We start from the raw sequence: 54,687 nt of genomic DNA on the forward strand, positions 1-54,687 counted from the left end.
TCGATGGTCTGCATGCCCGTCGACAGGATCACGGGCTTGCCCTTCCGGGCGATGTGGCGGATGAGCGGCAGGTTGTCGGCCTCGCCACTGCCGATCTTGTAGGCGGGGACGTCCTGCGTCTCCAGCCAGTCGGCCGCCGCCCGGCTGAAGGGGGTGGAGATCCAGATCAGGCCCAGGCTTTCGGTGTAGCGCTTGAGGTCCGCCTCTTCGTCGAGGGTGAGGGCGCAGCGTTCCATGACATGCCAGATCGAGACATCGGCGTTGGGCGGGAAGATCGACTTCGCCTCCTCGGTCATCTCGTCTGCGATGATATGGGTCTGGTGCTTGATCATCTCGCAGCCCGCCCCGGCGGCGAGGCGGACCATCTCCTTCGCCACGGCGAGGTCGCCGCCGTGGTTGATGCCGATCTCGGCGATGACGAGGGGTGGGTGGTTCGGGCCGATCTCGCGGTGGGCGATCTTCATGGGCGTCTCCGTGTTTGCCGACCGTGGTGCGTCAGGGCGCATCGGCTGTCAAGCCAGGGGGGTCAGCGGGTAGCGGGCGAGGACCTGGTACTGCGCGCCGCGGGAGGTCAGGTGGCTTTGCCAGAGCGTGAATTCGGTGACATCCCAGGGGCCGCTGCGGAAGGTGGCGCCCAGGGCGATGGCGCGTTCCAGGCGCAGGGTGTCGGGCGGCGGCGGGAAGCGGCCGAGAGTGACGTGGGGGAGGTATTTGCGCGCCTCGACAGGGCAGCCGGCGCGGCGGGCGATGGTTTCGACTTTCGCTTGCAGGTGGAGAAGGTCAGGCGACGGGGCGACCCCGGCCCAGGCGGCGCGGGGCTTGTCCTTGCCGAAGAGGCCGAGGCCTTGCAGGAAGAGAGGGAAGCCGGGGGCGCGCAGGGCCTCGAACCCCTCATGCGCGGCGTCGAGCGCGGGTTCAGGGCAGTCGCCCAGGAAGACGAGGGTGAGGTGCAGGCTTTCGGGGTCCACCTTGCGCGGCAGGGGGAGGAGGAACTGCTGGACCTGAAGCGCGCCGCGTATCGCGGAGGGCAGGTCGATCCCGAGGAAGGCGCGGATCATTCGGTTCGCCGGCGCCGGTCGCAACCGGGCGCCGGAGGGGCCTTGCGGTCGCCGATCTTGATGTCCTCGTGCCTCATGCTGCCGGAAGGTAGGGCATTCCGACCCCGCCCGCGATCAATTCCATGGGAATTCACTGTAATTTCGCCTCTTTCCATGTCATATTCGTTCTTGAGGACAACGGGCAGCGGCGAGACCCGGTAACCGGGCGGCCAAATAGGCGTGACATGGGCTGGCAAGACAAGATAGCGGCACAAGGGGCCGGGATGAACGGCACCCGGATGCAGTATGGGGCGCTGTGCTGGCGTCTTGGCGAGGCGGGGGCGGAAGTGCTTCTGATCACCAGCAGGGACACCGGGCGATGGGTGATCCCCAAGGGCTGGCCGATGCCGGGCCTGTCGCCCGAGGCGGCGGCGGCGCAGGAGGCCTGGGAAGAGGCCGGTGTCTCGGGCGAGATGAACCCGCTCTGCATCGGACGCTATGGCTATCAGAAATGCCTGTCGGTCACTTCGTCGGTGCCCTGCGCGGTGGCGGTCTACGGCATGCGGGTCGACAAGCTGGCCAGGAGCTTCCCCGAGATGAAGGAGCGGCGGCGCAAGTGGTTTTCGCTTGCTGAAGCCGCAACCCTGGTGGCCGAGCCGGAGCTGGCAACGATCATCGCGGGCTTCCTGCCGCCGGTCGCGGGCAGGGCGGCACCGATCGCGGGGGATGACGACGATGATGCCGCATCCTCTGCCCTGGGCCGCAAGCGCAAGGGGCATTGATCTTTCCGGCGCGGTGCCTAGGTATTTCACCGTCAAGACCGCGGGACCAAGGCGATGATCCGCTACAGCCTGAAATGCGAGGCCGGGCATGGCTTCGACAGCTGGTTCAAGGGGGCCGAGGCCTTCTCGACCCTGGTTTCGGCTGGTCAGGTGGTCTGCCCGGTCTGCGGCTCGGCACAGGTGGAAAAGGGGCTGATGGCTCCTGCCGTCCGCCCCGCCCGCAAGGCCGAGGCCCTGCCCGCGAAACCGGATCTTGCGGCCCCTGCGTCGGACCTGGAGGAAAAGATCGCTGCGCTTCGTCGGCAGATCGAGGAGAACTCGGAATATGTCGGCATGAACTTCGCCGCCGAGGCGCGGGCGATCCATGCCGGTGACGCGCCGGAGCGGACAATCCACGGCGAGGCGAGGCCCGACGAGGCGCGGGCAATGATCGAGGATGGCCTGCCGGTCGCCCCCCTGCCCTTCCTGCCCGCCCGCAAGGTGAACTGACCCCGCATCCCCGCCCGGCTTGACGCAAGGCCCCCGCTACGCGACGCTTCCCGTGCAGCACCCGGTGCGTGCTGCCAGGAAAGGAATTGATCCATGCGTATTCTCACCGCCTTGCTTGTTTCCAGCCTTGGCTTGGCTGCCGCGTCCACCCAGGCCGCGACCCCGGAGACCGAAACATTCGGCCAATGCCTGATCGGGAAAACCAATGGCGACGACCGCCTGTTGCTGGCCCGCTGGATCACCTTTGCCTTTGCTTCCCACCCGATCGTGCAGGACACCGTGAGCATGGACACCTCCAAGCTGGCCGAGACCGATGAGAACGTGGCCAACCTGGTGATGTCGCTGCTGACCGAAAGATGCGCGGGCGAGGCGAAGGCCGCCGTCGCAGCCGAGGGCAATGCGGCCGTCGCCATGCAGAAGGCCTTCGAGATGCTGGGCATGGTGGCGTCGCAGGAAGTGATGATGGACGCAACGACCCAGGCCCGGATCAATGCCTTCGGAGGCTATCTTGACGAAGCCCGGCTGAACAGCGCCCTGACCCCCTGAGGCCCGCAACCTGCCCTTTGCGCGACCCTAGTAGATGTAGCGGATCTGTTCGCTCCAGAACCGCTCCATCCGCTTCAGGGAGATGTTGATCTCGTCCATGCCGGAGGCGTCGATCAGCCCGCGCCTTTCGATCCCGTCGGAATGCCGGGCGAAAAGGTCAGCGAGGAGCCCCCGGACATGGCGACCCTTTTCCGTCAGCTTCACGCGGACCGAGCGGCGGTCAACTTCCGAGCGCTGATGGTGCATGTAGCCCAGTTCCACCAGCTTCTTCAGGTTGTAGCTGACATTCGAGCCCTGGTAGTAACCGCGCGACTTCAGCTCCCCGGCCGTCACCTCGTTCTCGCCGATGTTGAACAGCAGCAGCGCCTGGACCGAGTTGATCTCCAGAATGTTCAGCCGTTCGAATTCGTCCTTGATCACGTCGAGCAGCAGCCGGTGCAGCCGTTCGACCAGCGCCAGGTTGTCAAGGTAACAGGACAGGAACGCCTTCTGCGATCCGTCCAGCACCGGGGCATAGATTGTCATACCGTTTCTCCACCGTTCGGACGGGGGCAGAATCGGCACAAAGCGCAAACATTCCGTAAACTTGCCGAGAACTTATGTCGGTTTTCTGCCTTTCAGGCGGGTTTCGGCGAAGCGGGTGATCCGGGACAGGAGCGGGGCAAGCGCCGCCGGGGGCGCGGACTGGCCGAGTATCCAGTCCATCAGGTCCTGGTCGTTTTCCGCCAGGAGCGCGTCATAGGTCAGCAGGTCGGCCTCGGCGAGGCTTGCCAGATGCGCGTCGGCGAAGGGACCGAGCACCAGGTCCATCTCCTTGGTGCCGCGGCGCCAGGACCGCATCGCCATCCGCTTCAGGCGTGCTTCCTTCGTCTCCACCGTCCGCTCCCCCCCGGCCTTTCCGGTCATGCCGCCTTGCACATCGCCTGCCGCATCTGGCGTTCCACTTGCGCCAGTTTGTCGGCCAGCGCAATCGCCCCGGCGCGCAGCCGCTGCAACTCGGCCAGCGCCGCCTCGGCCTCGGCTCCCAACTGGATCGGTGCCGCGTCGGGAGCGTCCAGTCCATCGCCCTCGGCAGTGAGAAGCCAGGTCAGCGAGACATTCAACATTCCCGCCAGCATCTGCAACCGGTTGCCGCGCGGCTCGACCACGTCGTCCTCCCAGTTCTGCACTGTGGTCAGCCGCACGCCCAGCCGCTTCGCCAGGTCCTCCTGGCTTAGTCCTGCCGCTTCGCGCGCACCTGCCAGCCGGTCACCGAATGTTGCCACATCCGCCGCATACCACCGGCTCTCGGGGCTTGTTTCCGCCATCACGCCTCTCCTTCTTTCGATATCGCTTGTGTCGGTTGGGGGGCCACCCTAAGACCTTCAGCCGACAATCGCAAACCGCTTGCCGGAGATCTGACCGATGGCCTTCCTGTCCGACACGCTTGCCCGCGTGAAGCCTTCGCCCACCATCGCAGTGACGACCAAGGCGCAACAGCTGAAATCCGAGGGCAAGGACGTGATCGGCCTCGGCGCGGGCGAGCCAGATTTCGACACGCCCGAGAATATCCGCGCGGCGGCGAAGCGGGCGATCGACGCAGGGAAAACACGCTATACGGCGGTGGACGGCATCCCCGAGCTGAAGGCGGCGATCTGTTCCAAGTTCCTGCGCGAGAACGGGCTGACCTATACGCCGTCGCAGATCAGCGTCGGGACCGGGGGCAAGCAGATCCTCTACAACGCGCTGATGGCGACGCTGAACCCGGGCGACGAGGTGATCATCCCGGCGCCCTACTGGGTGAGCTATCCGGACATGGTGCTCTTGGCGGGCGGGGTGCCGGTGCCGGTGGTGGCGGGGATCGAGACGGATTTCAAGCTGACGCCTGAACAGCTGGAAGCGGCGATCACGCCGAAGACCAAGTGGTTCATCTTCAACAGCCCGTCGAACCCGACCGGGGCGGGATATTCGAAGGAAGAGCTGAAGGGGCTGACCGATGTCCTGATGCGGCATCCCCAGGTCTGGGTGATGTCGGACGATATGTACGAACATCTCGTCTTCGACGATTTCGAGTTCTGCACACCCGCCGAGATCGAACCCGGCCTCTATGACCGGACGCTCACCTGCAACGGGGTCTCGAAGGCCTATGCGATGACCGGCTGGCGGATCGGCTATGCCGGGGGGCCGGTGGCGCTGATCAAGGCGATGGGGACGATCCAGTCGCAGTCGACCTCGAACCCCTGTTCGGTCAGCCAGTATGCGGCGCTGGAGGCGCTGTCCGGCCCGCAGGAGTTCCTGGCCGACTGGCGGGGCGTGTTCCAGGGGCGGCGCGACCTGGTGGTCGGGATGCTGAACCAGGCCAAGGGCATCCGCTGCCCGAAGCCCGAGGGGGCGTTCTACGTCTACCCCGACATCTCGGGCTGCATCGGCAAGGCCACGCCGGCGGGCACGGTGATCTCCAACGACGAAGTCTTCGCGACGGCGCTTCTGGAGGAAACCGGGGTGGCGGTGGTCTTCGGCGCTGCCTTCGGCCTTTCGCCCAACTTCCGTGTCAGCTACGCTACCTCGGACGAAGTGCTGCGCGAGGCCTGCTCCCGCATCCAGCAGTTCTGTGCCGCACTGGTCTGAAAGGACATCATGGCCGACCGGATCACCGCCAATCTTCCGGCCCGCGATCTTGCGGCGACTTCGGCATTCTACGGCGCGCTCGGCTTCCGCGAGGACTTCCGCGACGAGGGCTGGATGATCCTGAAACGCGGGCCCTTGGTGCTGGAGTTCTTTCCGCATCCCGGCTGCGACCCGAAGAGCAGCTGGTTCTCGGCCTGCATCCGGGTCGATGATCCCGATGCCCTCTTGGCGGAATGGCGCGCTGCCGGTCTGCCATCCGACCACAAGTCGATCCCCCGGCTGACCGGCTTCTTCAAGCAAGGGGCCGCGCCGCGGATGTTCGCGATGGTCGATGAGAACGGCAGCCTGTTGCGCGTGATCGACAACCGCGACGCGGGGGAACGCGATGACGGCTGACCTTCCCGACTATTACTTCCGGGTGCGCGAGAACGGCGCGGTGGTGTTCCGGCTGGGCACGGAGAACCGGCAGCGCCGGATCGAGATGGACGAGATCGCCACGGTCAACGTGAAGAACGGCAACATCAAGCCGCATGGCGAGGTGGAGCTGACCGCCGCGGACCGGGCGGCGATCGGGGAATGGCTGGCGGCACGGCAGGCGCAGCTGGCGGCGCGCGAGGTCGACGACATCCTGCGTACGGTCGATCACCTGAACCTGACAACGCAATGGGCGCAGGCGCGGGCGACGGATGCGCAGCTGGAAGCGGTGACGGATGCGCTGCTCCTGGCGATGCACGACCTGCGCTCGATGCTGGTCCGGCGCAAGGCGGACCGGCTGGCCAAGGGCGACTGAAGGCTCCTCGTGCGACTTCGTCTTCTCGTCGCGATGAGGGAGAAGGCACCGACGAGCGGCGCCAGTCAGATCTGCTTTTCCGGCATCTCGACGCGCAGACCGTCGACTGCATCCGTGACCTTGATCTGGCAGGTCAGGCGCGAGCGGACCGGGTCGGGGTTCCAGGCGAAATCCAGCATGTCGGCTTCCATGCTGTCCTTTTTCGGCAGCTTCTCGACCCAGGCCGGATCGACATAGACATGGCAGGTGGAACAGGCGCAGGCGCCACCGCAATCGGCCTCGATCCCCGGGATACCGTTGTCGCGCGCGCCTTCCATCACGGTGAGGCCGTTCGCGACCTCGACCACATGCTCCTTGCCGTTGTATTCGACGTAAGTGATCTTCGCCATTCCAAAGCTCCCGGGCTCGTCCGCCCCGTGACATAGGCCAGTCCGGCGGAATTTGCCAGAGGGGGCGGGGAGCAGGCTTCCGGCACGAAGGTCACTGCTTTCAGGGCAGAGTTTGCCAGACCTCTTGCGAAAGAAATCTGGCGGCGAGTGGAACCCGCCGCCAGTCAACACTATGATCTGCCGGCGTTATTCGATGGACAGCGCAACGAAGCGCGGATCGCCGCTGCGGCGGACCAGAAGCAGGATCGACTTGCGACCGGCGTCCTTGGCCTGCTTGATCATATCCTCCAGATCCTGAAGCCGGACCACCTTCTGCTGCCCCGCCTCGGTGATCAGGTCGCCCTCGACGAGGCCTTTGGTGAAGGCTTCCGAGGCCTGGTCGACCTTCATTACCATCAGCCCCTGGGTGGAAGCGTCAAGGCCGAGCCGCGAGCGCATGTCGTCGTCAAGCGGCGCAAGCGTCATGCCCAGCGTCTCCATCTGCTTCGGGGCGTCAGGCGCGGGCGAGGAGGCGGGCATCGTCTTCGCCTCGGCATCCTCGCGGCGGCCGAGGGTGACGGCCAGCGTCTCGGTCCGGCCGTCGCGGAGCACGATCACCGGCACCGCCTCGCCGATGGGGGCGTCGGCCACACGGCGGGTCAGGTCGCCCGCGCTGGCCACGTCATTGGTGTCGAAACGGGTGATCACGTCGCCGGACTGGATGCCGGCGTCCTTTGCCGGGCCGTCGGGCACGTCGGTCACAAGCGCGCCCTTGGCATCGGCGAGACCCATGGATTCCGCGATGTCCGGCGTCACGTCCTGGATGCGGACGCCAAGCCAGCCGCGCCGGGTTTCGCCGAACTGCTTCAGCTGGTCGACGACCTTGGTCACCACGTTCGAGGCCATCGAGAAGCCGATCCCGATGGAGCCGCCGTTGGGCGACAGGATCGCGGTGTTCACGCCGACGACCTGGCCGTCCATGTTGAACAAGGGCCCGCCCGAGTTGCCGCGGTTGATCGCCGCGTCGGTCTGGATGAAATCGTCATAAGAGCCCTGGAGCTGCCGACCGCGCGCCGAAACGATCCCCGCCGAAACCGAGAAGCCCTGCCCCAGCGGGTTGCCCATCGCCATGACCCAGTCGCCCACCCGCATCAGGTCGGAGTTGCCGAAGGTCACGAAGGGCAAGGGCTTGTCGCTTTCCACCTTGAGGAGCGCGATGTCGGTCTTGGGGTCGGTGCCGACCAGCTTGGCCTTGAGCCGTTCGCCCGAGAAGAACTCGATCTCGATCTCGTCGGCGCCTTCGATGACGTGGTTGTTGGTGACGATATAGCCGTCCTCGGAAACCACGAAGCCCGAACCCAGCGCTTCCGACCGCTGCGGGCCGCCCTGGCCCGGACCGCCGAAATCATCGAAGAAATCCTGGAACGGGCTGCCTTCCGGCACCATCGGCATCCCGTCGGTCGGCGCGGCGATCATCGCGCTGGTGGTGATGTTGACGACCGCCGGGCTGATCTTCTGGGCCAGCTCGGCAAAGCTTTCCGGCGCGCCGAAGGCCTGCGCCTCGGTGACGGGCGCGACGCTGAGGCCGAAGCCCAGGACCAGCGCCAGAAGCGTGCTGGACCGCAGGGCATTGCGGATGGTGGGGGTGAGATCGGGCACGATGCGAACTCCTGTTCATCGGGACGGGCGGTGGTGGCATCCCTGCGGGGACCCTGCCGCTTCGGTGCTGAACAAACAGTTAGTGAAAGGCCATCGCAATGCAAACCCTGTCGCGGCGCTTCAAAGGGATGTGAAGGAATTTGTCATCCAGGCCCTGCCAGCCAGACCAGAAGCACGCCGAGCGCCAGGGCGACGAGCCCGATCACCCGGCGCTGGTCGATCCCGAGCGAGGCGACGAGCCGCAGCGCGTCCTCGATCCGGCGGGGGGCCAGTGCCATGACCAGCCCCTCCACCGCCAGCACCAGACCCAGTGCCAGGACCAGATGGCTCACGGCGCCGCGGGGGCCGGAACCGGGGCCCCCGGACCGCGATCCGAGCGCAGGTAGTCGAAGAACTCGCTGTCCGGCTGCATCACGATACTGGAGTTGCCGCCCTTCAGACTTGTCTCATAGGCCGAGAGCGAGCGGATGAAGGCGAAGAACTCCGGGTCCTGGCCGTAGGCTTCGGCAAGGATTCGGTTCCGCTCGGCATCGGCCTCGCCTCGGATCACCTCGGCCTGGCGCCGCGCATCCGAAGTCAGCTCGACCACCGTCCGGTCCGCCGCCGCGCGCACCCTTTGCGCCGCCTCGCCGCCCCGCGCCTTCTCGTCCGCCGCTTCCCGCTCGCGCTCGGCGCGCATCCGGGCAAAGGTGGCCTCGAGGTTCTGCTCGGGCAGGTCGGTGCGGGTCAGGCGCACGTCGATCACGTCGATCCCCAGCGCCGCGCCCTCGCGCTTGGCGATGGTCAGGATCTGGCCCATCAGCTCGAAGCGGTCCTGCGACAGCACCTGGTCCTGCGTCGCATTGCCCAGCACTTCCGGGATCGCCTGCGACAGGATGTTGCCCAGAAGCTGCTGCGCCCGATCCTCGCCGCCGGTGCCGACCGACTGGCGGAATTCCACCAGATCGACGATCCGCCAGCGGGCAAAGGCGTCGACCACCAGGCGGCGGTCGGACAGCAGCGTCACCTCTATGGGTTGGGTTTGCAGGCCGAGGATGCGGTCTTCATAGGTCACCACGTCCTGCACCAGCGGGATCTTGAAGCCGAGGCCGGGATCTTCCTTCACCTGCATGACCTGGCCGAATTGCAGGACAAGCGCCTTCTTGCGTTCGTCGACGATGAAGACCGAGGACAGCACCAGCACCAGAAGCACGACCAGCGCCGGAACGACATACATGACTCGCATCAGTTGTTCCCTCCCGTGGTGCCCGCATTCTGGCCCGCATTCTGGCCCGCGTTCTGGCCTGCGCCCTGCGCCGGGGTCATCCGGCCCAGCTCGTTCAGCGGCAGGAAGGGCACCACGCCCTGCCCCGTCTCGCCGCCCGAGACACCGTCGAGGATCACCTTGTTCATGCCGCCGAGCACCCGCTCCATGGTTTCGAGGTAAAGCCGCCGCCGGGTCACTTCAGGCGCCTTCACATATTCGGTATAGACCGACAGGAACCGCGCGGATTCACCCTGCGCAGAGTTCACCGCCTCGGCCCGGTAGCCTTCGGCGGCCTCGAGCAGCCGAGCCGCCTCACCCCTTGCGCCCGCCGTCACCTGGTTGGCATAGGCGTCGGCCTCCTTCTCCAGCCGGTCGCGTTCCTGCTGCGCCGCCTGCACGGCGCGGAAGGCGTCGATCACCTCGCGCGGGGGCTGGGCCACCTGGAGGTTGACGCGGATCACGGTGATCCCGGCGTTGTAGCTGTCGAGTGTCGCCTGCACGGCCGTCCGCAGGTCGGCGGCGATGACGCCCCGGTCGCGGTTCAGGATCGGCGACAGTTCCGAGCGCGCGATGATGTCGCGCATCGCGCTTTCGCTGACGGCCCGGATGGTGTTTTCCGGGTCGGCCAGGTTGAAGAGATATTTCTCCGGGTCCGAGATGTTCCAGACCACCTGGAAGCCGATGTCGACGATATTCTGGTCGCGGGTGAGCATCAGGCCGCTGTCGGTGCTGCCGGCGACGGTGCCGATGTCGGTGGTGCGCTCGCCGGTAACCTGGACCTTCTCGTAGGTCACGATTGGCCAGGGCGCGAAGTTGAGGCCGGGGTCGCCGACGCCCGAGCTTTCGCCCAGGAACAGCTCGACCGAGCGTTCCTCGGGCCGCACGGTGTAGAAGGACATGAACGCCCAGACCGCGACCAGCGCCAGCACGCCCAGCGCCATGCCCTGCCGGGTGAAGATCGGGCTGCCGGGATCGCCGCCGGGACCGCCCGTCCCGCGATTGCCGCGCCCGCCCATCAGAACGCGCAGCTGTTCCTGACCGCGTTTCATCAACTGGTCGATCTCGGGGATCTGCGGCCCACCTTCGCCGCGCCGACCGCCGCGACGGTCGTCATCGTCGTTGTTGCCCCGGCCGCCCCGGTCATCTCCGCCCGAACCGCCGCCGCCCCAGGGGCCGCCACTTCCTGCCATTGATCAGAACCTCTTCTTCAACTTGTCCCTAAGCTGGTCATATCCAGCCGGAAATCAACCCACCGCGACCCCTTGTCAGGCCGTTCGCACCGGTTTTCGCATCGTCACCAGCTCTTCCGCCATGGTCGGATGGACCGCGCAGGTGGCGTCGAAATCCTCTTTTGTCGCCCCCATGCCGATGGCGATGGCGGCAAGCTGGATCATCTCGCCCGCTTCCGGCCCGACGATGTGGCAACCCAGAACCTTGCGCGAGGCCCGCGAGACGACGAGCTTCATCAGCACCCGGTCCGCCTTTCCCGCGAAGGCGGTCTTCATCGGGCGGAAGGCGGTCGCGTAGACCTCGATCGGCTCCTGCTCGCGCGCGGCTTCCTCGGACAGGCCGACCGAGCCCAGTTCGGGCTGGGTGAAGACCGCCGAAGCGACAAGCCGGTGATCGAAGGCCGTGGGCTTCGCGCCGAAGACCGTGTCGGCGAAGGCATGACCCTCGCGGATGGCGACGGGGGTCAGGTTGATCCGGCCCGTCACATCGCCCACCGCGAAGATCGAGGGCACCGCGGTCTGGCTGTAGGCGTCCACCGGAATTTCGCCATCGCGGCCAAGTTCCAGCCCCAGCGCCTCAAGCCCGAGCCCGGCAGTGTTCGGGCGGCGGCCCGTGGCGTAGAGCACCAGGTCGACCTCACGTTCCGACCCGTCCGAGCCGATGACACGGATACCGCCTGCGGCCCGTTCAAGCTTCGTGACGGCGGCGCCGAGACGGATGTCGATCCCCGCCTCGCGCATCGCAGTGGCGACATGGCCGCGCACTTCGTCATCGAAGCCGCGCAGGATCTGGGCACCCCGGTAGTACTGGGTGACATTGACCCCCAGGCCGTTGAGGATGCAGGCAAATTCGCCCGCGATATAGCCGCCGCCCACCACAAGCGCCCGCTTCGGCAGGGCGTCGAGATGGAACATCTCGTTCGAGGTCACCGCCAGTTCCGATCCGGGGAATTCCGGCACGAAGGGCCAGCCGCCGGTGGCGACCAGGATATGCTTGGCAGTGAACTCCTCGCCCGTCGCCAGCCGAACCCGATGCGCATCGGCGATGGTGGCGCGGGTGTCGTGGACGATCACCCCCGCGGTCTTCAGCGTGTTGCGGTAGGCGGCTTCCAGGCGATCCAGCTCTGCCTCCAGCCGGGCCCGGAACGCCAGCCAGTCGAAGCGGGCCGGTTCGGCCTGCCAGCCATAGGCCCGCGCCTCATCGAACAGGCCGGGAAAACCGCTGGCGAAGACCATCAGTTTCTTCGGCACGCAACCCCGGATCACGCAGGTGCCGCCCATCCGGCTTTCCTCGGCCAGGCCCACTTTCGCCCCGTGCTCGCCGGACGCCACGCGCGCCGCCCGGACGCCGCCAGAGCCGCCGCCGATGACAAAGAGATCGTAGTCGAAGGTCATTGCCTGCCCCGTCCGCCGCCGTTCCGCGACCACAGCTATGCTGTCCGGCGTCCGGGCGAAAGACCCCCCACCGGCTTTTCGGACAATGGTGCGCGGCGGGTCAGTCGAGGTCGGCGAAGATGTTGCGGCTTTCGGTCACATCGACCGACCCGGTCTCGACCCGGCCCGAGTTGATGTCGCGCACCGTGACCCGCCCGTCGCCGTGGCCGATCACCACCACGTCGCAGATGTCGATGAAAAGCCCGTTCTCGACGACGCCGGGGATCTGGTTCAGGACCAGCGCCAGCTGCCGGGGGTTGCCGATCCGGGTCAGGCTGAGGTCAAGGATATAGTGCCCCTCGTCGGTCAGAAGCGGCACGTCCTTGGCCATCCGCAGCGCAACCTCGCGGCTCATCACGTCCAGCGAATAGAGCGTCTCCTCGATCAGCGCCTTGGTGGTCTGCCAGCCGAAGGGGATCACCTCCACCGGCAGGGGAAAGGCGCCAAGTTGTGCCACCTCTTTCGCGGCATCGGCGATCACGATCATCCGGTCGCTGGCCGTCGCCACGATCTTTTCCTGCAGAAGGGCCGCACCTCCGCCCTTGATCAGGTTCAGGTTCTGGTCGAACTCGTCCGCGCCGTCGATCGTCAGGTCAAGCCATTTCGTCTCGTCCAGCCCTACGACCGTGAGGCCAAGCTGCCGTGCCAGCTCTGCCGTGCGCGCGGAGGTGGCGACGCAGGTGACGGCCAGTCCTTCCTCGCGCACCCGCTCGGCAAGGCAGCGCACCATCCAGGCCGCTGTCGAGCCGGTGCCGAGGCCCAGCTTCATGCCGTTCTCGACGAAATCCACCGACCGGCGGGCGGCCACGAACTTGGCCTGGTCGATCGGCGAAAGGTCGGCTGCCATGACTATTCCCCTGTTTCAACCCCGGATAGCGCAAACTCCGCCCAAGGGCGAGAGGCTTCGCGAGCGAAAGACTGTTCGCGATTCGAGGACTGCGGCGCGTCCCGGCCGAAGTCCCCGAAGGCGGGCGGCGCCGGTCAGGTCGCCGGATCGGCCAGGACCAAGGCGGCGGCAACCTCGTCGGGGGTCAGCGCGCGGTTGCCGTCGCGGTCAAGCGCCGTCAGCCCGCGCAGCGCTTCGGCCTCATCCTCTCCCAGCGCGCGCAGGCCCGCATCCCGGCCCTTTGCGGCGATCTCGGCCGGGCTGACCTGCCCGTCGCCATCGGCATCGGCGGCGATGAACAGGCGTTCCAGCCGCCCCCGGGCCGAGGCGCTGGCCGCGCGCTGGCTGACGGCCAGTTCCGCCCGGTCCACGGTGCCATCCGCGTCAAGGTCCATCGCCAGGAACCGCCGCACCTCGGACGCGCGGGCCGCGGCACGTTCCAGCACGATATGCTCCTCGATTCCCGCCGCGGTCAGGCCCTGCGGCCCGCCGAAGCCTGCGATCAGATCGGTCATCCGGGACAGGAAGCGGTCGGGATCCTTGCCGACCAGCAGGTCAAGCGTCACCTCTTGCGCCAGACCCGTCCGCGCCAGACCCAGGACTGCCAGCATCAGTGCCATCCCCAGCCGTCGCATCCCGATCCCTCCTGCCCAAGTCCGGGCAAGACTGCCACCAGAACGGTTGCCGGAAGGTTAACGCCACCCTGCCGCTGTCGCGACGGCCTCACAATGCTGCGCAGTCCCGCGACATTCGGTCGCTTTTCGACCTGCGCCGGGGCTAGAGTTCGGCATCTTGGCAGACAAGGTTCAGGACCGCCGATGTACAAGCTGCACTATGCCCCGGACAATGCGTCGCTGATCATCCGGCTGGTGCTGGATGGCGCGGGTATCCCTTATCGTACCCAACTGGTCGACAGGTCCCGGCGCCAGCAGGATAGCGCCACCTACCGGGCGCTGAACCCGACCGGGCTGATCCCCACGCTGGAAACGCCCGTGGGCCCGATCTCGGAAACCGGGGCGATCCTTCTGTGGCTGTCCGACACTCATCACCTTGGCCCCTCGCCCGTCGATCCGGACCGGCCCGTCTTCCTGAAGTGGCTGTTCTTCCTGTCGAACACCGCCCACGCCGAGCTGCGCCAGATCTTCTACCCGCATCAATACGCCCCCGCCGACGGCCATGACGCGCATCTGGAGATCATGTCGACCCGGATGCTGCGGCACTTCGCGCTGCTGGAGACGGCGGCGCTTCAGCACCCGAAGCTTTTCGCCGCAGGCAAACCGCTCGGCGTCTATGCCATCGTGCTGACCCGCTGGGCCGCGCTTTACCCGGAAAATGGCCCGCGCTGGCTGGACCTGTCCGACTTCCCGACGCTGAAGGCACTTGCCCGCGCGCAGGAGACGCGGGTAGAAACCCCGGTCGTCGCCCGGGCCGAGGGGCTGGGCCCGCATCCCTTCACCCGCCCCGAACAGCCGGACCCGCCGGAAGGAAGCGTGTTGTGACCCTGACCCTGCACCATGCCCCCGACTTCGCCTCGACCATCGTCCGCTTCGCGCTGGAAGAGCTGGAACTGCCGCATACGCTGGCCATCGTCGACATCGAGGGGGGTGCGCTGACCAGTGCCGAATACCGCCGGGTCAACCCGGTGGGCCTGATCCCGGCGCTGGAAACCGATCATGGCCCGATGTTCGAGACGGCGGCGATCCTCCTCTGGCTCGTCGACCAGACCGGGCGTCTCGGCCCCGGGCCGAAGGATCCCGATCGCGGCGCGTTCCTGTCCTGGCTCTTCTTCACCTCGAACGCACTGCACCAGACGGCGCTGGCGATGTTCTACCCGCACCGCCCGGCGGGCGAGGCGAACACCGATGCCGCCCGCGCTGCGGCACACGACCAGATCACCGCGCGCCTTGGCCTGATCGAGACGCTGATCGAAACGCAGTCCCCGCGCTGGCTGTCGCCCGACCATCCCGGCGTGCTGGGCTACTACATCGGCATCCTCGTGCGCTGGCTGATCTCGCTGCCGCCCGCCCCCTACGGCATCGACCTCGCCGACTTCCCCCATCTGCACGCCGTCCTCGCCGCGCATGAGGCCCGCCCCGCCGCCCTGCGGGTCGCGGCCTCCGACGGGCTCGGCCCCACCCCTTTCACCAATCCAGGCTCCTGATGTTCCTCTCCGTCTTCGATATGTTCAAGGTGGGCATCGGCCCCTCGTCCTCGCACACGATGGGCCCGATGGTCGCCGCCGAGCGCTTCCTTCAGACGATGCGCGCCTCGCCCTTCCATTTCCACGGGCTCCGCGCCTCGCTGCACGGCTCGCTGGCCTTTACCGGGGTCGGCCACGCCACCGACCGGGCGACGATCCTCGGCCTTGCGGGATTTGCCCCCGATACCTACGACGCCGACAAGGCCGAGGCGGCGCTGGCCCGCATCCGCGAGACCAAGACCATCGAGGCCCCCGGTCTGGGGATCCTGGCCTTCGACCCCGCGAAGGACCTGACCTTCGACTATGGCCCCGCGCTTCCGGGTCATGCCAACGGCATGGTCCTGAAAGCCACCGACGCCCAGGGCGACGTGATCCTGGAGGAGACCTATTATTCCATCGGCGGCGGCTTCGTGCTGACCGCGGCAGAGCTGGCGGAAAGCGGCGGGGCCAAGGCCAAGGCGCGGGCGGATGTGCCCTGGCCGTTCGAGACGGCGGCGGAAATGCTGGAGATGGCCAGGAAGTCCGGGCTCTCCATCGCCGCAATGAAGCGGGCGAACGAGCTGAAGTTCCGCACCAGTGCCGAGCTGGACGCCGGGCTGAACCGCATCTGGCAGGTGATGAACGACTGCATCTCGCGCGGCATGAAGGGCGAGGGCATCCTGCCCGGCGGATTGAAAGTGCGCAGGCGGGCCAAGGGCATCCATGACGCGCTTCTGGCGGAGCGCGGCCTGAACCTGACCCCGCCGCACACGATCAACGACTGGATGAGCCTCTACGCCATGGCGGTGAACGAGGAGAACGCCGCGGGCGGACAGGTTGTCACCGCCCCCACCAACGGCGCGGCGGGCGTCGTCCCCGCCGTGATCCGCTACTGGCTGGACCATGTGCCGGGGGCCTCGACCGCGAAGGTCGGCGACTTTCTCCTCACCGCCTCGGCCATCGGGGGCCTCTGCAAGCACAACGCCAGCATTTCCGGGGCCGAGTGCGGCTGCCAGGCCGAAGTGGGCAGCGCCGCCGCGATGGGGGCCGCGGGCCTTTGCGCCGTGCTGGGCGGCACCCCGGAACAGGTGGAAAACGCCGCCGAGATCGCGCTGGAGCATCACTTGGGCATGACCTGCGATCCGGTGAAGGGTCTGGTGCAGGTGCCCTGCATCGAACGGAACGGCCTTGGCGCGATCAAGGCGGTCTCGGCCGCGTCCCTGTCGATGCGCGGCGACGGGCAGCACCTCGTCTCCCTCGACGTCTGCATCGAGACCATGCGCCAGACGGGCCGTGACATGCACGAGAAATACAAGGAAACCTCGCTCGGGGGCCTTGCCGTCAACGTTCCGAACTGCTGACGGCAAGCCCTTTCACCTGGCTCCAAATATCCCACGGGGGCTTGGGGGTGTGAAACCCCCATCCTCCGAGGAGGAGGGCGCAAGCCCCGACGACGAGACAAAGGGTCTTCGCGCGCCAGCGCTCATTTTGAAACCCGCCCGCGATGTCGCTTTCAGGCAGGCGGCCCGCGCAACCACCGGCTAGGCAATCCTCATGACCCGCGACACGACCCTCCAGGGCGTCATCCTGATGCTCGCCTTCTGCGTGATCGCGCCGCTTCTGGACGTGGGCGCCAAGCTCGCGGCCGAGAATGGCATCCCCGTGGGCCAGATCACCACCGCCCGCTTCGTGGTGCAGACCGCACTGATGCTGCCCGTCGTCCTGATCATGCGGTTTTCGATGCGGCTCTCGGGCAAGGCGCTGGCCTATACCACGCTGCGCGCGCTCCTCCTCATCGTCTCGACCTTCGCCTTCGTCTCGGGCATTCAGGTCATGCCGCTGGCCGATGCGCTGGCCATTGTCTTCGTCGAGCCCTTCATCCTCTTGATCCTCGGCCATTTCCTGTTCGGCGACCAGGTCGGCCCGCGCCGCATCGCCGCCTGCGCGGTGGGCTTCGTCGGTGTCCTCCTCGTCATCCAGCCATCGCTTGCGGCCTTCGGCCTCGTGGCACTCTGGCCTTTGGCAACCGCAGTCCTCTTCGCGCTCTACATGCTGGTCACGCGGGGGATCTCCACCTGGATGCATCCCGTCGCCATGCAGTTCCATACCTCCTGGACCGGGCTCCTGCTCTGCCTGCCGGTGATGTTTCTTGCCGACGGCTCCGGCATCCCCGCGCTGGACCCGGTCTGGCCCGCGGGCTGGAACTGGCTCTGGCTGTTCATGGTCGGCTTCTTTGCCGCCGTCAGCCACTTGTGCATGACCTATGCGCTGAAGTTCGCGACGGCATCCGCGCTCGCGCCGCTGCACTATCTGGAGATCGTCACCGCCGTGACCCTCGGCTACCTGATCTTCGACGATTTCCCCAATGCGATGACCTTCGCGGGCATGGCGATCATCGTCGCCTCCGGCCTTTACATCATCCACCGCGAGCGGCTGGCCGCGAAAGCCAAGGCGCAGGAACCGCAGTTCACCCTGCTGCCAGAAGAGCCCTGATCGCCGCATCCAGCCGCCGCCGGGGCAGGATCACCAGCATCCCCCGCCGGTCGAACTCCAGCACCACCCGCCGCGCCGTGACCCGGTTCGAGGTGCCGATCATCCCGTCCGGCGCGAAGCTGATTCCCGTGATCGGCCATTCCAGCCCCTCGCTGCGACCCATCACCGGAGCCATGGGAAACAGCGACAGGGGCTCGCCCGGAACAAGATGCAGCTCCAGCCGGGGCGGCGCGGCGAAGGCCAGGTCCTGCGGGCCGATCAGGATGCAGCGCCGCTCGGCCCGAGCGATCAGGGTAGAAAGGGCCGCAAGCCCGTGGTCCAGCCGCGCCCCGGCAAACCCCAGCGCCAGCACCAGCGGAGCCTCGATCAGCCGCAGCGCCTTGTCGAAGTCCGTCGTGATCTGTTCGGATACAACATACTGGCGTTCCAAGGGAATCTCAGCTCGCGCCCTGTCCGAGATCGAATCCATATCGCCGATCACCGCCGCTGGCATCGCGCCCAGCTTGAGCAGCCGGTCCGCCCCGCTATCCGCCGCCACCGGCACCGGGGCCCGCTTCAGCGCAAGCATCAGATCGCGCGCGGAAAAAGGCCCCCCACCGGCCAAGGTTACACCGTGGGTTGACTGGACAATCGGCGCATTCATGTAAGACTGTATCCAATTAAGGCAGGATTCTCGGGGTCCGGCCACAATCAATCCATCAAATTACCCCTGTCTGTCCATGCTATAGGGCGGTCGCAGGGTAGTATGGCGCGACGAGCAAGGCGAAAGGCTGTCCAGTCATGACCAGTGAAAGCAAGATCCTGACCGTGTCCTACGGGACCTTCAGCTGCACGCTGGAAGGGTTCGACAACCCCTTCGACACGATGAAGGCGATTGCCGAATACTTCCGCGACCTTGCCGCGCAGGACCGCCATTTCGGGGCCGAACCGCCGCCGCCCGATGCCGCCATGCTGCACCGCCTGGCCGAACGTGAGGTTTCGCGCCTGGCCACCAGCCGCGCCGCAGAAGCCGCCCGCGCGCCAGAGCCCGCCGAGACGGCCGTTGCCGAAGCTCCCGTCGCGCCGCGCATCCAGATCAACCCGGTCAACCGCCGCCCCGCCCATCCCCCCGTCGAGCCGGAAACCGAGATCGAGGACGACATCCTCGCCCCGGAACCTTCGTTGCAGGATGTGATCCCGGATGGCGTCGCAGCCAAGCTGGCGCGCATTCGCCGCTCGGTCGGCCCGACGGTGGCCGAAGCCGCCGCCCCGCTGTCGGCCTTCGCCGCCGGTCCCGATCTACCCGAGGTTTCGGAGGAGGAGGAGGATGCAATCGCCGCCGTCTCCACCGGAATCGAAGCCGATTTCGAGGAGGCCGAGGAACTGGCGGCCGCGCCGGGCGCTGCCGAGGATGTCGAGGCGGTTGCAGCCTGGCTGGAGGAAGCAGTTCCAGCGGATACCGTTCCCGAGGCCGAGGCCGAGGCTGAGGCTGAGGCTGAGGCTGAGGCTGAGGCTGAGGAGGTCGCAGCAGCTGACGCCGCCCAGGTCGAGGACGAAATTGCCGATATCGCTTCGGTTGCCGATGACCTGACCGTCGCCTTCGCCACGGAAGAGATTGCGTCCGACCTCGACGACAGCTGGGATGCCGAGGCGGCGACCGCCGTCGACGAAGCCGACGAAGACCTTGAGCGGGTTGCCGCGCTGGATGGGGTCGTCGCCGATGCCGCACTCCTGGACGACGCCCTGCCCGAAGACCTGCCGGCCGATTTCGCCCTGACGGAGATGGCGGTCGAAGACCCACTGCCCGAGGCCGCCGCCGAAGAGCCGGTCGAGGCTGCCCTTATCGAAGAGCCGGTCGAAGCCGAGATGGCCGAAGAGCCGGTCGAAGCTGCCCTGGCCGAAGCGGAGGGGATCGAGGTCATCGAGCCTGCCGCCGAAGCACCCGCTGAGCCCACCGTCGCCGCAGAGCCCGAGCCGCCGGTGGCCCGGCCCGGCGGAAGGTCGCGGCGGGTAAGTTCGCGCGTCGTCCGCCTGCACCCCGACGAGACCCCCGACGCCGATTACGACTTCGGCGCCACGCGGGTGCTGGCCGCAACCGGGGAATCGGACGAGATCGCCCGCCTGCTGCAACAGGCCGAGGAGGTGATGGCAGAGGACGAGAACCGCCGCCGTCAGGAAGCGCTGTCGCGCCTCAAGGCCGCAGTCGTCTCGACCGAGGCCGACCGCGCCGACATCGACTATGAGGCGCCAAAGTCCCAGGCGAACCTCGACCCCTATCGTGACGACCTGGCCGAGGTGATCCAGCCCGACCTGACGCCCGAGCCGCCCGCTGCGGCCGAAGTCAAGCCGCGCCGCAAGTCGGTCAACATCCGACCGGCCGAGCCGCGCCCCGGCACCATCCGTCCGGGCATGATCAGCCCGCCACCGCTGGTCCTCGTCTCGGAACAGCGGATCGACCGCGTGGGCCCGGCTGCTGCGCCCGCTGCTGCACCCGCGCCCGCCAAGGCTCCGGCCGCGCCCGGGATCAGCCCGGCGCCCGAAGGCCAGCCGATGATCGCGCTGCGCACCGGTCGCCTTTCCGGGGCCATCGGCGCCGGCGCGGCGGCGGTCGCCACCAGCATCCCGGCCCGCAATGTCGTGTTGGAAAAGCCCTCCTACGGCACCGCCACCGAGGCGGACGAGGATGACGATCTGTCCGAAGACAGCAAGGAGCTGGACGAGACCGGGCTCGCGGCCTTCGCCGAGATGGTCGGCGCCAAGTCGATGGCCGAGATGCTTGAGGCCGCCGCCGCCTATGCCACCTGCGTCGAGAAGCGCAGCCAGTTCACCCGCCCGCAGTTGATGCGCCGGATGGTGGCCTCGGCCGGCGGCAAGCCGGTCAGCCGCGAGGACGGGTTGCGCAGCTTCGGCACGCTCCTGCGCACGGGCCGGATCGAGAAGGTCACGCGCGGCCATTACAGCCTGGCCGACAACTCGCCCTATCTGGCCGAGGCGCGCAGGCTGGCCTGAGCTTTCGCACGCCCCTGAGGAAGGTTCAGACGGACGGGCCCGCCCCGTCCGTTTTCTTTGCATCCGGGTCGGGCTGGCCGATCCCGCGGAAGATGAAGCGGAACGGGAGCGCCCAGGCGAAGCCGAGACCGAGATAGATCGCCAGTTCCACCAGGACCGAGGGCCGCTCGATCAGCCCGACCAGCGTCACCGCCGCCACGACATAGACGGGCAGCCCGATCAGCAGGATCACCAGCGCCCAGCGCCTGCGGGCCTTGTAGCTCAGCGCCATGGCTTCCCCTCAATCCGCGAAAGGATCGGTCACCAGGATGGTGTCATCCCGCTCGGGCGAGGTGGACAGCAATGCGACCGGGCACTGGATCAGCTCCTCGATCCGGCGGACATATTTGATCGCCGCCCCCGGCAGCTCCGCCCAGCTCCGCGCCCCGGCGGTGGTCTCCGACCAGCCTTCCAGCTCTTCGTAGATCGGCTTGCAGCGCGCCTGTTCGTCGGCGGCAATCGGCAGGTAATCCAGCCGCTCTCCCTCCAGGTCATAGGCCACGCAGATCTTCAGCGTCCTGAACCCGTCCAGCACGTCGAGCTTGGTCAGCGCGATGCCCGAGACGCCGGACGTCGCGCAGGTCTGCCGCACCAGGACCGCATCGAACCAGCCGCAGCGGCGCTTCCTGCCCGTCACCGTGCCGAATTCATGCCCGCGCTCGCCCAGCCGCTGCCCGTCTTCATCGTGCAGCTCCGCCGGGAACGGGCCTTCGCCCACCCGCGTCGTGTAGGCCTTGACGATCCCCAGCACGAAGTCGATGGCCGTCGGCCCCACCCCCGTCCCCGTCGCCGCCTGCCCGGCGATGGTGTTGGACGAGGTCACGTAAGGGTAGGTCCCATAGTCGATGTCCAGGAGCGACCCCTGCGCGCCCTCGAAGAGGATGCGCTTGCCCGCCCGCCGCGCCTCGGTCAACACCTTCCAGACCGGCCCGGCATAGGGCTTCAGCTTCGGCGCGATCTCCAGAAGCTGCGCCTTCAGCGCGCCTGCGTCCACCGGCTCCAGCCCCAGCCCGGCGCGGAGCGCGTTGTGGTGGGTCAGAAGCCGCCCGATCCGCGTGTCCAGCGTCGCCGCGTCGAACAGGTCCGCGACGCGAATGGCCCGGCGGCCGACCTTGTCCTCATAGGCCGGGCCGATGCCGCGGCCGGTGGTGCCGATCTTGGCGACGGAGGTCTGCGTCTCGCGGGCCCGGTCCAGTTCGCCATGGATCGGCAGGATCAGGCTGGCATTCTCGGCCAGCATCAGGTTCTCGGGCGAGACCTCGACCCCCTGCCCGCGCAGCTTCTCGATCTCGGCCACCAGATGCCAGGGGTCCACGACGACGCCATTGCCGATGACGGACAGTTTGCCGCCGCGCACGATGCCGGAGGGCAAGAGCGACAGCTTGTAGACCGTGTTGCCGATCACCAGCGTATGCCCGGCATTGTGCCCGCCCTGGAACCGCGCGATGACATCGGCGCGCTCGGACAGCCAGTCGACCAGCTTGCCCTTGCCCTCATCGCCCCACTGAGCCCCCACGACGACGACGTTGGCCATGCTGCTTCCCCGAGTCTGTGACAAACGAGGCGGGGTATATCGGCAGCCCGTCGCAGGGGAAACCCTTCAAATGCGCCGCGGCCCGTCATAGACCTGTTGCAAATCCGTCCTAGAGGCGAAGCATGGACACGATCATCTACCACAATCCCGCCTGCGGCACCTCGCGCAACACCCTGGCCCTGATCCGGGCCGCCGGGATCGAGCCGGTGATCATCGAATACCTGAAGGCCCCGCCGTCGCGCGACACCATCCGCGACCTCGCCCGGGCGATGGGCCAGCCACTCCGCGCCCTGATCCGGGAAAAGGGCACGCCCTATGCCGACCTCGGCCTTTCCGACCCCGCGCTCACCGACGACCAGCTCCTCGACGCGATCGAGGCACACCCGATCCTCCTGAACCGCCCCATCGTCGTCACGCCCAAGGGCACCCGCCTCTGCCGACCGTCCGAGGCGGTGCTGGACCTTCTGCCCCCGATGACCGGCAGCTTCACCAAGGAAGACGGCGAGGTGGTGCAGCTCGGATGACCCGCGCGCTCGACGTTCGATCCCTCGCCGCCGAGGCCATTGGCACCGCCCTCCTGGTCGCCACCGTCATCGGCTCGGGCATCATGGCCGAGCGGCTCTCGGGCGGCTCGACCGGACTGGCGCTTCTGGCAAACACGCTTGCGACCGGCGCCATCCTCGTGGTGCTGATCTCGACCCTCGGGCCGCTCTCGGGCGCGCATTTCAATCCGGTGGTCAGCCTGGTCATGGTGCTGCGCCGCGCCCTGCCCTGGTCGCAGCTTGCACCCTATGTTGCGGCTCAGCTCATCGGAGGCGCGGCGGGCGCAGTGCTGGCGAACCTGATGTTCGACCTGCCTGCCGTCACGCTGTCGGATACCCTACGGGGCGGCACCGGCCAGCTGGTCTCGGAAGCCGTCGCCACCTTCACCCTGATCGGCGCGATCCTCGGCGGGCTTGCGGTTGCGCCCCAGGCGATCCCCTGGCTTGTCGGCCTGACCATCACCGCCGGCTACTGGTTTACCGCCTCGACCTCCTTCGCGAACCCCGCCGTGACCCTGGCCCGGACGCTCTCGGACAGCTTCGCCGGCATCGCGCCGGCTTCCGTTCCCGGCTTTCTCCTCGCGCAGCTGGCGGGCGGTCTGACAGGCGCGGTTCTCTGGGGCTGGCTCTTCGCCGCGCCTTCATCACAAGGCCGTCGCGACGAAACCATCGTGTGACGGGCCTGCAAGGGAAGCCGATCACCATGGCAGAAGGGGCGCGCCGATGGCACGCCCCTTCGTTTCCGTTGGTGCCGGGATCAGAACGCCGACGTCAGTGCCGCGTTGAACGCCCCGTGCCGCGCGTTCAGCACCGAATCTGCCACGCTGTTCATCGGCAGCATCGGGCCCTTCTTGCCCATGGGCAGGGTCAGACCCAGCCGCAGCGTGTCGATGTCGGTGGTCGCAAGATCGGTCTGCGCGGCCTCCAGCGACAACGTCGCCGAGAAGCCCGTCATCGCGCCCAGATCGTAGCCGATGCCGATGCCCGCCGTGTCGATATCCACCAGCCCCGCCAAGTCGGTCTTCGCGAAGCCGCCGAACAGGATATAGCTGTCGTTCATCACATAGGTCGCGGCCAGACCCTTGAAGTCGATGTCTTCCGCCGGGCCGCCCGCCGACAGTTCCGCCCGCAGGTAGGCCGCGCCCACCTCAAGCCCCGCCACACCGCTGTATCTGGCGGTGATGCCGACATTGTCGATATCAAACGGCAGCGGAATGCTGAGCGAGGTGTTGGCCACGAAGGCCTCCACGTCGAACCCGTTGGCTTCATAGCCAAGCGACAGGCCGTTGGTCTTCAGCGTCACGTCGATCGGGGCGCCGAAGGAAAAGGTCAGCCGGTCGGCAAAAAGCCCGGCCTTCGCGCCGTTCGAGAACTTGTAACCGGCTTCGAGCGCGATGAACTCGGCGTCGATGTCCATCGCCACCCCATCCTGCGACATGCGGCTGGCGCCGACCTCCAGCCCGAAGCTGAACCCGTTGCCGAAATCGGTCTCCATCCGGCCGTCGAGCCCGCGGCTGTCGATCTCGGCGGGGCCGGAATCCTGACGGGTGAAGCTGAGCGTCAGGCCGCCGGTGATCGTCTGCGCCTCAAGCGCGACCGGGGCGACAGGAACGGCCGAAAGCGCCAGAGCAACCAGAATACCACTTTTCATGCGAGCCTCCCTGCGGATGAACTATCCGCTGCAATCCTGCCGAAAGGTTAACGAATTGCCTCTCCGCCTACCATTTCGCGCGCGCCGGAGCCGCGCGAAAAGGCCGCAGATGTTGCAATATATACACACAAGCGCATGGGTGTATACAAGCGGCGACCACTCGCCCAGGTTGTCTGCGTCGATCGGTCACCGCCGCCCGACCGCCCGCCCTTCCAGCATCTGACACTGGACAAGTGCCCGCCGATTTGTCACCGCTGTCGGGGAAGAGGAGGGCAGACGAATGGGTGTATTCTTGCGCTGGCTCGGGGCCTTCGTCCTTCTCGCGGCGATCTTCAACCCGACCTCCTGGAACTATGTCTCCTGGGCGCGCGGCGCCTGGGGCCAGCAGACCCCGCTGATCGTCTTCATCGGCCTGATCCTGGCTGTCATCGCCATGGTCTACCTCGTCGCCACGATGCGCTCGATCGGCATTCTTGGCGCGATCATCATCGCCGCGATCTTCGCCGCGGGCCTTTGGGTCCTGACCGACTGGGGGCTCCTCGGCCTCGACAATTCCGCGCTGAACACCTGGCTCGGCATCCTGGTCCTGTCGCTGATCCTCGGCATCGGCATGAGCTGGTCGATCCTGCGCCAGCGGCTGTCGGGCCAGCAGACCACCGACGAGGTCGATGGCTGAGAGCCACCGAGGGAACGCCTCCGCTCTCCGCAAGGCCGCACCCGCGCTTTCATCCTTGCCCAAATATCCCCGCCGGAGGCGCCCGCCCGCCCCGAGAGGCCAGAGCCCGAAGTCCGGTCCGCGGCAGCGCCGTCCGAGCGGCTCGATGCCGCGAGGACGGCTCGCCCGCGCGGAAAGCCGACCCTTGCGCGCACCCTTGCGCCTCGGCCCCCTTCCGCCTAGATAGGCGCGTCAGCCTTCGGGAAGCCCCATGGAAAACGTCGTCCTCACCATCCACCTGATCCTTGCGCTCCTCCTCATCGGGGTCGTGCTTCTCCAGCGCTCCGAAGGTGGCGGGCTCGGCATCGGCGGGGGCGGCGGCACCATGTCGGCCCGGGGCGCGGCGACGGCGCTGACCAAGCTGACCTGGATCTTCGCCGCAGCCTTCATCGTGACCTCGATCACGCTGACCATCCTGTCGGCCCGCGGCGGCAACACCGGCTCGGTCGTCGATGCCTCGGCCCCCGCTGCCGAGGCTCCGGCCACCGAAGACCCCGCCACGACCGGCGGCGGGCTGGCGGGCACCGACCTGACGCTGCCCGGCCCCAGCAGCGACGCACCCGCCTCGCCGCCCCCGGCGGATGCCCCGGTTGCGCCCCCGGCCAATCCCTGATCCACAACTGCTTGGCTGTCGCCCCGGCCTTGTCCGCATGATCTAGCGGGGGCGTTGCCTATTCGGACGGGAGGCGCTATATCTCGACTCCCGTGGTGCCGCGATTCCACCCCACCCGAATCGCGCTGTTAGACACGGGAGTCCGCCTTGGCGCGTTACATCTTCATCACCGGCGGCGTGGTTTCCTCCCTCGGCAAGGGCCTTGCCTCGGCGGCGCTCGGCGCGCTCCTTCAAGCGCGCGGCTACACCGTGCGCCTGCGCAAGCTCGACCCCTACCTGAACGTCGACCCCGGCACGATGTCGCCCTTCGAACATGGCGAGGTCTTCGTGACCGACGACGGCGCCGAAACCGACCTCGACCTCGGCCATTACGAACGCTTCACCGGCGTCCATGCCCGCCAGACCGACAGCATCTCCTCGGGCCGGATCTATTCCAACGTGCTGGAGAAGGAACGCCGGGGCGACTACCTCGGCAAGACGATCCAGGTCATCCCCCACGTCACCAACGAGATCAAGGACTTCCTGAAGATCGGCGACGACGAGGTCGACTTCATGCTCTGCGAGATCGGCGGCACGGTTGGCGACATCGAGGGCCTCCCGTTCTTCGAGGCGATCCGCCAGTTCATCCACGAACGCCCGCGCGGCCAGTCGATCCTGATGCACCTGACGCTTCTGCCCTACCTCGCGGCGAGCGGAGAGCTGAAGACCAAGCCCACCCAGCACAGCGTCAAGGAACTCCAATCCATCGGCCTCGCCCCTGACGTCCTCGTCTGCCGCAGCGAACACCCGATCCCGGACCGCGAACGCGAGAAGATCGCCCTCTTCTGCAACGTGCGGAAAGAGGCGGTGATCCCCGCCTATGACCTGAAGACCATCTACCAGGCGCCGCTGGCCTATCATCAGGCAGGCCTCGACCAGGCGGTGCTCGACGCCTTCGGCATCACCCCCGCGCCGAAACCCAACCTCGCCCGCTGGGAAGACGTGATGGACCGCATCACCCATCCCGAAGGCGAGGTGCGCGTCGCCATCGTCGGCAAATACACCCAGCTGGAAGATGCCTACAAATCTATCGCCGAAGCCCTGACCCATGGCGGAATGGCGAACCGCACCAAGGTCCGCGCCGAATGGATCGACAGCGAGATCTTCGAACGCGAGGACCCCGCCCCCTGGCTGGAGAACTTCCACGCCATCCTCGTCCCCGGCGGCTTCGGCGAACGGGGGACCGAGGGCAAGATCAAGGCCGCCACCTTCGCCCGCGAGAAGAAGGTGCCTTACCTCGGCATCTGCCTCGGGATGCAGATGGCGGTGATCGAGGCCGCCCGGAACCTTGCGGGCGTCAAGAATGCCGGAAGCGAGGAATTCGACCACGAGAAGGGCGCGAAACGCTTCACCCCGGTGGTCTATCACCTGAAGGAATGGGTGCAGGGCAACCACACCGTCCGGCGCAAGGCCGATGACGCCAAGGGCGGCACCATGCGGCTCGGCGCCTATACCGCCAACCTCAAGGACGGCTCTGCCGTGGCCCGGATCTACGGCACCACGGTGATCGAGGAACGCCACCGCCACCGCTACGAAGTCGACATCCAGTATCGTGACGACCTGGAGAAATGCGGGTTGATCTTCTCCGGCATGTCCCCCGACGGTCGCCTCCCCGAAATCGTCGAGGTCAAGGACCACCCCTGGTTCATCGGCGTCCAGTTCCACCCCGAGCTGAAGTCGAAACCCTTCGCGCCGCATCCGCTGTTTGCCGATTTCGTCCGCGCCGCAGTCGAGGTGTCGCGGCTGGTGTAAGCCGCGACCCTGAAGCCCGGCACGATGGGGTTGCGACCCGCCTGCCCTGCCGCGCAATCATGAATTTTGTGTCATACTGCACCGCAGAAAATCAAAAAAGTATCATGAATCGGTCTGCGCAGTGGTAGCAGCCGCTGATTCTTTGCGGCACTCTTGTCCTTGTGGGCCGTCGCTGCCGCCGACCGTCCATCCCGTGCAGAGGAGCGCGGGCCGTGGGGGAGGATGCGATGCAACCGGATCTCGAAGTCGTCCAGATCGGACAGGGCCAGTCCTTCAAGGCCTGGGAACATGGCTATCCTTTCCACACCGTCCGCTGGCATTTCCACCCCGAGCTTGAGGTCCACCATGTCGTCGCCACGACGGGGCGGTGCTACATCGGCGACCATATCGGCGAATTCGGGCCGGGCCAGCTGGTCCTGACCGGGCCGAACCTGCCGCACAACTGGATCTCGGACGTGCCCGAGGGCGTGGTGATCCCGCTCAGGAACCGGATCGTACAGTTCCCCGAGGCGCTCTTGCACCGGATCGCCGAGCTGTTCCCCGAGACCGGCGGCTTCACCCCGCTTTTCGACCTCAGCCGCCGGGGCGCGCTGTTCACGGAAGGCTGCACCACCCGCGTCGCCCCGATCCTGGCCGAGCTGGTCGATGCCCGCGGCCCCCGCCGCGTGAGCCTTTTCCTCGACCTGCTGGCACACCTTGCCACCGACAGCGGCGCGCGGGCGCTGGCCTCGGACGCCTATCTGCCCGACCCCTCGGGCTTCATGACGGCAGGGGTGAACAAGGCGCTGGCCTTCATCAACGACAACCTGACCGAGGATTTCACCGAAGCCGATCTTGCCGCGACGGCGGGGATGACCGCCTCGGCCTTCTCGCGCAGCTTCCGCCGCCATACGGGCATGGGCGTGGTGGAATATGTCAACCGCCTGCGGATCAATCTCGCCTGCCAGATGCTGATGAACGACACCGGAAAGACCGTGACCGACATCTGCTATGCGGTGGGCTTCAATAACCTGTCCAACTTCAACCGCCAGTTCCTGCGACGAAAGGGAATGCCGCCCAGCCGGTTCCGCGCCCTGCACGAGGACAACCGCCCGCTGGCCGCCTGACCGAAAGACCCAAGCCGAACGACTGGCCGCGCCCGACCCTCCGGTGCGCAGCGTGGCCGGTTTTGCCCGAAGCTTCGGGCAAGCCACGCGCAACCGGGAAACGCCCCGAACGTCCCTGGACGGCCGGGAGAGATTTGCGAACCACCAAGGGAGAGACACCATGACCAAGACCAAACTGATGCTGCTGGCCGGGACGGCGCTTGCGCTGACCTCGGGCACCGGCTTTGCGCAAGAGGCCGCCACCGTGGCCTTCCTGATGCCCGACCAGGCCTCGACCCGCTATGAAGAGCACGACTTCCCCGGCTTCGAGGCCGAGATGAAGAAGCTCTGCGCCGACTGCACGGTGATCTACCAGAACGCCAATGCCGACGTGGCGCTGCAACAGCAGCAGTTCAACTCGGTCCTGGCGCAGGGCGCGAAGGTGATCGTGCTCGATCCGGTGGACAGCTCGGCCGCCGCCGCGCTGGTGACGCTGGCGCAGTCGCAGGGCGTCAAGGTCATCGCCTATGACCGCCCGATCCCGGATGCCCCGGCCGACTACTACGTCTCCTTCGACAACAAGGGCATCGGCCAGGCCATCGCGCAGTCGCTGGTCGACCACCTGAAGGCGACCGGCGTGCCGGACGGCGCGGGGGTCTTGCAGATCAACGGCTCGCCCACCGACGCCGCCGCCGGGCTGATCCGCGATGGCATCGACGCCGCCCTCGACGCCTCGCCCTACAAGACGCTGGCCGAGTTCGACACCCCCGACTGGGCGCCGCCGGAAGCCCAGCAATGGGCGGCGGGCCAGATCACCCGCTTCGGGGCCGAGATCGTCGGCGTCGTCGCCGCGAACGACGGCACCGGCGGCGGCGCAATCGCAGCCTTCAAGGCGGCAGGCGTCGATCCGGTTCCCCCGGTGACGGGCAACGACGCGACCATCGCAGCGCTGCAACTGATCATCTCTGGAGACCAGTACAACACCATCTCGAAACCCTCCGAGATCGTCGCGGCGGCGGCGGCCAACGTGGCGGTGGCCTTCCTGAAGGGCGAAACGCCGGAAGCCAAGACCACGCTCTACAACACGCCGTCCGAGCTTTTCGTCCCGGCGGTGGTCACCGCCGAGAACATCAAGGCGGAAATCTTCGACAAGGGCATCAACAAACCCGAGGAAATCTGCACCGGCGAATATGCCGAAGGCTGCAAGGCCCTGGGGATCACCCAGTAATTTGACCAAGGCCCGGTCCCATCGGGGCCGGGCAACCACATCGGGGGGAGAAGACATGCAGGCACGCGAAAGACTGCCCGCGAAGGGCGAACGCATCCTGTCGCTCAGAGGCGTCTCGAAACGGTTCGGCGCGGTGTCCGCCCTGACCGACATCGAGCTTGACGTCCACGCGGGCGAAGTGGTTGCCCTGGTCGGCGACAACGGCGCGGGGAAATCAACGCTGGTCAAGGTGCTGGCGGGCGTCCACCAGCCGACCGAGGGCGCCATCGAATACATGGGCCGCCCGGTCACGCTGGATACCCCCGCGACGGCGCTGGAGATGGGGATCGCCACCGTCTTCCAGGACCTTGCGCTTTGCGAAAACCTCGACGTGGTTGCGAACCTTTTCCTCGGGCACGAGCTGTCGCCCTGGCGGCTGGACGAGGTGCAGATGGAAGTCCGGGCCTGGACCCTCCTGAAGGAACTCGCCGCCCGCATCCCTTCGGTCCGCGAACCCGTCGCCTCGCTGTCGGGCGGGCAGCGGCAGACCGTCGCCATCGCGCGCTCGCTCCTCCTCGACCCCCGGATCATCATGCTGGACGAACCCACCGCCGCGCTTGGCGTCGCCCAGACCGCCGAGGTCCTGAACCTGATCGAGCGTGTCCGCGACCGGGGCCTTGGCGTCATCATCATCAGTCACAACATGGAAGACGTCCGCGCCGTCGCCGACCGCATCGTCGTCCTGCGCCTCGGCCGCAACAACGGCGTCTTCACCCGCGAGACCTCGCACCAGGACCTCGTCGCCGCCATCACCGGGGCGGCGGAGAACTCCGTCTCTCGTCGTCAGGACCGGCTCGCCGCCGAAGCAGGGGGGACCCCGGCATGACCAACAAACCCACTCTCGACCGCGCCGACGCCCGCGTCCGGCACGACGACAGCCTTAAGGGCGCGCTGAAGGACTTCACCGACCGCCTGCGTTCCGGCGACCTCGGGATGCTGCCGGTGATCGTCAGCCTGATCCTGATTTCCACCGTGTTCTCGATGTTGAACCCGGTATTCCTCGCACCGAACAACCTCGTCAACCTCCTCTTCGACTGCGCGACCGTCGGCGTCATCTCCCTCGGCATCGTCTGCGTGCTGATGCTGGGCGAGATCGACCTCTCCGTCGGTTCGATGTCCGGTCTCGCCTCGGCGATGATCGGCGTCCTCTGGGTCAACGCGGGCGTCTCCCTGCCCCTCGCGATCCTCGCCGCACTCGCCACCGGCGCGCTGATCGGGGCGGTCTATGCCATCCTCTACAACCGCCTCGGCATGCCCAGCTTCGTCTCCACCCTCTCGGGCCTCCTCGCCATCCTCGGGTTGCAGCTCTACATTCTCGGCCCCACCGGCTCGATCAACCTGCCCTTCGCCTCGCCGCTGGTGGGCTTCGGCCAGCTCTGGATCCTGCCCGCCTGGCTCTCCTATCTCCTCGGCCTCCTCCCCGGAGCGGTGATGGTCTGGGTCGGCCTTTCCGTCATGAAGCAGCGCCAGGCCGCAGGCCTCTCCTCGCAACCCCTCACCCGCCTCGTCCTGAAAGCCGCCGCCCTGACCGTGGCGCTGGAAGGCGCGATCTACTACCTGCACCTCGGGCGCGGCGTGCCCATGATGTTCGGCCTCTTCGTCCTTCTGGCCGTGATCCTGAACTACGGCCTTACCCGCACCCAATGGGGCCGGTCCATGTTCGCCGTCGGCGGCAACAAGGAGGCCGCCCGGCGCTCCGGCATCAACGTCCGCCGCATCTACCTGTCGGCCTTCATGCTCTGCTCCACGCTTGCGGCGCTTGGCGGCATCCTCTCGGCCTCGCGCCTCGCTTCCTCCAGCCAGCAGGCCGGGACCGGCGACGTGAACCTGAACGCCATCGCGGCGGCGGTGATCGGCGGGACCAGCCTCTTCGGCGGGCGCGGCAGCGCGTGGTCCGCCGTCCTGGGGATCATCGTGATCCAGGCGATTTCCAACGGGCTGACGCTTTTGAACCTGTCGTCATCCCTGCGTTACATGATCACCGGGGGCGTCCTTGCCGTCGCCGTGATCGTCGACAGCCTGGCCCGCCAGTCGCGCGTCAGCCATGGCCGGGGGTAAGGAGACCGACATGAAACTGACGGGAAAAACGGCCGCGATCACCGGCGCGGCCTCGGGCATCGGCCTCGAATGCGCCCGCGCGATGCTGGCCGAAGGGGCAAGGGTCGTGCTGATCGACCGCGCCGGGGACAGGCTGCAAGCGCTGTGCCAGGAGCTTGGCCCGGAGGCGAGGCCGCTGCAAGTCGACCTCCTCGACGGCGCGCAGGTCAGCGGGATGCTGCCCCGCATCCTGTCGCTCACCGGCCAGCTGGACATCTTCCACGCCAATGCGGGATCTTACGTCGGCGGCCCGGTGCAGGACGGCGACCCCGATGCCTGGGACCGGATGCTCAACCTCAACATCAACGCGGCCTTCCGCTCGATCCATGCGGTGCTCCCCCACATGATCGAGCGGAAGACGGGTGACATCCTGCTGACCTCCTCCATCGCCGGTGTCGTGCCCGTGGTGTGGGAACCGATCTACACCGCCTCGAAATTCGCCGTGCAGGCCTTTGCCCACACCATCCGCCGCCAGCTTGCGCCCCACGGCATCCGGGTGGGCGCGGTCCTGCCCGGCCCGGTGGTGACAGCGCTTCTGGACGACTGGCCCAAGGCGAAGATGGAGGAGGCGCTGGCCAACGGCAGCCTGATGCAGCCCAGCGAGGTGGCCGAGGCCGTCCTCTTCATGCTGACCCGCCGCAAGGGCGTGGTGGTGCGCGACCTGGTGATCCTGCCCAATACGGTGGACCTGTAAGATGCTGATCGGAGTCGATGTCGGAACGGGATCGGCGCGGGCGGGAGTCTTCGACCCCTCCGGGCGGCTTCTGGGCGTGGGCAAGCATCCCGTCACCATGTGGCAGGACGCAGGCGAGATCGTCGAGCAATCCTCCGACCAGATCTGGCAGGCGGTCTGTTCGGCGGTGCGCGAGGCGATGGCGGCCTCTGGCATCGACCCGCAAGCAGTCACTGGCATCGGCTTCGACGCCACCTGCTCTCTCGTCGCCGTGGGGGACCGGGGCCAGGGCATCCCCGTCGGCCCCTCCGGCGACCCGGCGCGCAACGTGATCGTCTGGATGGACCACCGCGCCCAAGCCGAGGCCGAGGAGATCAACGCAGGCGGCCACGCCGTCCTCGCCTATGTCGGCGGCCGCATCTCGCCGGAAATGGAAACGCCAAAGCTCCTCTGGCTCTCCCGCCACCTACCCGACAGCTTCGCCAGCGCCGCGCATTTCTTCGACCTGTCCGACTACCTGACCTGGCGCGCCACCGGTCGGCTGGCGCGGTCCTCCTGCACCGTCACCTGCAAATGGACCTACCTCGCCCACGAAGCCCGCTGGGACGCCGGTTACTTCCGCGCCATCGGCCTTGGCACCTTGGCCGACGAAAGCTTCCGCCGCATCGGGACCGAGGTCGTCCCCCCCGGCACCGCGCTCGGCCCGCTGAACGCGATGGCCGCGCGCGAGCTTGGCCTGCCGGAAAGCGTCACCGTCGCCGCCGCGCTGATCGACGCCCATGCCGGGGGGCTCGGCACCCTTGGCGTCACCCTGCCCGGCGACGTCGACCCCACGCGGCGGCTGGCCTATATCTTCGGCACCTCCGCCTGCTCGATGGCCTCGACGCCCGAGGCCACCCCCGTCCCCGGCGTCTGGGGCCCCTACTTCGACGCTATGCTCCCCGGCCTCTGGCTGAACGAGGGCGGCCAGTCGGCGGCGGGCGCGGCGCTGGACCACCTCGTCCACCTGCACCGCGACGCGGGCACCATCGCCGAGGAGGCCGCACAGCAAGGCCGCAGCCTCATCGCCCATGTCGCCGACCACGCCGCCCGCATGGCGAAGGACCCCCTCGCCGCCATCCGCGCCCTCGAAGACCTCATCGTCGTGCCGGAATTCCTCGGCAACCGCTCGCCCTTCGCCGATCCGCAGGCCCGCGCGGTGATCTCCGGCCTCGGCCTCGACCGCGGGATCGACAGCCTGGCGCGCCTCTACCTTTCCGGCCTGACGGGCATCGGCTACGGTCTCCGCCAGCTCCTCGACGCCTTCACCGACAAGGGCATCACCATCACCACCCTGATCGCCAGCGGCGGCGCCGCGCAAAGCGACCTCGCCTGCCAGATGCTCGCCGACAGCACCGGCCTGCCCGTCGCCTTGCCCGAGGCGCCCGAACCCGTGCTCCTTGGCGCCGCCATGCTGGGCGCGATGGCCAGCGGCACCCACCCCGACGCCGCCGCCGCAATGGCCGCCATGTCCGGCACAGCGCGCCTTTACACCCCGGCGACCGGAGACCTCGCCGCCCTGCACGACAGGCGCTACGCCGCCTTCACCGCCCTGCAACAGGCCGCCCGCGACATTCGCAGGATTCTCGCCACCCCCTGACCGGGGCTGCCCTTACTGCCCAACCAGATGGCCCCCGCCGATATCGGCCAGCCTGACCCGGAGTGGCCCTGACCCCGGCGCGTGCAGCGGGCTTGGCACCTCTCCGGCCAGACCCGGGGCGGCGGCGCGCTGATGGGCCGGGTCGGGCACCGGTACCGCGTCGATCAGCCGCCTTGTATAGGGGTGCTGCGGATTGCCGAAGATTTGCGCCCGCGTCCCCAGTTCGACGATCTGCCCCAGATACATCACGCCCACCCGGTCCGAGATGTTCTCGACCACCGCCATGTCGTGACTGATGAACAGGTAGGACATGCCGAACTCTGCCTGAAGCGCGCGGAGAAGGCCCAGCACGCGGGCCTGCACGCTGACATCCAGCGCGCTGACGCTTTCATCGGCGATGATCAGGTCAGGTTGCAGCGCCAGCGCCCGGGCGATGCAGATGCGCTGCCGCTGCCCGCCGGAGAATTCATGCGGATAGCGGTCAAGCTGCGACGCCTCCAGCCCCACCCGCGCCATCAGGTCGGCAGCCTTCGCGCGGCGGTTGGCAGCCGTGCCGAGGGCGTGGATCAAGAGCGGCTCGGCGATCAGCTCGCCCACCCGCATCCGGGGGTTCAGCGCAGCCATCGGGTCCTGGAACACCATCTGCACCTTGCGGCGCATCGCCTTCTGCCCCGGCGCATCCAGCCCGGCCAACGCCTGCCCGGCAATCTCGATCCGCCCGCTGTGCGGCGCCAGCCCGACGAGCGCCTTGGCGATGGTCGACTTGCCGCAGCCGGATTCGCCGACCAGCGCGAAGGTCTCGCCCCGGCGGATGTCGAAGCTGACATGCTCGACCGCGTGGACGTTCTGCGTGACCCCGCCCAGAAGCCCGCCACGCAGCGGATAGCGGACGACCACATCCTCCAGCCGCGCGACCGGCTCCGTCGTGACCGGAGGCCGCACCAAACCCTGCCCCATCCGTGGCACGGCGGCCAAGAGCGCGCGGGTATAGTCGGCCTGCGGCTTGCCGAAGATGTCGACAGTCGCCGCCGCCTCCACCTGCCGCCCCTGCCGCATCACGATCACACGGGTTGCCATCTCGGCCACCACGCCCATGTCATGCGTGATCAGGATGATCGCCGTCCCCATCTGCCGTTGCAGGTCGCGCAAGAGGTCCAAGACCTCGCGCTGCACGGTCACGTCCAGCGCCGTGGTCGGCTCGTCGGCGATCAGCACCTCCGGCTTCAGCGCCAGCGCCATCGCGATCATCACCCGCTGCCGCATACCCCCCGACAACTCATGCGGATACTGCCCCATCCGCCGCTCGGGCTCCGACAGCCGCACCGCCCGCAAAGCCTCCACCGCCCGTTTCGCGGCCTCGGCCCGGCCCACCCGCTCATGCGCCCGGATCGCCTCGACCAGCTGCGCGCCCACGGTCATCACCGGGTTCAGGCTGGTCATCGGCTCCTGGAAGATCATCGCGATCCGGTCGCCGCGCACCGACCGCAGCGCCGGCTCGGGCAAGCCGATCAGGTTCTCGCCCCCCAGCAGCACCCGCCCCCCCGTCACCCGCACCGCAGGCGGCGGCAACAGCCCCATGATCGCCAGCGAGGTGATCGACTTGCCCGATCCGCTCTCCCCGGCAATCGCCAGCGTCTCGCCCTTCGCCAGCGTGAAGGACAGGTCCTGCACCAAGGGCTTCAGCCCGCCCTCGGTGCGGACCGAGACGCAGAGCCCCTCGACCCGCAGCACGGGGTCCGGGGCCGTCACAGCCCCGGCGCTTGGCAGGACTTCCGCCAGCGTCATTCGAAGACGACCCGGGGGAAATAGAAGCTGACCACCCAGTTCGGCATGTCGACGATCTCGGAAATCCGAAGGTCGCCGCAGACCGAACACAGCATGTAGGCGTCGACCGCCGAAATCCCCTGCTGCGCGGTCAAGAGGTCGACCATCCCCGCCACCGCATCCCGCGCGGCGCTCATCAGGTCCGGCCCGATCCCCGTCGTCGCCTCATAGCCCTTGGCGTCCAGATGCCGCGTCACCGGCCCCGGCGTGGTGAAGCGCGGGGTCTTCAGCGGCTGGTTCTTCACCAGATCCAGCGTCAGCACCACGTTCATCGGGCTTTCGATCGCCGTCCCGCAGACCTCGCCATCGCCCTGCGCCGCATGCGTGTCGCCCACGCTGAACAAGGCCCCCTCCACCTCCACCGGCAGGTAGAGCGTCACGCCCGAGGTCAGGTCCCGGATGTCGAGGTTCCCCCCCACCCGGCGCGGCGGCACCACGGAATGCAACCCGGCTTCGGCAGGCGCGCAGCCGATGGTGCCGGAGAACGGCTTCAACGGCACCCGCGCCGAAGACCCCCACATCGCCGGCTCCATGCTGGCCGGGTCATAGGACCACAGGCACAGCGCGGGGTCGGCGAACTGGTCGGCGAGCAGCCCGAAGCCCGGAATATTCGCCGTCCAGCCGAAGCCCTTGCCATCGAACACCTTGGGGGCGAACCCCTCCAGCGTCACCTTCAGCACGTCGCCGGGCTTGGCCCCGTCCACGTAGATCGGCCCCGACACCGGGTTGATCTTGCCGAAGTCCAGGTCGACCACGCTTTGCACGGTAGACGACGGGCCAAGCTGGCCCGCCGAGGAATCATGGCAATGGAACTCGATGGTCGAGCCCGGCGCGACGCGCAGCGCGGGCGGCAGGGAATTGTCCCAGCCGAAGTGATGCTGCGCGCCGTGGATCGTATAGTCGCAGGCCTTGCACATTACTGTTTGACCCAGACGTAGTCGTAGTTGACCGGGATCGACACCGGATCGACATAGAGCGCATCCTCGCCGCCCATCCGTTCCGACTTCATCGTGTAGCGTTCCTCGTTGAAGACCGGAACCCAAGGGGCCTCATCCATCACGCCCATATAGACGTCGGACCAGGCCTTCAGCCGATCCGCCGCCTTGGCCGGATCGAACATGCTGTCTGCGGCCACCGCCTTGGCGTCCAGCGCCTCGTCGCAGAACTTCGACCAGTTCCAGCCGCCCTCTGCCGCGCCCGCGCAGCCAAGGATCGGGCCATAGAAGTTGGATGGATCGGGGAAGTCGGCGATCCAGCCCATGCCGCCGGACCAGATCATCGGGGCGGTGCCCGCGCCCCCGGCCTCGATCACGTTGGCCTGGGCGAGGTTCTGGATGTTGGCCGTGATCCCGATGGCCGCAAGGTCCTGCTGGATCGCCTGCGCGATGCGCGGGTTCGGGTCGGTGTTCATGACGTAAAGCTCGGTCTCGAACCCGTCGGCCAGCCCCGCCTCGGCCAGAAGCGCCTTGGCCCCCTCCGGGTCATAGGCATAGCCTGCATAGCCTTCCGTATAGCCCGGCATCGAGGGCGGCAGCGGCTGGGTCGCGGGCACCGCGCGGCCGTTGATGATCTGGGTGATCCGCTCCTTGTTGATCGCCATGTTCACCGCCTTGCGCACCTCCAGCTTGTCGAAGGGCGCGATCTTGACGTTCAGCGTGATGTAGCCGGTGTGAAGCTGGCCGCCCACTACGACGCGTGCGGCCTGCGCCGGGTCGCCCATCACCTCGGTGAACTTGGCGGGCGGGATGCCGTCGCCGGGCACATCGACTTCGCCGTTCTGCAACCGCAGCAGCGCCACCACCGGCTCCTGACCGACCTCGAAGACGATGGAGTCAAGGAAGGGCACGCCGGGCCGCCAGTAATCGGCGTTCTTCTCGAAGACCAGCCGTTGCCCCAGCGTCCATTCCGCCAGCTTGTAGGCCCCGGTCCCGACCGGCTTCTTGCCGAAATCGGCCCCGGCCTCGTCGACCGCTTCCTTCGGCACCACGGAAGCAAAGTTCAGCGCCATGACATGCAGGAAGGTCGCATCGGGGCGGGACAAGGTGATCTTGACCGTCGACGGATCGACGACTTCCACTCCCGACAGCCCGTCAGGCCCCGCCTTGTCAAACCCGGCGATGGCCCCGAAGAACCCGGCCCCCGGCGACTGGGTTTCCGGGTTGGTCACGCGGTCCAGCGAATATTTCACATCCTCCGCCGTCATCTCGCGCCCGTTGTGGAACTTGACGCCCTTGAGGAGATGGAACGTGTAGACCAGCCCGTCTTCGGAAATCTCGTAGCTCTCCGCCAGACCCGGGCGCAGCGTTGTGGTGCCCGGCACATAGTCCATCAGCCCGTCGAAGATCGACTTGATCATCGACCAGTTCTGCCAGTCATAGCCGATGGCCGGGTCCAGCGTCGCCACATCGTCCTTGTAGGTGATGGTGATGGTCCCACCCGGCCTGGCGTTCGGGTCGGGCGCATAGTCCTGCGCCAGCGCAGGCAGGGCCAGCGCCAGCATCACGGCGGTCGAGGCGAGCAGGTTTTTCATTCTTTCTCTCCTGTTGGTTTGTCAGCGAAGTCTTATGCGGGGGTCGATGAACGGGGCGATGAGGTCGGCCAGAAGGTTGCCAAGCACGATGGCGCAGGCCGAGACCAGCGTGACGCCCATGATGATCGGAATGTCGACGCGCTGGATCGCCTGCCAGGCCAGTTGCCCGATGCCGGGCCAGCCGAACACGCTTTCCACCACCACGATCCCGCCCATGAAGACGCCGATGTCGATCCCGATCATGGCGATCACCGGCAGGATGGCGTTCGGCAGCGCATGGCGCAGCACGATCCGCGCGCGGCTCAACCCCTTGGCGCGGGCGGTGCGGATATAATCGGCGCGCAGGACGTCGATCATGCTCGACCGCATCATCCGGGAATACCAGCCCGAGCCGAGGATGGCCAAAGTCACGGCCGGCAGGACCAGGTGTGCGAAGGTCCCGTAGCCGCCGATCGGGAACCAGCCCAGCTTCACCGCGAAGACGTAGAGGAGGAGCAGGCTCACCACGAACTGCGGCGCCGAGACGGTGACGAAGGAAGTGACCATCAGCGTCTGGTCCACCGCCCTTCCCCGCCACAGCGCCGCGATGATCCCCATCGTCAGGCCCAGCACCAGCTCGCAGACAATCGCCGCGACCATGAGGAGCAGCGTGGCAGGCAGCCGCGACAGGATCAGCTCGGCAACTTCCGTCTTTTGCAGGTAGCTCCGCCCCATGTCGCCCTGCACCAGCGCGCCAAGATAGCGGGCGTATTGAACCACGAAAGGCTTATCGAGGCCCAGCTGCTCGCGGATGTTCTCGACCGTCTGCGCCGTCGCCGACCGCCCGGCGATCTGGCGCACCGGATCGGCGGGCAGGACGTAGAGGAGGAAGAAGGTGATGAAGCTGACGCCGAGGAGGATCAGCACTGCCTGCACCAGCCGCCGGATCAGATAACCCGCCATCAGTCGCGCCCCCTTTGCGTCGGGTCCAGCACGTCGCGCAAGGCGTCGCCCACCAGGTTGAAGGCCAAGGCCAGAAGGATGATCGCCGCGCCGGGGATGAAGACCAGCCAGGGCGCGGTCTGGAACCAGGTCTGGTTCTCGAAGATGATGTTGCCCCAGCTTGCCGTCGGCGGCTGCACCCCGATGCCGAGGAAACTGAGCGTCGCCTCCAGCAGCACCGTCGTCGAAATCCCCAGCGTCCCCCAGACGATGATCGTCGGCAGAAGATGAGGCAGGATATGGCGGAAGAGGATGCGGCTGGTCGAGGCCCCCAATGTCCGCTCCGCCGCGATGAAGTCGCGCGTGGCCAGCGACGAGGTCTCGGTATAGATCACCCGCGCCGTCTGCACCCAGTTCACCAGCGCGATGACCAGCGCCACGATCCACAAGGACGGCTGGAAGATCGCCGCCAGGCAGATCGCCAAGAGCAGCGCCGGGAAGGCCATCATCAGGTCGGTGAAGCGCATCAGCACGCCCCCGATCCAGCCCCGGAAGAACCCGGCGGTGATCCCCACCAGCGTGCCGATGACCAGCGCGAGGCCATTCGCCACCACCCCGATGATCAGCGACGTCTGCGCCCCATAGAGCAACCGGCTGAACAGGTCGCGCCCCAAGAGGTCGGTCCCCATCAGGAACTGTCCGCCCGGCGGCATCGGCGCGCCCTCCAGCGTCAACCCGTCGAACATCTGGTCGTTCGGATCGAAAGGCGCGATCCAGGGCGCGAAAACCGCCCCGGCAACCACCAGCACGATGATCGCCAGCCCGAACAGCGCCATCTTCCGCCGCAGAAGGCGGGCCAGCGCCCCCGGCGCCGCCGCCTCACCCGCGCTCAGATCCGTCATCCGTTTTCCTCACAACACCGGCCCCATGATCGCCAGCGCATTGTTGACCAGCCGCCGGACGGAGCCCCACGCCGCGACCTCCGCCGCGGAAATCCGGCGCGACTGCGCCAGAAACTCCTCCTGCCTTGCCCGCAGCGCCGTGGTCGCCGCCGCATCCGCCAGCAGGATGTTGTTCTCGTAGTTCAGGTCGAAACTCCGACGGTCCATGTTGGCCGAACCGATCAGCGCCAACTCGCCGTCCATCGTCAAGGTCTTCGCGTGCAAGAGGCCAGGCTGGAACTCGAAGACCCGGACACCGGCCTCCAGCAGGCTTTCATAGTGGCTCCGGCTGGCGGCGCCGACGGCAAGGTCGTCGTTGCGGGCCGGGAAGATGATCGTGACCTCCACCCCCCGATAGGCCGCCGAGCAGATCGCCGCCTGCACCGCCTGCGTCGGGACATAGTAGGGCGTGGTGATGAAAAGACTGGCCCGGGCGGCAAAGATCAGGCTGGTGAACATCTCGGGCATCGCCGCGTCGCGGTAAGTCGGCCCGGTCGCGACCACCTGGGCGACAAACCCCGCTCCGGGCGCCGGCTGCGGCCTCCGCAGCAGCCCCGTCACGTCGTCGCCGCCGTTGCCCATCCAGTCGCAGGCGAAGAGATGCTGGTTCTGCCGCACCACCGGCCCGGTAAAGCGCATCACCACATCGACCCAGGGGCCGAACCGCGCCTTCGGCAGGAACGCCGGGTCGGCGCAGTTCTGGCTGCCGCAATAGGTCACGCTGTAGTCGATCACCAGCACCTTGCGGTGATTGCGCAGGTCGATCCGGCCGTTCAGCATCCGCAGCAGCGGATTGCCGACCGGCAGGGCGGTCCGGGTCTGCGCGCCCGCCGCCGCCATCTGCCGCCACAGCTCGCTCCGGGTGAACTTGCGCGACCCGATGTCGTCGACCATCACCCGGCAGGCCACGCCGCGCCGCGCCGCCCGCATGACGGCTTCCGCCATCTTCCGGCCGTTGCCATCGTCCAGCCAGATATAGAAGACCAGGTGGACATGATCCGTCGCCGCGTCGATATCGGCCACCATCGCGTCGATCGCGCTGTCCGAATCGGCCATCAACTGCATCCGGTTGCCGCCGACCGGCCCATAGCCCGAGATCGACCGCCCGACCTGCAACAGGCCCCGGGACTGCCCCGGCAGAGCCTCCTCCGCAGCCAACTCCGGAGCTTCGGACCGGGGCAGCTCCGCCATGACGCGCTGCATCGCGCGGATTCGCGCCTTGCCGATGCTCGTCTGGCCAAGCAGCAGATAGGCAAGCGCGCCCAGGTAGGGCAGGCCCAGCACGATCAACAGCCATGCGACGCGCGTTTCGGCAAGGCGGTGGCGCCGCAAGAGGATATGTGCCGACAGAACCAGCGTGACGCCGAAGTGTAGCAGGATTGCGAACATACCGGCCCCGATTCCACCGTTGCCCGGGCACTCTAACAGCCTCGCGGCGCTGCTGCGGTCGTTTTTCGCCCTGCCTGCGGGGTGCGGCTTCCCCGCCGGTATTTCGACAGCTATCCTTTCGGCATGTCGAAAAACCGCATCCTTTCGGCCCCACCCCCGGTGCCGCAGCTTCTGCGCCCGGTCGCGCCGCCCACCCGCGTCAGCTTCGTCATCGTGCCGCGCTTCAACATGGCGACACTGATCACGATGATCGAACCCTTGCGCGTGGCGAACTATCTCGCGCCGGAACCGCTCTACCAATGGGAAATCCTGTCACTCGACGGCCCCGAGATCCCTGCCTCGAACGGGCTCTCCATCACCGCCCAGCCGCTCGACGACCGCAACCGGCGCGGCGAGACGATCTTCGCCCTCGCCTCCTGGGGAGCCGAGGACTATGCCAACCGCGAGCTTTTCGCCTGGCTCCGCCGCCAGTCCCGCGACGGCGCGCGGCTCTGCGCGGTCGAGCTTGGCTGCTACCTTCTCGCCCGGGCCGGCCTCCTGACCGGCCGCCCGCTGGCCACCCACTGGTCCTGGGCACCGGGCTTCCAGGAGCGCTACCCTGACATCCCCCTTGTCGAACAGCTCTACACCCTCGGTGACAGCATCCTCACCTGCGCGGGTGGCATGGGCGGGGTGGACCTGATGCTCCGCCTCATCGCCGACCGCCACGGCGAGGGCATGGCGGGCGAGGTCGCCGACCAGATCCTCTACCAGCCGATCCGCCCGCCCACCGCCCCGCAGCGCCGGACGCTGGGACAGGGCACCGACCAGTTCCCGCCGATCCTGCGCCGCGCCATCGCGCTGATCGAGGCGAACATCGCCGATCCCCTGACCGTGCCCGAGGTTGCCGAGGAGCTGGGTCTCTCACAGCGCCAGCTCGAACGCCTGTTCCACAAGGGCCTCGGCTGTTCGGTGGTGCAGTTCGGCACCCTCGTCCGGCTGCAACACGCCCGCGTCCTCTTGATCGCGACCAAGCTTTCGGTCCGCGAGATCGCCACCGCCACCGGCTTCAACGCGCTCAGCCACTTCGCCAGCGCCTTCCGGAAATGCTTCGACCGCCGCCCCAGCGACTATCGGCAAGGGTGGGCACCGACGGAAGCCGCACCCTCCTGGCCCGGCACCCTGACCGGCTATCTCGAAACCCTGCAACAGCGCACCACCCGCGCGGTCCGGTCGAAGGCCTCCTCGTTCGACTTCGTCTCCTCGTCGGAATAACCCGGCGAGGAGAAGCCGAAGGCGAACGACGAGCAGCCGCTCACGCGAAAGCCGGGATGACTTCCTTGCAGAACAGTTCCAGCGACCGCTTCTGTTCCTTCAGGCCCAGGCCAAGGCTCGCGTAGTAGATGAACTCATCCACCCCGATCGCCTCGTATTCCTTCAGCTTGGCGATCACCTCGTCCGGCGTGCCGAACATCAGGTTCCGCGACAGCATCTCCGGGTCATACTCCGCCCGGTTGCCCAACTGGTCGAAGGGGATCGACTTCGGAAAGCCGTTCTCCACATCGCCCATGTTCTTGAACAGGTTCTCGAACTGCGAAAGCTGCCGCTGCGCCGCGCGGACCGGGACCATCCAGTCCTCCTTCCGGTCATAGAGCGCGGTATGGCGCATCATCGCCATCGTCGGCCGCTTGGCGCCGGGGTTGTTCGCCACCGCCTCGTTCAGCCGGTCCATATAGGCCTGCGCCTCGCCCATGTCGCGGGTCAGGGGCCAGGACTGGATGTTGCAGCCCTGCTTGACCGCATAGTCATAGGTGATCGGCGCCCGTGCCGCGACCCAGACCGGCACCTCCTTCTGCAAGGGCTTCGGGCAAGAGGTCGAGGCCGGGAAGCTCCAGTGCTCGCCGTTGTGCTCGGTATCGCCCTGCCACAGCGCGCGGATCACCGGCAGCATCTCCTGCATGTAACGCCAGGCGTCGGTCTGCTTCAGCCCCGGCCGCATCCGGTCGAACTCGCGCTGATAGGCGCCCGAGCCGATGCCGAACTCCAGCCGCCCGCCCGAGATCAGGTCGACGAAGGCCGCCTCCCCCGCCGCCTTGATCGGATGCCAGTAGGGCGCGGCGATGACCGCGGTCCCGAGGCGGATGTTCGACGTCTCTCCCGCCCACCAGGTCAGGATCGAAAACGGGTTCGGCGCGATGGTCATCTCCAGCGCGTGATGCTCCGCCGCCCAGGCGATGCGGAACCCGCCCCGGTCGGCCATCTGCACCATTTCCAGCGTGTGCTTGGCCACATCCTTCATGTCGAGCGTGTCGTCGATTCGCTCCATGTTGATCGCAAGGTGGAATTTCATCTTCTATCTCCCTGAAATATCAGCGCATCACGAAGGGGTTGGCGATGGGCTCGGATGAGGTGTTGACCCAGATCGTCTTGGGCCTGGTGTAGTCGTACAGGGCCTGGAACCCGCTCTCGCGGCCGTAGCCCGATCCCTTGACGCCGCCAAAGGCCGCGATGGGCGAGACGGCGCGGTAGGTGTTCACCCAGACGATCCCGGCGCGAATGGCCTTCGCCACCCGCATCTGCCGCGCCCCGTCGCGGGTGAAGATCCCGGCGGCCAGCCCATGCTCCGACCGGTTCGCCAAAGCGATGGCCTCCTCCTCGGTCCTGAAGCGCAGTACCGACAGCACCGGCCCGAAGAGTTCCGTATCCACGATGGTCAGGTCGGGAGACGGGCAGTCGATGATCGTCGGCTCGTAATAGGTCCCGCCCAGCGCGGGTTGCCTGCCCCCGGTCAGGACCGTCGCGCCTTCCGTCACCGCCAAAGCCACCTGCGCCTCGATGTGCCGCAGCTGGCCCTCGGTGCAAAGCGGCCCCATCTGCGTCTCGTCCGCCAGCGGATCGCCAATGCGAATGGCCTGCGCCGCCGCCACCATCCGTGCCAGGAATTCGTCGGCCACCGCCTCATGCACGATCAGCCGCGACCCCGCGACACAGCTCTGCCCCGTCGCGCCGAAAATCCCGGCCACCGACCCGTTCACCGCGCTTTCCAGATCGGCGTCCTCGAACACCACGAAGGGCGATTTCCCCCCCAGCTCCAGCGACACCTCCGCGAAATTCTCCGCCGAGTTCCGCACGATATGCCGCGCCGCAGTCGGCCCGCCGGTGAAGGACACCCGCGCCACCAGGGGATGCGAGGTCAAGACCCGCCCCACCTCGCCATGCCCGGAAATGATGTTCACCACCCCCGCAGGAAACCCAGCCTCCGCGATGAGGCGGCCAAACTCCAGCATCGGTACCGAGGCGTGCTCCGACACCTTCAGCACCACCGTATTCCCCGCCGCGAGCGCCGGCCCCAGTTTCACCGCCGACAGGAACAGCTGCGAATTCCACGGCACCACCGCCGCCACCACACCCAGCGGTTCCCGGTTGGTGAAGACCAGCAAATCCGGCTTGTCGATCGGCAGCACCTCGCCGCTGATCTTGTCCGCCGCCCCGGCATAGAAATGGAAGAACTCCGCGATATACTTCGCCTGCCAGCGCGTCTCCTTCAGCATCTTGCCGGTGTCCAGCGTCTCCGCCCGCCCCAGCTCCTCCGACGCCTCTGCCAGCAGATCGCCGAGCTTCCGCAGGCACTTCCCCCGCGCCGAGGGCGTCATCCGCCCCCATTCGCCCGAAAGCGCCCGGTCCGCCGCCCTGACCGCCCGGTCGACGTCCCTACCCGTCGCCTCCGGCACCTCGGCCCAAACCGCTCCCGTCACCGGAGACACCGACGGAAACACCGCCCCGTCCGAGGCGGAAACCCAGTCCCCGTCAATCAGCATCTGGCAGCGCTTGATCTCAGCCATCTCGGTCCTCCGCAGCTTCCCCCGTTGATGCCGCGCCGAAATGCCGCATGTTTCCGAAATTTCGCCATTGGTTGACGAAATTTCGAAACTCGACCGCGGACTGCGATGGCAAACGAAAGCACCACCGGGAAAGGAGGCCGCTGCGATGATCGACCCCCACGGCACCGTCTATGACCTGACCGGCCCCGAGGCCGCCCCGGTCGTCGTGCTGATCCACGGCCTCGGCCTCACCCGCGCCGTCTGGCAGTGGCTGACGCCCGACCTAAGCCGCTTTCGCGTCCTGAGCTATGACCTCATCGGCCATGGGCAGTCCGCCCCGCCCGAGGGGCAACCCACGCTCCGCGACCTCGCGGCGCAACTTGCCGCGCTTCTCGACCACCTGGACATCGACCGGGCCGCCATCGTCGGCTTCTCGCTCGGCGGCATGATCGCCCGCCGCTTCGCGCAGGACCACCCGGCCCGCACCGCCGCCCTCGTCATCCTGCATTCCGCCCATCGCCGCAGCGAAAAGGCGCAAGCCGCCATCCTGTTCCGCGTCGCACAGGCCGAGGAGCACGGCCCCGCCGCCACGGTCGAACTGGCGCTGGAGCGCTGGTATACCGAAGCCTGCCGCACAGCCCGGCCCGACCTGATGGACCTGACCCGCCGCTGGGTCTTGGCCAACGACCCGAAGGTCTACCCCAGGCTCTACCGCATCCTCGCGCATGGCGTGGACGAGATCGTCGCGCCAAGACCACCGATCTCTTGCCCGACCCTCGTCCTCACCGGCGACGAAGACCACGGCAACAACCCCGAAATGTCCATCGCCATCGCCACCGAAATCCCCCGCGCGCGGCTCGTCATCCTGAAAGGCCTCCGCCACATGGCGCTGGCCGAGGACCCGCCCGCGGTAAACCGCCCCGTAGTCGGTTTCCTCACCGAGGTGCTCAGATGACCCGGATCGACCCCCGCGCGCTGCGCAACGCCTTCGGCACCTTCGCGACCGGCGTCACCGTGATCACCACGCGGCAAGCGGACGGCACGCCCCGCGGCTTCACCGCGAACAGCTTCACCTCCGTCTCGCTCGACCCGCCGCTCCTCCTCGTCTGCCTCGCCAAGACCGCGCATTCGGCGGATGTCTTCGCCGAGGCTCCGCATTTCGCCGTCAACATCCTCGCCGAAGACCAGAAAGCCGTCTCCGGCCTCTTCGCCTCGCGCACCCCGGACAAGTTCCAGAACTGCGCCTGGACACCCGGCCACGCGGGGGTTCCCCTGCTTGACGGCGCGCTGGCGCAATTCGCCTGCGCGAACCACCAGCTTGTCGACGCGGGCGACCACCTGATCCTGATCGGCCGGATCGAGGCCTTCGCCACCAACGAAGGCCAACCCCTCGGCTATTTCCGGGGCAACTACTTCTCCATCGGCATCGAGCGCGACCTCGCCGAAGCCGCCGCTGCCGCGAAAGGCAGCCGCCTCGGCGCGGTTCTGGCCTGCAACGGCGGCGTGCTCCTCAAGGACGATCACGGCGCACTGAGCCTGCCCCTCGCCCCGCAGCCCACGCTCGACAGCCTGACCGCCGCGCTGACGGCACAGGGCCTGATGCCCACCATCGACTTCGTCTACGCCGCCTTCGATGACCGCACGACCGGCGGCCATGCGGTCTATTACCACGGCAAGGTCTCCGGCACCCTGCCGCAGGGCTACCGCATCCTGCCGCTCGCCGACCTCGCCAAAGCGCCGCTCGCCAACCCGACCGAGGCGCAGATGCTCGCCCGCTATGCCGACGACTTCAGGAACGGCAGCTTCACCCTCTACCACGGCACCGAAACCTCGGGTCATGTCCGCCAGATCGGCGCCCGCTGAGACAGAAAGGAAATCCCATGTCCCTCCCCGAACTCCGCAAGCTTGTGACCTATGACGAGGATACCGTCAGCGACGGCGGTCGCGCCTGCACCCCGCCGCTCCGCATGATCGCGGTCGCCGCCGTGGTGACGAACCCCTGGTATGGGCGCGGTTTCGTCGAAGACCTTGGCCCCGAAATCCGCCGCATGGGACCTGCCTTGGGCCAACTCCTGACCGACCGCCTGATCCGCCTCGCGGGCGGGGGCGACAAGATCGAGGCCTATGGCAAGGCCGCCCTCTGCGGCACCGCCTGCGAGCTGGAACATTGCTCGGCGCTGATCCACACCCTGCGTTTCGGCAACTTCTTCCGCGAGGCGGTGGGGGCGAAGACCTACCTCGGCTTCACCAACAGCCGCGGCCCCGCCAACACGCAACTCCAGATCCCGCTGATGGACAAGCACGACGCCGGGCGCCGCTCGCACTATCTGACGGTGCAGTTCTCGGTCCCCGATGCACCGGGCCATGACGAGCTGGTCATCGCCCTCGGCGCGTCGCTCGGGGGCCGCCCGCACCACCGCATCGGCGACCGCTACCAGGACCTGAAGGAAATGGGCGGCGAGGTCGACAACCCGGCGGGGGTCTGACGGCCCCTCCTCGTTCGCCTTCGGCTCCTCGTCGGTCAGTCCCGGCGAGGAGAAACGAAGTGCACGACGAGCGGACCGTCAGAGTGTTAACCCCATCCTGACGCCCGCGCCCAACCCATTGAAATCACTCAGGTCGAAATCTTGCCCTGCGTGGACAGATCACCCATTGAACAGGAAGTGCAGCACGTCTCCGTCCTTCACTTCGTAGGTCTTCCCCTCGACCCGGAACTTGCCCGCTTCCTTGGCCCCCGCCTCGCCGTTCCCGGCGATATAGTCGTCATAGGCCACGGTTTCCGCCCGGATGAACCCCTTCTCGAAATCCCCGTGGATCACCCCCGCCGCCTGCGGGGCAAGCGTCCCTTTCGTGATCGTCCAGGCCCGCGCCTCTTTCGGCCCGACGGTGAAATAGGTCTGCAAGCCCAGCAGCGCGTAACCCGCCTTGATCAGCCGGTCGAGCCCCGCCTCGTGCAGCCCCATCTCCTCCAGGAACATGACCGCCTCGTCCTCGGGAAGCTGCGCCAGCTCCTCCTCGATCCGGGCCGAGATCACCACCGAGGCTGCGCCCTGCTTCGCCGCCATCTCGGCCACCCGGTCCGACTGGGAGTTGCCCTCGGCCGCACAAGCCTCCTCGACATTGCAGACATAGAGCACCGGCTTCGCCGTCAGCAGTTGCAGCATCCGCCACTGCCTGCGGTCGTCCTCGGCGATCTTCAGCGACCGCGCCGGTCTGCCCTCGGCCAGCGCCGCCTGCGCGGCCCGCAGCAGCCGATCCTGGTCCTGCACCTCCTGATCCCCGCCGCGCAGCTTCTTGGCCAACGCCGCCAGCCGCCGCTCGACCGATTCCAGATCCGCCAGCATCAGCTCGGTCTCGATCGTCTCGGCATCGGCCACCGGGTCGATCCGGCCCTCTACATGGGTGATGTCCCCGTCCTCGAAGCAGCGCAGCACATGGGCAATCGCGTCGCATTCGCGGATGTTGGCAAGGAACTGGTTGCCGAGCCCCTCCCCCTTCGACGCCCCGCGCACGAGGCCCGCGATATCGACGAAGGTCATCCGCGTCGGGATTATCTGCTTCGACCCGGCAATCCCGGCCAGCTTCTCCAGCCGGGCATCCGGTACCGAGACCTCGCCGACGTTCGGCTCGATGGTGCAGAACGGGAAGTTCGCCGCCTGCGCCGCCGCCGTCCGGGTCAGCGCGTTAAAGAGGGTGGACTTGCCCACATTCGGCAGCCCGACGATGCCCATCCTGAAACCCATGATGCCCTCCATTGGCGACGCGCCGCTTCTACGGGGGCGGAAGGCGAGGATCAAGGTTCCGCGACTCGGGCCCGTCCCGTAGGGTTATCGGCAAAGAGGAGACACCGATGAGCTTCGATCCCTACATCCATTTCCAGGGCGACTGCCGCGCGGCGATGGAGGCCTACCGTCAGGTCTTCGGCGGCACGCTCAGCATCATGGGCTACGACCAGATGCCCGACGCCCCGCCCGAGCTGAAGGGCTCGCCCCTCGTCATGCACTCCACCCTTCACATCGGCGGGCGCAGCCTGATGGCCTCGGACTTCCCACCGGGCCACGCGGGCGCGCCGCAGGCTTCCGTCACCATCAGCCACGAGGCCGGGTCCGACGCCGAGGCCAAGCGTATCTTCGCGGCGCTGGCCGAAGGCGGCAGCGTGATGATGGACTACCAGCCGACCTTCTGGTCGGACGGGTTCGGAATGCTGAAGGACCGCTTCGGCACGCACTGGATGATCTCGGCCCCCTGGCGGCAGCAGGGCTGAGCCGCTCCTTGATTTCCCCCGCTCGCCCGTGGCAGATGGGACCGGACTTGCAGGGGGCCAGCATGACACGGATCGACGACACCTTCGCGCGGCTGAAAGCCCAGGGGAAGAAAGCCTTCGTCGCCTATATCATGGGCGGCGACCCTGACGAGGCGACCTCGCTGGCGGTCATGCAGGGCTTGCCCGGTGCCGGTGTCGACGTGATCGAGCTGGGGATGCCCTTCACCGACCCGATGGCCGATGGCCCGACGATCCAGGCCGCGGGCCAGCGCGCGCTGGAAGGCGGCATGACCATGGACAAGGTCCTGAACATGGTCCGCGCCTTCCGGGCCGGGGACACCACCACGCCCATCGTCCTGATGGGCTATTACAACCCGATCTATTCCCGCGGCGTCGACCGCTTCCTGAAGGACGCCATCGAGGCCGGGATCGACGGGCTCATCGTCGTCGACCTGCCGCCCGAAGAGGACGACGAGCTTTGCATCCCGGCGCAGAAGGCGGGGCTGAACTTCATCCGCCTGGCCACACCCACGACCGACGACAAGCGCCTGCCGAAGGTGCTGCAGAACACTTCCGGCTTCGTCTACTACGTCTCGATCACCGGGATCACCGGCGCCGCCGCCGCCCAGGCGGGCGACGTTGCGCCCGAGGTGGCGCGGATCAAGCGGTCGACCGACCTGCCGGTGATCGTCGGCTTCGGGATCAACACGCCCGGGCAGGCGAAAGCCATCGCCAGCGTGGCCGACGGGGCCGTCGTGGGCTCGGCCATCGTCAAGGACATCGGCGCGGGCGTGCCGGTGGCCGAGGTGCTGGCACGGGTGAAGGCGCTGGCGGATGGAGCGCACTCGGCCTGAGGCTGCCATGACCGCCGAATCCGCACCTGCCGGAACCGTCGCCGCACGCACGATCGCGCTGGTCGTTGCCTCGGCCCTGTTCATGGAGAACATCGACAGCACCATCCTTTCGACCGCCCTGCCGACCATCGCGTCGGACCTGCGGGTCGATCCGCTGGCGCTGAAGCTGGCGCTGACCTCCTATCTGGTCAGCCTTGCGATCTTCATTCCCCCGTCCGGATGGATCGCCGACCGCTTCGGCGCGCGACGGGTCTTCGCGGCCGCCGTGCTGGTCTTCATGGCCGGATCGGTGGCCTGCACGACGGTGTCCACCCTGCCCGGCTTCGTCGTCGCGCGCTTCCTGCAAGGCATGGGCGGGGCGATGATGGTGCCGGTGGGGCGGCTGATCGTCGCCCGCAACACGCCGAAGGAAGGCTTCGTCTCGGCGATGACCTGGCTGACCATGCCCGCCCTTCTGGGACCCGTCCTTGGGCCGCTTGTCGGCGGGGTGATCGTCACCCACTACCCCTGGCACTGGATATTCCTCATCAACCTGCCCATCGGCCTCATCTGCCTGACGCTGGCGCTTCTGCTTCTGCCGCGCGAGGCGCCGCGCGCGGTCGGCCGCTTCGACGGGACGGGCTTCGTGCTCTCCGGGATCGCGCTGTCCGCGCTGATGCTGGGGTCGATGGAGTTGACCGAGATGACCGGCCCCTCGGCCGGAATGCTGGGCCTTCTGGCCATTGGCGCGCTGATGTCGGTGGCGCTGGTCTGGCACTGCAACCGGGTGTCGGAGCCGATCCTCGACTTCTCGCTCCTGCGCATCGCGACCTTTCGCGGCTCCGTCCTGGGCGGCACGCTGTTTCGCACCGGGATCGGCGCCATCCCCTTCCTCCTGCCCCTGATGCTGCAACTGGGCTTCGGCCTCTCGGCCATCGAATCCGGCGCGCTGACCTTCGTCTCGGCCCTTGGGGCGCTGTTCATGAAGCCGGTGAACGTCCGGATCCTGCGTCGCTTCGGCTTTCGCCAGGTGCTGCTGGTCAACGGAGTGCTGGCCATCATCTCGCTGGCGGTGATCGGGCTTTTCCGCGCCTCGACCCCCCATGCAGTGATCTACGCGGTGCTGTTCATCGGCGGCTGCCTGCGTTCGATCCAGTTCACCAGCCTCAACTCCATCGCCTTCGCCGACCTGAACCAGGAGCAGATGAGCCGCGCGACCTCGCTCTCCAGCGCGGCGCAGCAGGTGTCGCTGGGGCTTGGCGTCACGCTGGGTGCGACTGCCGTTGCCGCCAGCATGGCCTGGCGCGGCGGCGACATGCTGACCGCCGCCGACTTCCCCGCCGCATTCCTGATCGTGGCTGCCGTTTCGGCGCTGTCGCTCCTCGTGTTCCGCAGGCTTCCCGAGGACGCGGGCGCGCAGATGTCCGGCCGACCGAGGTGACCGCCCCGCAGAACCGATTGTGCGCGCGACCGTTCATTGGTAAGGCGTTCTTACCAGTTTGACGAAGGAGCTGCGAATGCCCGTCATTACCTGCATCGAGGACCTGAAGCGCCTGCACCAGCAGCGCACGCCGAAGATGTTCTGGGATTATTGCGAATCCGGCAGCTACACCGAGCAGACCTTCCGCGAGAACAGCTCGGACTTCGCGAAACTGCGCCTGCGCCAGCGCGTCGCGCGCGATCTGTCTGGCCGGGTGCTGGAAAGCACGATGGCCGGGCAGAAGGTCTCGATGCCGGTGGCGCTGTCGCCCGTCGGTTCGACCGGGATGCAGCACCCCGACGGCGAAATCCTCGCCGCCCGCGCTGCCGCCAAGGCCGGGGTGCCCTTCACCCTCTCCACCATGTCGATCTGCTCGATCGAGGATGTGGCCGCCGCAAGCCCCGAGCCGTTCTGGTTCCAGCTTTATGTGATGACCGACGAGGATTTCGTCGACGCCATCATCGAACGCGCCCGCGCCGCGAAATGCTCGGCGCTGGTGCTGACGCTGGACCTGCAAATCCTGGGGCAAAGGCACAAGGACCTGAAGAACGGGTTGACCAGCCCGCCGAAGCTGACGATCCCGAACATCCTGAACATGATGACCAAGCCGCGCTGGTCGCTGGGGATGCTGCGGACCCCGCGGCGCCAGTTCCGCAACATCGTCGGCCATGTGAAGGGGGTGAAGAAGCTCTCCGACCTCACCGCCTGGGCCAATGAGCAGTTCGACCCGAAGCTCGACTGGTCGAAGGTCGCCCGCATCCGCGACCAGTGGGGCGGCAAGTTCATCCTCAAGGGCGTCCTCGACCCCGAAGACGCCAAGATGGCCGCCGATGCCGGGGCCGATGCGGTGATCGTCTCGAACCATGGTGGGCGGCAGCTGGACGGAGCGCTCAGTTCGATCCGCATGCTGCCCTCGATCGTCCGCGCCATCGGAGACAGGACCGAAGTGTGGCTCGACAGCGGCATCCGCTCGGGTCAGGACGTGGTGAAGGCGCTGGCCCTGGGGGCGAAGGGCACGATGATCGGCCGCGCCTATGTCCATGGTCTCGGCGCGATGGGAGAGGCGGGGGTCACGGCGGCGCTGGAGGTGATCCGCAAGGAGATGGACATCACCATGGCGCTCTGCGGCGAGCGCGACGTGAAGAACCTCGGTCGCCACAACCTGCTGGTGCCGCGGGATTTCGAGGGCGACTGGGTCTGACGCGGGCCACTCGCCGTTCGACTGCGTCTCCTCGCTTGACGGCCGCGAGGAGAAGTCGCAGACGCACGACGAGCCGCCGCTTGCCTTTTGATCAAATTATGGCGCATAACCGCAGCGACGCTTTCCGGGGCCTGCCATGTCCACTGATCTCATCGCCGGTATCCGCCGTGACCACCTTGCCGCCTTCGCCGCGCGCGAGGCGGACATCTATGTCAAAACCCGCCCAAAGGCCGCGACGGCGCTGGCGGAAGGCGCGGGCAGCTTTCTGGGCGGCGTGCCGATGCACTGGATGGCCGACTGGCCGATGCCACACCTGCTGCTGGTGGCCAAGGCCCATGGCGCGCGGATCTGGGACATCGACGGCCAGAAGCTTGACGATTTCTGCCTCGGCGACACCGGCTCGATGTTCGGCCATTCGCCTGGCCCGGTCGCCAAGGCGATCCGTCAGCAGGCACGCCGCGGCCTGACCTACATGCTGCCGACCGAGGCCGCGCTCACGGCCGGTCGCCTGCTCGCCGACCGTTTCGGTCCTTTCCGCTGGCAGATCGCCACCACCGCGACCGATGCCAACCGCTTTGCGTTGCGCGTCGCCCGCGCAATCACGGGGCGCCCCAAGGTGCTGGTCTTCAACGGCTGCTACCACGGCACGGTGGACGATACCTTCGTCAGCCTGGAAAACGGCAAGACCGTCGCCTCCCCCGGCCTTCTGGGCCAGGTCAGCGACCTGACGCGGACTGCTGTCTGCTGCGAATTCAACGACCTGGCAAGTGTCGAGGCCGCGCTGGCCAAGGGTGACGTCGCCGCGATCCTGACCGAGCCGGTGATGACCAACTCCTGCATGGTCCTGCCCGAGGCCGGGTTCCATGACGGGCTCCGCCAGCTGTCGCTGAAATATGGCGCGCTCCTCATCATGGACGAGACGCACACCATTTCCTCCGGCCTTGGCGGCTATGCCCGGGTGCATTCGCTGCGGCCCGACATCTTCGTCGTCGGCAAATGCGTCGCGGGCGGCATGCCCACCGCCGTCTGGGGCCTGAGCGAGGACACCGCGAAGCGCTACCATCAGGCCGACGCGATGCGCGAACCGGGCCGCACAGGCATGGGCACCACCCTCTCCGCCAACCC

General features: G+C 67.4%; 57 protein-coding genes (1 of these 57 only partly in view). 31 read left to right on the top strand and 26 right to left on the bottom strand.

Annotation, left to right across the window (positions count from 1 at the left end):
- Positions 1–464, bottom strand: a 464-nt coding sequence (locus JNJ68_RS01180) for an N-acetylneuraminate synthase family protein (protein ID WP_294977964.1), incomplete at its 3' end; no start/stop codon positions are given.
- A gap of 48 nt (positions 465–512) precedes the next feature.
- Positions 513–1,058, bottom strand: coding sequence for an RNA 2',3'-cyclic phosphodiesterase (gene thpR / locus JNJ68_RS01185; protein WP_294977965.1), 546 nt, complete (start codon positions 1,056–1,058; stop codon positions 513–515).
- Between the two features lie 263 nt (positions 1,059–1,321).
- Here thpR and JNJ68_RS01190 point away from each other — a divergent pair, with 263 nt between their 5' ends.
- The 3 genes from JNJ68_RS01190 (at position 1,322) to JNJ68_RS01200 (ending at position 2,854) form a co-directional block, all read left to right on the top strand.
- Positions 1,322–1,819 (top strand): NUDIX hydrolase, encoded by a 498-nt coding sequence (locus JNJ68_RS01190; protein WP_294977967.1) that lies wholly within the window; start codon positions 1,322–1,324, stop codon positions 1,817–1,819.
- Between the two features lie 54 nt (positions 1,820–1,873).
- Entirely contained in the window at positions 1,874–2,308 is a 435-nt protein-coding gene (locus tag JNJ68_RS01195) for a DUF1178 family protein (protein ID WP_294977969.1), read from the top strand.
- Positions 2,309–2,401: 93 nt separating this feature from the next.
- On the top strand, positions 2,402–2,854 hold the full coding sequence (locus JNJ68_RS01200) for a hypothetical protein (RefSeq protein ID WP_294977971.1): 453 nt from the start codon (positions 2,402–2,404) through the stop codon (positions 2,852–2,854).
- Positions 2,855–2,881: 27 nt separating this feature from the next.
- Here JNJ68_RS01200 and JNJ68_RS01205 read toward each other — a convergent pair whose 3' ends face one another.
- The 3 genes from JNJ68_RS01205 to JNJ68_RS01215 form a co-directional block, all read right to left on the bottom strand.
- Positions 2,882–3,379 (bottom strand): winged helix DNA-binding protein, encoded by a 498-nt coding sequence (locus tag JNJ68_RS01205; protein ID WP_294977973.1) that lies wholly within the window; start codon positions 3,377–3,379, stop codon positions 2,882–2,884.
- Between the two features lie 72 nt (positions 3,380–3,451).
- Positions 3,452–3,760 (bottom strand): succinate dehydrogenase assembly factor 2, encoded by a 309-nt coding sequence (locus tag JNJ68_RS01210; protein ID WP_294977975.1) that lies wholly within the window; start codon positions 3,758–3,760, stop codon positions 3,452–3,454.
- The gene (locus JNJ68_RS01215) at positions 3,757–4,161 is read right to left on the bottom strand and encodes a helix-turn-helix transcriptional regulator (protein WP_294977977.1); all 405 of its coding nucleotides are present in this window, start codon (positions 4,159–4,161) and stop codon (positions 3,757–3,759) included. The genes JNJ68_RS01210 and JNJ68_RS01215 overlap by 4 nt, the downstream gene beginning before the upstream one ends.
- Before the next feature lie 97 nt (positions 4,162–4,258).
- Between JNJ68_RS01215 and JNJ68_RS01220 the strand changes: the two genes are divergently transcribed.
- Genes JNJ68_RS01220 through JNJ68_RS01230 form a run of 3 tightly spaced genes read left to right on the top strand, consistent with a single transcriptional unit; the run spans position 4,259 to position 6,251 of the window.
- Positions 4,259–5,461 carry a pyridoxal phosphate-dependent aminotransferase gene (locus JNJ68_RS01220; RefSeq protein ID WP_294977979.1) on the top strand — a complete coding sequence of 401 codons (1,203 nt, stop codon included), beginning with the start codon at positions 4,259–4,261 and terminating at the stop codon, positions 5,459–5,461.
- Between the two features lie 9 nt (positions 5,462–5,470).
- Complete coding sequence (locus JNJ68_RS01225) at positions 5,471–5,857, top strand: bleomycin resistance protein (protein WP_294977981.1); 387 nt, start codon at positions 5,471–5,473, stop codon at positions 5,855–5,857.
- Positions 5,847–6,251 carry a hypothetical protein gene (locus JNJ68_RS01230; protein ID WP_294977983.1) on the top strand — a complete coding sequence of 135 codons (405 nt, stop codon included), beginning with the start codon at positions 5,847–5,849 and terminating at the stop codon, positions 6,249–6,251. Before JNJ68_RS01225 ends, JNJ68_RS01230 begins: the two co-directional genes overlap by 11 nt.
- Positions 6,252–6,316: 65 nt before the next feature.
- Here the strand turns inward: JNJ68_RS01230 and JNJ68_RS01235 are convergent, their stop codons facing one another.
- From JNJ68_RS01235 to JNJ68_RS01270, 8 genes are all read right to left on the bottom strand, one after another.
- Positions 6,317–6,640, bottom strand: a complete 324-nt coding sequence (locus tag JNJ68_RS01235) for a 2Fe-2S iron-sulfur cluster-binding protein (protein WP_294977985.1) — start codon at positions 6,638–6,640, stop codon at positions 6,317–6,319.
- A 186-nt stretch (positions 6,641–6,826) separates the two neighbouring features.
- Positions 6,827–8,278, bottom strand: a complete 1,452-nt coding sequence (locus JNJ68_RS01240) for a DegQ family serine endoprotease (protein WP_294977987.1) — start codon at positions 8,276–8,278, stop codon at positions 6,827–6,829.
- A 143-nt stretch (positions 8,279–8,421) separates the two neighbouring features.
- Positions 8,422–8,610 carry a DUF2065 family protein gene (locus JNJ68_RS01245; RefSeq protein WP_294977988.1) on the bottom strand — a complete coding sequence of 63 codons (189 nt, stop codon included), beginning with the start codon at positions 8,608–8,610 and terminating at the stop codon, positions 8,422–8,424.
- Positions 8,607–9,503 carry a protease modulator HflC gene (locus JNJ68_RS01250; protein ID WP_294977990.1) on the bottom strand — a complete coding sequence of 299 codons (897 nt, stop codon included), beginning with the start codon at positions 9,501–9,503 and terminating at the stop codon, positions 8,607–8,609. The genes JNJ68_RS01245 and JNJ68_RS01250 overlap by 4 nt, the downstream gene beginning before the upstream one ends.
- Complete coding sequence (gene hflK / locus JNJ68_RS01255; protein ID WP_294977992.1) at positions 9,503–10,714, bottom strand: FtsH protease activity modulator HflK; 1,212 nt, start codon at positions 10,712–10,714, stop codon at positions 9,503–9,505. The genes JNJ68_RS01250 and hflK overlap by 1 nt, the downstream gene beginning before the upstream one ends.
- A 75-nt stretch (positions 10,715–10,789) precedes the next feature.
- Positions 10,790–12,148, bottom strand: a complete 1,359-nt coding sequence (gene gor, locus JNJ68_RS01260; RefSeq protein ID WP_294977994.1) for a glutathione-disulfide reductase — start codon at positions 12,146–12,148, stop codon at positions 10,790–10,792.
- 100 nt (positions 12,149–12,248) lie between these two features.
- Positions 12,249–13,034 (bottom strand): ribose-5-phosphate isomerase RpiA, encoded by a 786-nt coding sequence (rpiA, locus tag JNJ68_RS01265; RefSeq protein ID WP_294977996.1) that lies wholly within the window; start codon positions 13,032–13,034, stop codon positions 12,249–12,251.
- Between the two features lie 134 nt (positions 13,035–13,168).
- Positions 13,169–13,708, bottom strand: a complete 540-nt coding sequence (locus JNJ68_RS01270) for a hypothetical protein (RefSeq protein ID WP_294977998.1) — start codon at positions 13,706–13,708, stop codon at positions 13,169–13,171.
- Between the two features lie 183 nt (positions 13,709–13,891).
- Here JNJ68_RS01270 and JNJ68_RS01275 point away from each other — a divergent pair, with 183 nt between their 5' ends.
- The 4 genes from JNJ68_RS01275 (at position 13,892) to JNJ68_RS01290 (ending at position 17,745) form a co-directional block, all read left to right on the top strand.
- On the top strand, positions 13,892–14,572 hold the full coding sequence (locus JNJ68_RS01275; RefSeq protein WP_294978000.1) for a glutathione S-transferase family protein: 681 nt from the start codon (positions 13,892–13,894) through the stop codon (positions 14,570–14,572).
- A complete protein-coding gene (locus JNJ68_RS01280) occupies positions 14,569–15,234 on the top strand; it encodes a glutathione S-transferase family protein (RefSeq protein WP_294978002.1) in 666 nt (221 codons plus the stop codon). Before JNJ68_RS01275 ends, JNJ68_RS01280 begins: the two co-directional genes overlap by 4 nt.
- Positions 15,234–16,613, top strand: a complete 1,380-nt coding sequence (locus JNJ68_RS01285; protein WP_294978004.1) for an L-serine ammonia-lyase — start codon at positions 15,234–15,236, stop codon at positions 16,611–16,613. The genes JNJ68_RS01280 and JNJ68_RS01285 overlap by 1 nt, the downstream gene beginning before the upstream one ends.
- A gap of 193 nt (positions 16,614–16,806) precedes the next feature.
- Complete coding sequence (locus tag JNJ68_RS01290) at positions 16,807–17,745, top strand: DMT family transporter (RefSeq protein WP_294978005.1); 939 nt, start codon at positions 16,807–16,809, stop codon at positions 17,743–17,745.
- Here the strand turns inward: JNJ68_RS01290 and JNJ68_RS01295 are convergent.
- On the bottom strand, positions 17,720–18,388 hold the full coding sequence (locus tag JNJ68_RS01295; protein ID WP_294978007.1) for a thiamine diphosphokinase: 669 nt from the start codon (positions 18,386–18,388) through the stop codon (positions 17,720–17,722). The genes JNJ68_RS01290 and JNJ68_RS01295 overlap by 26 nt on opposite strands.
- 137 nt (positions 18,389–18,525) lie before the next feature.
- On the opposite strand from JNJ68_RS01295, the gene JNJ68_RS01300 reads away from it, so the two are divergent.
- Positions 18,526–20,733 (top strand): hypothetical protein, encoded by a 2,208-nt coding sequence (locus JNJ68_RS01300; protein ID WP_294978009.1) that lies wholly within the window; start codon positions 18,526–18,528, stop codon positions 20,731–20,733.
- A gap of 25 nt (positions 20,734–20,758) precedes the next feature.
- On the opposite strand, the gene JNJ68_RS01305 is transcribed toward JNJ68_RS01300, so the two are convergent.
- Positions 20,759–21,004, bottom strand: a complete 246-nt coding sequence (locus tag JNJ68_RS01305) for a DUF2842 domain-containing protein (protein WP_294978011.1) — start codon at positions 21,002–21,004, stop codon at positions 20,759–20,761.
- Positions 21,005–21,013: 9 nt separating this feature from the next.
- Positions 21,014–22,306, bottom strand: coding sequence for an adenylosuccinate synthase (locus JNJ68_RS01310; RefSeq protein WP_294978013.1), 1,293 nt, complete (start codon positions 22,304–22,306; stop codon positions 21,014–21,016).
- Positions 22,307–22,428: 122 nt separating this feature from the next.
- Between JNJ68_RS01310 and arsC the strand changes: the two genes are divergently transcribed.
- Together arsC and JNJ68_RS01320 are read left to right on the top strand one after the other, a co-directional pair.
- On the top strand, positions 22,429–22,830 hold the full coding sequence (gene arsC, locus JNJ68_RS01315; RefSeq protein ID WP_294978015.1) for an arsenate reductase (glutaredoxin): 402 nt from the start codon (positions 22,429–22,431) through the stop codon (positions 22,828–22,830).
- Positions 22,827–23,525: an MIP/aquaporin family protein gene (locus JNJ68_RS01320; protein ID WP_294978016.1), complete on the top strand. Its 699-nt coding sequence runs from the start codon at positions 22,827–22,829 to the stop codon at positions 23,523–23,525. The genes arsC and JNJ68_RS01320 overlap by 4 nt, the downstream gene beginning before the upstream one ends.
- Positions 23,526–23,605: 80 nt before the next feature.
- Here the strand turns inward: JNJ68_RS01320 and JNJ68_RS01325 are convergent, their stop codons facing one another.
- Entirely contained in the window at positions 23,606–24,499 is an 894-nt protein-coding gene (locus JNJ68_RS01325; protein WP_294978018.1) for a hypothetical protein, read from the bottom strand.
- 280 nt (positions 24,500–24,779) lie between these two features.
- Between JNJ68_RS01325 and JNJ68_RS01330 the strand changes: the two genes are divergently transcribed.
- From JNJ68_RS01330 to JNJ68_RS01370, 9 genes are all read left to right on the top strand, one after another.
- On the top strand, positions 24,780–25,175 hold the full coding sequence (locus JNJ68_RS01330; RefSeq protein WP_294978020.1) for a DUF6524 family protein: 396 nt from the start codon (positions 24,780–24,782) through the stop codon (positions 25,173–25,175).
- 250 nt (positions 25,176–25,425) lie between these two features.
- Entirely contained in the window at positions 25,426–25,827 is a 402-nt protein-coding gene (secG, locus tag JNJ68_RS01335) for a preprotein translocase subunit SecG (protein WP_294978022.1), read from the top strand.
- A gap of 147 nt (positions 25,828–25,974) precedes the next feature.
- Positions 25,975–27,618, top strand: a complete 1,644-nt coding sequence (locus JNJ68_RS01340) for a CTP synthase (RefSeq protein ID WP_294978024.1) — start codon at positions 25,975–25,977, stop codon at positions 27,616–27,618.
- Positions 27,619–27,845: 227 nt separating this feature from the next.
- Positions 27,846–28,724 (top strand): AraC family transcriptional regulator, encoded by an 879-nt coding sequence (locus JNJ68_RS01345; protein ID WP_294978026.1) that lies wholly within the window; start codon positions 27,846–27,848, stop codon positions 28,722–28,724.
- A gap of 178 nt (positions 28,725–28,902) precedes the next feature.
- The gene (locus JNJ68_RS01350) at positions 28,903–29,931 is read left to right on the top strand and encodes a sugar ABC transporter substrate-binding protein (protein ID WP_363165176.1); all 1,029 of its coding nucleotides are present in this window, start codon (positions 28,903–28,905) and stop codon (positions 29,929–29,931) included.
- 55 nt (positions 29,932–29,986) lie between these two features.
- Positions 29,987–30,796 (top strand): ATP-binding cassette domain-containing protein, encoded by an 810-nt coding sequence (locus JNJ68_RS01355; protein WP_294978030.1) that lies wholly within the window; start codon positions 29,987–29,989, stop codon positions 30,794–30,796.
- Positions 30,793–32,028: a sugar ABC transporter permease gene (locus tag JNJ68_RS01360; protein ID WP_294978032.1), complete on the top strand. Its 1,236-nt coding sequence runs from the start codon at positions 30,793–30,795 to the stop codon at positions 32,026–32,028. Before JNJ68_RS01355 ends, JNJ68_RS01360 begins: the two co-directional genes overlap by 4 nt.
- Positions 32,029–32,038: 10 nt before the next feature.
- Entirely contained in the window at positions 32,039–32,761 is a 723-nt protein-coding gene (locus JNJ68_RS01365) for an SDR family oxidoreductase (protein WP_294978034.1), read from the top strand.
- Position 32,762: 1 nt separating this feature from the next.
- Positions 32,763–34,379, top strand: a complete 1,617-nt coding sequence (locus JNJ68_RS01370; protein WP_294978036.1) for an FGGY-family carbohydrate kinase — start codon at positions 32,763–32,765, stop codon at positions 34,377–34,379.
- 12 nt (positions 34,380–34,391) lie between these two features.
- Here JNJ68_RS01370 and JNJ68_RS01375 read toward each other — a convergent pair whose 3' ends face one another.
- The 6 genes from JNJ68_RS01375 to cls are packed head-to-tail and all read right to left on the bottom strand — an operon-like array spanning position 34,392 to position 41,984.
- Positions 34,392–36,164, bottom strand: a complete 1,773-nt coding sequence (locus JNJ68_RS01375) for an ABC transporter ATP-binding protein (protein WP_294978038.1) — start codon at positions 36,162–36,164, stop codon at positions 34,392–34,394.
- Positions 36,161–37,120, bottom strand: coding sequence for an acetamidase/formamidase family protein (locus tag JNJ68_RS01380; protein WP_294978040.1), 960 nt, complete (start codon positions 37,118–37,120; stop codon positions 36,161–36,163). Before JNJ68_RS01380 ends, JNJ68_RS01375 begins: the two co-directional genes overlap by 4 nt.
- Positions 37,120–38,733: an ABC transporter substrate-binding protein gene (locus JNJ68_RS01385; protein ID WP_294978042.1), complete on the bottom strand. Its 1,614-nt coding sequence runs from the start codon at positions 38,731–38,733 to the stop codon at positions 37,120–37,122. The genes JNJ68_RS01380 and JNJ68_RS01385 overlap by 1 nt, the downstream gene beginning before the upstream one ends.
- Before the next feature lie 21 nt (positions 38,734–38,754).
- A complete protein-coding gene (locus JNJ68_RS01390) occupies positions 38,755–39,675 on the bottom strand; it encodes an ABC transporter permease (RefSeq protein WP_294978043.1) in 921 nt (306 codons plus the stop codon).
- Positions 39,675–40,556 carry an ABC transporter permease gene (locus tag JNJ68_RS01395; RefSeq protein WP_294978044.1) on the bottom strand — a complete coding sequence of 294 codons (882 nt, stop codon included), beginning with the start codon at positions 40,554–40,556 and terminating at the stop codon, positions 39,675–39,677. Before JNJ68_RS01395 ends, JNJ68_RS01390 begins: the two co-directional genes overlap by 1 nt.
- A gap of 9 nt (positions 40,557–40,565) precedes the next feature.
- Positions 40,566–41,984 (bottom strand): cardiolipin synthase, encoded by a 1,419-nt coding sequence (cls, locus tag JNJ68_RS01400; protein WP_294978046.1) that lies wholly within the window; start codon positions 41,982–41,984, stop codon positions 40,566–40,568.
- Positions 41,985–42,065: 81 nt separating this feature from the next.
- On the opposite strand from cls, the gene JNJ68_RS01405 reads away from it, so the two are divergent.
- Positions 42,066–43,238, top strand: coding sequence for a GlxA family transcriptional regulator (locus tag JNJ68_RS01405; RefSeq protein WP_294978048.1), 1,173 nt, complete (start codon positions 42,066–42,068; stop codon positions 43,236–43,238).
- A 40-nt stretch (positions 43,239–43,278) separates the two neighbouring features.
- On the opposite strand, the gene JNJ68_RS01410 is transcribed toward JNJ68_RS01405, so the two are convergent.
- Together JNJ68_RS01410 and JNJ68_RS01415 are read right to left on the bottom strand one after the other, a co-directional pair.
- Positions 43,279–44,313 (bottom strand): LLM class flavin-dependent oxidoreductase, encoded by a 1,035-nt coding sequence (locus tag JNJ68_RS01410; RefSeq protein WP_294978049.1) that lies wholly within the window; start codon positions 44,311–44,313, stop codon positions 43,279–43,281.
- Between the two features lie 19 nt (positions 44,314–44,332).
- Complete coding sequence (locus JNJ68_RS01415; RefSeq protein WP_294978051.1) at positions 44,333–45,805, bottom strand: aldehyde dehydrogenase; 1,473 nt, start codon at positions 45,803–45,805, stop codon at positions 44,333–44,335.
- A gap of 145 nt (positions 45,806–45,950) precedes the next feature.
- Here JNJ68_RS01415 and JNJ68_RS01420 point away from each other — a divergent pair, with 145 nt between their 5' ends.
- From JNJ68_RS01420 to JNJ68_RS01430, 3 genes are read left to right on the top strand one after another with little or no spacing between them, the layout of a single operon-like run.
- Positions 45,951–46,739 (top strand): alpha/beta fold hydrolase, encoded by a 789-nt coding sequence (locus JNJ68_RS01420; RefSeq protein ID WP_294978053.1) that lies wholly within the window; start codon positions 45,951–45,953, stop codon positions 46,737–46,739.
- Positions 46,736–47,647: a flavin reductase family protein gene (locus tag JNJ68_RS01425; RefSeq protein WP_294978055.1), complete on the top strand. Its 912-nt coding sequence runs from the start codon at positions 46,736–46,738 to the stop codon at positions 47,645–47,647. The genes JNJ68_RS01420 and JNJ68_RS01425 overlap by 4 nt, the downstream gene beginning before the upstream one ends.
- A gap of 17 nt (positions 47,648–47,664) precedes the next feature.
- Entirely contained in the window at positions 47,665–48,270 is a 606-nt protein-coding gene (locus JNJ68_RS01430; protein WP_294978057.1) for an amino acid synthesis family protein, read from the top strand.
- A gap of 159 nt (positions 48,271–48,429) precedes the next feature.
- On the opposite strand, the gene ychF is transcribed toward JNJ68_RS01430, so the two are convergent.
- A complete protein-coding gene (gene ychF / locus JNJ68_RS01435) occupies positions 48,430–49,527 on the bottom strand; it encodes a redox-regulated ATPase YchF (protein WP_294978059.1) in 1,098 nt (365 codons plus the stop codon).
- Between the two features lie 107 nt (positions 49,528–49,634).
- Between ychF and JNJ68_RS01440 the strand changes: the two genes are divergently transcribed.
- The 5 genes from JNJ68_RS01440 to JNJ68_RS01460 form a co-directional block, all read left to right on the top strand.
- Positions 49,635–50,048 carry a VOC family protein gene (locus JNJ68_RS01440; protein WP_294978061.1) on the top strand — a complete coding sequence of 138 codons (414 nt, stop codon included), beginning with the start codon at positions 49,635–49,637 and terminating at the stop codon, positions 50,046–50,048.
- A 62-nt stretch (positions 50,049–50,110) separates the two neighbouring features.
- A complete protein-coding gene (trpA, locus tag JNJ68_RS01445) occupies positions 50,111–50,902 on the top strand; it encodes a tryptophan synthase subunit alpha (RefSeq protein ID WP_294978063.1) in 792 nt (263 codons plus the stop codon).
- Between the two features lie 7 nt (positions 50,903–50,909).
- Complete coding sequence (locus JNJ68_RS01450) at positions 50,910–52,322, top strand: DHA2 family efflux MFS transporter permease subunit (protein ID WP_294978065.1); 1,413 nt, start codon at positions 50,910–50,912, stop codon at positions 52,320–52,322.
- Between the two features lie 76 nt (positions 52,323–52,398).
- Complete coding sequence (locus JNJ68_RS01455; RefSeq protein ID WP_294978067.1) at positions 52,399–53,562, top strand: alpha-hydroxy acid oxidase; 1,164 nt, start codon at positions 52,399–52,401, stop codon at positions 53,560–53,562.
- A 136-nt stretch (positions 53,563–53,698) separates the two neighbouring features.
- Positions 53,699–54,687: the 5' portion of an aspartate aminotransferase family protein gene (locus JNJ68_RS01460; RefSeq protein WP_294978069.1), read on the top strand. The gene runs 385 nt beyond the window's last position; only the first 989 of its 1,374 coding nucleotides appear in the window; it begins with the start codon at positions 53,699–53,701; its stop codon lies beyond the right edge, outside the window.

It is taken from the genome of Tabrizicola sp. (assembly GCF_016793705.1).
Taxonomy (GTDB): domain Bacteria; phylum Pseudomonadota; class Alphaproteobacteria; order Rhodobacterales; family Rhodobacteraceae; genus Tabrizicola.

Bases quoted from the DNA above. Each gene is read 5' to 3' on its own strand.
- JNJ68_RS01355 (WP_294978030.1), top strand. From the start codon at position 29,987: ATGCAGGCACGCGAAAGACTGCCCGCGAAGGGCGAACGCATCCTGTCG.
- JNJ68_RS01295 (WP_294978007.1), bottom strand. From the start codon at position 18,388: ATGAATGCGCCGATTGTCCAGTCAACCCACGGTGTAACCTTGGCCGGT.
- gor (WP_294977994.1), bottom strand. From the start codon at position 12,148: ATGACCTTCGACTACGATCTCTTTGTCATCGGCGGCGGCTCTGGCGGC.
- JNJ68_RS01320 (WP_294978016.1), top strand. From the start codon at position 22,827: ATGACCCGCGCGCTCGACGTTCGATCCCTCGCCGCCGAGGCCATTGGC.
- JNJ68_RS01220 (WP_294977979.1), top strand. From the start codon at position 4,259: ATGGCCTTCCTGTCCGACACGCTTGCCCGCGTGAAGCCTTCGCCCACC.
- JNJ68_RS01350 (WP_363165176.1), top strand. From the start codon at position 28,903: ATGCTGCTGGCCGGGACGGCGCTTGCGCTGACCTCGGGCACCGGCTTT.
- JNJ68_RS01380 (WP_294978040.1), bottom strand. From the start codon at position 37,120: ATGTGCAAGGCCTGCGACTATACGATCCACGGCGCGCAGCATCACTTC.
- JNJ68_RS01210 (WP_294977975.1), bottom strand. From the start codon at position 3,760: ATGACCGGAAAGGCCGGGGGGGAGCGGACGGTGGAGACGAAGGAAGCA.
- JNJ68_RS01365 (WP_294978034.1), top strand. From the start codon at position 32,039: ATGAAACTGACGGGAAAAACGGCCGCGATCACCGGCGCGGCCTCGGGC.
- JNJ68_RS01205 (WP_294977973.1), bottom strand. From the start codon at position 3,379: ATGACAATCTATGCCCCGGTGCTGGACGGATCGCAGAAGGCGTTCCTG.
- JNJ68_RS01440 (WP_294978061.1), top strand. From the start codon at position 49,635: ATGAGCTTCGATCCCTACATCCATTTCCAGGGCGACTGCCGCGCGGCG.
- JNJ68_RS01230 (WP_294977983.1), top strand. From the start codon at position 5,847: ATGACGGCTGACCTTCCCGACTATTACTTCCGGGTGCGCGAGAACGGC.
- JNJ68_RS01385 (WP_294978042.1), bottom strand. From the start codon at position 38,733: ATGAAAAACCTGCTCGCCTCGACCGCCGTGATGCTGGCGCTGGCCCTG.
- JNJ68_RS01395 (WP_294978044.1), bottom strand. From the start codon at position 40,556: ATGACGGATCTGAGCGCGGGTGAGGCGGCGGCGCCGGGGGCGCTGGCC.
- JNJ68_RS01390 (WP_294978043.1), bottom strand. From the start codon at position 39,675: ATGGCGGGTTATCTGATCCGGCGGCTGGTGCAGGCAGTGCTGATCCTC.
- JNJ68_RS01425 (WP_294978055.1), top strand. From the start codon at position 46,736: ATGACCCGGATCGACCCCCGCGCGCTGCGCAACGCCTTCGGCACCTTC.
- hflK (WP_294977992.1), bottom strand. From the start codon at position 10,714: ATGGCAGGAAGTGGCGGCCCCTGGGGCGGCGGCGGTTCGGGCGGAGAT.
- JNJ68_RS01215 (WP_294977977.1), bottom strand. From the start codon at position 4,161: ATGGCGGAAACAAGCCCCGAGAGCCGGTGGTATGCGGCGGATGTGGCA.
- JNJ68_RS01415 (WP_294978051.1), bottom strand. From the start codon at position 45,805: ATGGCTGAGATCAAGCGCTGCCAGATGCTGATTGACGGGGACTGGGTT.
- rpiA (WP_294977996.1), bottom strand. From the start codon at position 13,034: ATGGCAGCCGACCTTTCGCCGATCGACCAGGCCAAGTTCGTGGCCGCC.
- JNJ68_RS01305 (WP_294978011.1), bottom strand. From the start codon at position 21,004: ATGGCGCTGAGCTACAAGGCCCGCAGGCGCTGGGCGCTGGTGATCCTG.
- arsC (WP_294978015.1), top strand. From the start codon at position 22,429: ATGGACACGATCATCTACCACAATCCCGCCTGCGGCACCTCGCGCAAC.
- JNJ68_RS01300 (WP_294978009.1), top strand. From the start codon at position 18,526: ATGACCAGTGAAAGCAAGATCCTGACCGTGTCCTACGGGACCTTCAGC.
- secG (WP_294978022.1), top strand. From the start codon at position 25,426: ATGGAAAACGTCGTCCTCACCATCCACCTGATCCTTGCGCTCCTCCTC.
- JNJ68_RS01360 (WP_294978032.1), top strand. From the start codon at position 30,793: ATGACCAACAAACCCACTCTCGACCGCGCCGACGCCCGCGTCCGGCAC.
- trpA (WP_294978063.1), top strand. From the start codon at position 50,111: ATGACACGGATCGACGACACCTTCGCGCGGCTGAAAGCCCAGGGGAAG.
- JNJ68_RS01455 (WP_294978067.1), top strand. From the start codon at position 52,399: ATGCCCGTCATTACCTGCATCGAGGACCTGAAGCGCCTGCACCAGCAG.
- JNJ68_RS01195 (WP_294977969.1), top strand. From the start codon at position 1,874: ATGATCCGCTACAGCCTGAAATGCGAGGCCGGGCATGGCTTCGACAGC.
- cls (WP_294978046.1), bottom strand. From the start codon at position 41,984: ATGTTCGCAATCCTGCTACACTTCGGCGTCACGCTGGTTCTGTCGGCA.
- JNJ68_RS01270 (WP_294977998.1), bottom strand. From the start codon at position 13,708: ATGCGACGGCTGGGGATGGCACTGATGCTGGCAGTCCTGGGTCTGGCG.
- JNJ68_RS01200 (WP_294977971.1), top strand. From the start codon at position 2,402: ATGCGTATTCTCACCGCCTTGCTTGTTTCCAGCCTTGGCTTGGCTGCC.
- JNJ68_RS01450 (WP_294978065.1), top strand. From the start codon at position 50,910: ATGACCGCCGAATCCGCACCTGCCGGAACCGTCGCCGCACGCACGATC.
- JNJ68_RS01225 (WP_294977981.1), top strand. From the start codon at position 5,471: ATGGCCGACCGGATCACCGCCAATCTTCCGGCCCGCGATCTTGCGGCG.
- ychF (WP_294978059.1), bottom strand. From the start codon at position 49,527: ATGGGTTTCAGGATGGGCATCGTCGGGCTGCCGAATGTGGGCAAGTCC.
- JNJ68_RS01285 (WP_294978004.1), top strand. From the start codon at position 15,234: ATGTTCCTCTCCGTCTTCGATATGTTCAAGGTGGGCATCGGCCCCTCG.
- JNJ68_RS01370 (WP_294978036.1), top strand. From the start codon at position 32,763: ATGCTGATCGGAGTCGATGTCGGAACGGGATCGGCGCGGGCGGGAGTC.
- JNJ68_RS01375 (WP_294978038.1), bottom strand. From the start codon at position 36,164: ATGACGCTGGCGGAAGTCCTGCCAAGCGCCGGGGCTGTGACGGCCCCG.
- JNJ68_RS01250 (WP_294977990.1), bottom strand. From the start codon at position 9,503: ATGCGAGTCATGTATGTCGTTCCGGCGCTGGTCGTGCTTCTGGTGCTG.
- JNJ68_RS01345 (WP_294978026.1), top strand. From the start codon at position 27,846: ATGCAACCGGATCTCGAAGTCGTCCAGATCGGACAGGGCCAGTCCTTC.
- JNJ68_RS01290 (WP_294978005.1), top strand. From the start codon at position 16,807: ATGACCCGCGACACGACCCTCCAGGGCGTCATCCTGATGCTCGCCTTC.
- JNJ68_RS01190 (WP_294977967.1), top strand. From the start codon at position 1,322: ATGAACGGCACCCGGATGCAGTATGGGGCGCTGTGCTGGCGTCTTGGC.
- JNJ68_RS01430 (WP_294978057.1), top strand. From the start codon at position 47,665: ATGTCCCTCCCCGAACTCCGCAAGCTTGTGACCTATGACGAGGATACC.
- JNJ68_RS01410 (WP_294978049.1), bottom strand. From the start codon at position 44,313: ATGAAATTCCACCTTGCGATCAACATGGAGCGAATCGACGACACGCTC.
- JNJ68_RS01325 (WP_294978018.1), bottom strand. From the start codon at position 24,499: ATGAAAAGTGGTATTCTGGTTGCTCTGGCGCTTTCGGCCGTTCCTGTC.
- JNJ68_RS01275 (WP_294978000.1), top strand. From the start codon at position 13,892: ATGTACAAGCTGCACTATGCCCCGGACAATGCGTCGCTGATCATCCGG.
- JNJ68_RS01420 (WP_294978053.1), top strand. From the start codon at position 45,951: ATGATCGACCCCCACGGCACCGTCTATGACCTGACCGGCCCCGAGGCC.
- thpR (WP_294977965.1), bottom strand. From the start codon at position 1,058: ATGATCCGCGCCTTCCTCGGGATCGACCTGCCCTCCGCGATACGCGGC.
- JNJ68_RS01330 (WP_294978020.1), top strand. From the start codon at position 24,780: ATGGGTGTATTCTTGCGCTGGCTCGGGGCCTTCGTCCTTCTCGCGGCG.
- JNJ68_RS01235 (WP_294977985.1), bottom strand. From the start codon at position 6,640: ATGGCGAAGATCACTTACGTCGAATACAACGGCAAGGAGCATGTGGTC.
- JNJ68_RS01310 (WP_294978013.1), bottom strand. From the start codon at position 22,306: ATGGCCAACGTCGTCGTCGTGGGGGCTCAGTGGGGCGATGAGGGCAAG.